Genomic DNA, 47,295 nt, shown 5'->3' with positions numbered 1-47,295 from the left:
TGGGGGGGGGGGGGTTTTTTGGGGGGGGGGGGGGGGCGTTCGCCAGGGGGGGGGGGGGGGGGCGATCGCCGCCCGTTGTGCCCGACCGGCCAAGGCCCGGAGGCCTCTGTTCACATGTGCCGGATCATCGCTGCCCGTCGCAGCAGTGACGACCATCGTCGGGCAGATGGGGCACTGGCCGATCGTCACGGAGAGGCTTCAGGTGCGCCCCTACGAGCCGGTCGACCTGGCCGCCATGTGGGCGTTCGAGAGCGATCCCCGGGTGCAGCAGCGGCTGGGCTGGTCGCCGAGCTCGCCGTTCGAGCTGGCGTCCGCCCTCGACCCTGCCACCGGTTCGAACCTTCACCTGGTGGTGCTGCACGGTGGCGCCGTGGTCGGGCACGTGATGGTCATGCCCCGCGACGGATGGGCCCGGGCCGGCGCGCCGGAACACACCAGAGTCACCACCGATGGAGTCGAGGCCGAGCTGGGCTGGATGTTCGCGCCCTGGGACCTGACCTTCACGGCCCGGGCGGCGGACGAGCAGCCGCCAGCATGGGCTCCGGCGACCGACGGCTGGGAGCAGGCGTCCGAGGCGTCGGACCGGGTCTACGACCGCTGGTACCGGGCGGCGGTCTGGTCTCGGATCAGGTGGCTGCAGCTGGTCGCCGACGGGGGCCTCGACGTGATCGTGCCCGACCCCGATCCCGCCTGGACGAATAACCGACGGCGCGTGCTGGTCGACCTGCTCGGCGTAGGCCCCACCCCACGCACCTTGGTGACGGCGCTGTTCGGAGCCGCTCTGGATTGGCCAGATCTCACGAACAACTTGCCGTGTTGCTGTACCGCAAAACATGGCCACAACTCTGTTCAGCCTATCCGTCTCTCATGGGATCGGGCACCTGCCTCGTTGGTCAGAGCTTGCTGCGGACGAACGACGCCAAGGCGGCGGCGACCTCGTCCGTCGTGAGGTGTGTCGAGTCAATGACCGGCAGACCAAGCTGGCGATAGCTGGCCGCGTCGACGAGCACCTCCTCGATGTCGTAAGGTTCGCGGCGCGCCACCAGGCGTTCGCGTCGTACCTCGTCGTCGCAGTCGAGCAGCACCCAGCGTCCGTGGGGCCAGTCCGCGAGTTCTTCCGGGGTGCAGACGCCCAACAACACGACCTCGGCGGGTGCCACCAGGTCGACCACGGCGCGGACGAGCCGTCCGTACGCATCCCAAGTCGACGGCGTCTGTGGGATGGGCGCGCCAGCAAGTGCACCCGCGGGAGCCATCAGGGCGTCCCAATCGAGGACCACCCGACCGGACAGCAGCTCGCGCAGCCTCGGCACCACCGTGCTCTTGCCAGCTCCTGGTGCGCCCAAAACATAGGTGATCACCCCGGCGAGGCTAGTCCACGTCTCCCCTGTCAGCTGGCAGTGGAACACCAGCCCGCCCGGGGCAACCCACTCCGTCGTGTCACTGCCGCGTTCGATCAGCCGCGCACCCAAGGAGGTCAGTCGGTCCAGATCGGCGGCCGGCGCGTCCGACAACAACCGGAAGCGTTGGCGACTCCGCGTCGCCGGCTCGTCCGCCGGTGACTCGTCCCAGGCGTCCCACGACAGCGTCGTGCCGCCCGCGGGCAACTGGATCGCGGTCTGCCCCTCGGCGTCCAGCACCAGCGGCCAGCCCAGCACGGCGCTCCAGAATCGCCCGACCTCCGGTCCCCCGTTGCACGTGACCTCGCCGAGGAAGCCCGTTCCGGCAAGCCAGCGGTTGCCGGCCTCGATCACGCAGAGCTCATTGCCTGCCGGATCAGCCATGACCACGAAGGGTTCGTCCGGCGACTGTCCGACGTCGCGATGACGACCACCGAGTGCGAGCACTCGAGACACGGTGTTTTGCTGCTGATCGGCATCGGCGCTGGTCAGATGCAGGTGGAGTTGAGGTCGTCCGATCTGAGCGCCGGGCTCTGTGACGAACCGCAGTCCCACCTGGGTGCCGTCGCCAGGCAACAGCTCTCCCCCGGCGTCGTGCACCACCTCACGCCCCAGCAGGTCTGCCCAGAAGGCCGACATCGGAGCGACGTCGTCCACGTCTAAGGTGACCGCCTCGAGCCGAAGCGTCATCCCTCGTCCTCAGCGACCGTGAACCCCGAGATCGTCGTGCCAGGGGCCATCTGGGACACCTGACGCAGCAGCTGCCCGGTGATCGACGAGGCGACCACGTAGTCCATGACCTCGACCTTCTCCGGTGTCAACGCTCCCCCGATCTGCGGGTGCACGGCGAAGGTGAGCACCTGTACCGGGCCGGGCACCAGCCCGCCCCGCTGGGCCGCCATGGCGAGCCCTCCGAGCAGGAACTGGTCCTGCCCCTCGGCGGTGTTCAGCACCTCCTGCAAGGTCGCCATATTGGGCCACTGCCGCGTGAGGGTGGCCTCGAGCGTGTCCAGGAACCACACGCCGTCGGCCCCCTGCAGGAAGACGTCGCCGAAGATCGACGCGGCCACGGGCGTCAGGTCCTGGTCCCCGAGCACCCAGGCCCAGTCGTCCAAACCGCGCGCGAATGTTTCGGGCGAGAACTGCCTGATCAACTCCGCGCTGCCTAGCATCACCCCCATGGAGTCCACCTCACACGTCATCCGGCCGCTGACGCCCGACACGTGGCCAGCGTTCGAGGCCATGGTCGAGCGTCACAACGGCATCTTCGGGGGCTGCTGGTGCACCTATTTCCACCCGTCCTGCGAGGATCGCGCACCGGGTTACGAGGGCAGTCGGGCCTACAAGAAGTCGCTCGTCGAGGCCGGACGAGCCCACGCCGCCCTCGTGATGATCGCAGACGAGGCCGTCGCCTGGGCCGAGTTCGGCCCACCCGCGGAGCTGCCGAACCTGCACCACAGCAAGCAGTACCTCGCCGAGGCGGACCTGCTGCCCGACTACCGCGTGACCTGCATCTTCGTCGACAAGGCGCACCGCCGACAGGGCTTCGCGCGGATCGCGCTCGACGGCGCCCTCGACCTGATCGCCCAGCAGGGTGGCGGCATCGTCGAGGGATACCCCCACGAGGTCGGCGAGAAGCGCATGAACAACTCCTTCGTCTACAACGGCACCCGTGCCATGTACGAGCAGGCGGGGTTCGAGTTCATCCGCGCCAAGGGGTTGAAGAACACGGTCATGCGGCGCAGCGTTGCCGCATCGGTGGCTGAGGCATGAGCGCATGACCGGGGCCCGCATCGCCATCGTGGCCTTCGTCCTCGCCACGCTGACCAACCTCATCTCACTCGCCGCCGGCGCCCACCTCGTCTCGGAGTGGAGCCAGAACCTGATGATCCCCTGCCTCGTCGTGGCCCTCCTACTCTCCCCCACCACCCCGGACGCCCCCCTGCCCCGCCTGCGCCGCGGCACCCTCGCGGGGCTGCTGTTGTCGTGGCTCGGTGACCTGCTGCCGGGGTTCGTCCCAGACGACCTCGCTTTCCTGGTGATGGTGGGCGCGTTCCTGTGCGGACACCTCGCGTTCTGCTGGGCGTTCTGGCCGCTGCGACGAGCCAGCCTGCTCGGACGCCCCGGCGCACTCCCCTCGCTGGCGGCCTACGTCGTGGCCTACGTGGTGTTGATGGCCGCCGTCTGGTCCGGGGCCGGGGCACTGCGGGTGCCGATCCTCGTCTACGGACTCGTGCTCACGCTGATGGCCGTCCTCGCCACGGGCGTGCACCGGCTGGCCACCCTGGGCGGAATCCTGTTCATGGTCTCCGACTCCCTGATCGCGCTGCAGGCCTTCCGCGGCTGGCACGGTGCGGCGGTGCCGGTGGCCATCATGGGCACCTACGGGGCGGCGTGCCTGCTCATCCTGCTGGCCGTGCTGCGGCGTCTCCGTCGGCCATGATGGACGACATGACCGACACCGCCGGGACAGACACAGTCGCACCACCCACGGTCAGGGCCGTGCACCGCAGCCCGTCCCACTCCTTCAGCAAGCAGACCCTCGAGCAGGTCACCCTGGTCGAGGGCATCGGGGTCGAGGGCGACGCGCACGCCGGTGTCTCGGTCAAGCACCGGTCCCGGGTCGCGAAGAACCCGTCCACGCCCAACCTTCGCCAGGTGCACCTGATGCACCAAGAACTCTTCGACCAGCTCGCGCTGGTCGGGCACGAGGTTCGTCCCGGTGACCTCGGGGAGAACATCACGACTCAGGGTCTCGACCTGCTCGGCCTGCCGGTGGGGACGAGGCTCACGATCGGCGAGGCCGTGATCACCGTGACCGGCCTGCGGAACCCCTGCAACCAGATCAACGACTTCCAGCCCGGGCTGCTGAAGCAGGTGCTCACCACCACGGACGACGGCGAGGTCGTCCGGCTGGCGGGCGTGATGGGCATCGTCTCCCGCGGGGGCATCGTGGCGACGGGTGACCCGATCGAGGTGACCCTGCCTCCGGAGCCACTCCTTCCCCTGACTCCCGTGTGACCAGCCCCGTGAGACCGACCTCCCGTCCGGCGACCCCGGATCGGCCATGATGGGCGACATGACCAGCACCCCGACCCCTCGACGCGTCCTGATCACCGGAGCCACCGGCGGCATCGGTCGCCTGCTCGCCGAGCGCCTGCGCGACGACTACGACCTGGTTCTGCAGGGCCGGCACCGCCGCGACGACAGTCCCGACGACCTGCGCCTGGCCGACCTCACCGACTACGACGACACCCTGGCCCTCATGGAGGGCGTCGACACCGTGGTGCACATGGCCGGGTCGGCCGCGCCGGATTCCAGTTGGGACGACGTGCTGCAGGCCAACATCATCGGCCTGCGCAACGCGCTGGAGGCGAGTCGCGAGGCGGGCGTGCGCCGGTTCGTGTTCGCGTCGTCCAACCACGCAATGGGCATGTACGACCGACTCGGTGAGTGGCCCGTGCACGAGACGACGCTCCCCCGGGGCGACTCGCTGTACGGGGTCTCGAAGATCTTCGGTGAGGCGCTCGGCCGGTTCTACCACGACGAGCACGGCCTCGACTTCATCGCCCTGCGCATCGGCTGGAGCAGCCCCCGCACCAACCCCGGCGACCCCGACCTGCTGCGCGCCATGTGGCTGAGCGAGGACGACACCGAGCAGGTGGTGCGGTGCGCGATCGAGGCCGACGTCACCTTCGGCCTCTACTACGCCATCAGCGACAACCCGAACCGCCGCTGGGGCCTCACCAACACCATGCTCGAGCTGGGCTACCGCCCCAAGGACCGCTGGACCGACCACTCGGACGAGCCGGAGGACCCCCGACAGCCCAGCCCTACGCGCTGGCCGAACGGCTGATCAACCAGTCGCGCAGCACGGGCACCTCACTGCGATCGAGGTTGCGCGCCGCCGTGAGCAGCGTGAGTCTCGGCTGCCCAGCGAGGGCGGTCAGCGCCTCGTCCGCGGCCGGGTTGGCGTCCAGCTCGGCCAGGTAGCGACGGGTGAACTCGGGCCATCGTCCCTCGAGGTCGGCGTGGAACCACCGACGCAGGTCGTCGGACGGTGCGAGGTCCTTGTGCCAGGTGTCGAGGGCGGCGCGCTCCTTGCTCATGCCCCTCGGCCACAGCCGGTCGACCAGCCAGCGCAGGCCGTCGTCCGGGGTCGGCTCGTCGTAGACGCGCGACATCACGATCTCGGTCACGGCAATCCCTCCCCTGCCCTGCCACCACCAGTCCGACCCAGGCTGATCGTGCCCGAGGGCGTGACCAGGTAGCGGTACTTCTTCGGTGAGGTCCACAGGAAACAGCCGGGCACCGGTTGCGACACCTGCCAGTCGGCGAAGGTCTTGGCGCGATGGGCCTTCCGATCCAGCGGCCCCAGATTGTCCGTTCGAGTCTGGTGCAGATTCTGTTGCCTGCGATCGAGCCAGTCCTCGGTCTCGAGCACCTGATCGTCTGGTGGCCGATAGGGAACGGTGTGGTCGAGGTCGCACCTACTGGCCCGACGGGTCGAGAAGGGGAACACACTCACCGGGTTGCGCATCGTGATCGCCTCGCGCATGCGCTCGGGCACCTCGTAGGCGTCCGACGGCATCAGCGCGTCGACCTGCAGTACCGGACGAAGCGTCACCCGCTGATGCCCGAGCAGATCGCGCGCCCAGCCCACCAATTGCGGGCCGAGATCGCGGGCCCGCATCAGGTTCTGTTCGACCGACTCCCCCAGTTCCAGCGTGTGGTCGCTCAGGTGAACGACCAGTTCGGCCCGCGGCAACAGCAGTTCGGGATCGACGGTGATGGTGCCGCACGTGTGCCCACGCTGCCCACGAGCGGGGCACTCCACGTCGAGCGCCCCATCGTCGACGAGCGCCGGCGCCTCCGCCGCGGCGCTCGCCTGCAGCAGTTGCAGAGCTCTCGCGGGCGATGCCAGCAGGCCCAGTGCCTTGGATCGGCGCACGTCGAGGTCGTCGCCGTCACCACAGGTCTTCAGGATGGCTGCCAGCTGGCTGAGGCGCGCGTCGAGGTGCTTCGCGTCGACCGCATCGAGGGTCGCCAGGACGAAGGCCGTGGCCCCGTTGGTGGTGGCGTCGACCCGCACCCGCCGCCCTCGGCGCGCTGCATCCCGGTCACGAGTCGCCTCGTCCGGTACCGCCTTCGCCACCAGAGCGCGAGCATGCCGCAACAGTCTGCGGTGACTCATGCCCGTAGCGGTGGGAGCCAGCCGCGCGTCGACCCACTCGGCCTGATCGGCCGTCAACCCCTCGGTGACGTCGGCGATGTCACGGGCCTGCCACACCTCGAGCCGAAGACTCTTGACCAGGAACCAGACCCCGGGAAGGCGATGCTTCACGGCCAGGGCATGGCGCATCAGATGGAAGGCCGACTCCTTCGACATGCGCATGGCGGCGCCCACCTCGAGGGCGGCGAACTCCGCGACCAGCGGGCTCCCCTCCCCCGCGATTCGCACCAGCCGCTCACCGTGCATGGCTCCATGTCGAGGTCGTCCATCGTCGTCGACCATCAGCTCACGCCCGGACAGTTCCGCATACTCGGCCGCCGCCTGGAATTCGGCCAGCGCCGCCTGCCGCTTCAGTGTGCGAATGTGGGTCAGGGTGTCGAGTGCCTCATCGGTGGAATGGTGCACGACGCACACCAATGACAGCTCTCCCGCGAGCTCGTCCACCAAAGTCGTCGTCATGCATCCATTGTACGATTCGAAGCCGACAATTCCCAGAGGTCAGACGAGAAATCGAGCCCTGTTCAGGCACTATTTTCGAACACATTTCGGCCGATGTGCCAGGGCCCCCTGACAGACTGGTGCCATGACCGACCAGCCTCGCCCGCCCGCCGGCATCACCCTCGACGACGCTCCCCCACTGGCGGGGTCCCGCTCGGGGTCGGCGGTGCTACCGGGCCACCTCGGCGATCGACCCGTGGTGGTCAAGACCACCCTGCACGACTCGGACGAGGCCACCGCCCGCGCCGACCGTGAGCTGGCGGCGTTGCTCGAGCCGGGGCTCACGGTTCCTCGTCCGCCGGTGTTGTTCCACGAGGTCACGCAGGGGTGGACGACCATCGTGCTCCCCCGCCTCGAACGCGCCACCCTGAGCGACGCTCATTGGCGTCACCTGCTCGACGATCTGGCCTCGCTGCACGCCTCGACACCGCCCGACCGCCCGCGCTGGCACTCAGAACCCTGGCCGGGTCTCGACCCCGTGGCCGACCTGGCGCTGTTGCGTGAGCTGTGGGACGACGACGAGTCCGGGGCGGCGCTCGCGTGGGTGACGGACCATCGCCACGTGCTCGCCGACGACGCTTCCGCGGGCCCGGTGGAGTTCACTCACGGTGACTGCCACCTCGACAACGTGGTGCTCGACACCACCGACGCTCTCGCGGGACGACCGCTGCTGATCGACTGGCAGTCCGCCGGCTGGGCCAGGGGCACCGACGACCTCGCCTTCCTGCTGACCCGAGCCACCGCCGATCCCGGGCTGGCCGCCCTTCCGGGTCGCGACCTGATCGTGCGCTGGTACGCATCGGCCCGCGAACGCCACGGCCGAGGCCCGCTGGCCGCGGACGACCTCGACCGAGCCATCACGGCCCGGCAACTGCTGGTGCTGGCCTTCCAGTACCCCGCCTTCGCCGCCTACCTGTCCCCCGCGGCCACCGGGCGCCTGCGCGACGAGTTCGTCCGTCTCACCACCGGCGCCACTGCCGACTTCAGGCGTCGCCGACCGTGACGGCCTCGGCCTCGATCTGCGAATCGACCGGCTCGGCGCCGTGGCCGGGGGTGGCATCGAGACGCCGCAGGTCACCGCGAATGGTCGAGAGCACGATCACGGCGAGCAGCACGGCACCGGCGCCGACGTAGAACGGCACGTGCATCGAGCGCTCCCCGAGCTTGCCGGCCAGCCACGGGGCGATGGCGCCACCGATGAACCGGACGAAGCTGTAGGCCGACGAGGCGACGCCGCGAGGGGCGGGCGAGATCTTCATGACGGTCTCGGTGATCAGCGTGTTGTTCACCCCGAGCGCGCCGCCCGCGAGCACCACGCACACCACCAGCACCGTCTTCGCCTCCGTGTAGATGCCCATGATGGCCAGCAGCACCATGAACGTGACCAGCGCGCCGACGAGGCCGGCGGTCGTGCCGAACGTCCGCTGCACCCAGGGCGCCACCAACACCGATGACAGGGCGAGCAACAGGCCCCACCCGAAGAAGACGAGGCCGACACCGTGGGCATCCATGTCGAGGGGGAAGGGGGTGAACGCCAGCAGGGTGAAGAAGCCGAAGTTGTAGAGGAACGCGGTGATGCCCACCGTGAGCAGACCTCGGTGACCCAGCGCCTTGATGGGCGCCTTGATCGACGTGCGCTCGCCGGTCGGCTCGGTCGCCGGCAGCACCAGTGCGGTGGCGATCAACCCCACGGTCATCAGCACGCTCACCCCGAAGAACGGGAACCGCCACGACAGGGCGCCCAGAGCACCACCGAGCAGCGGCCCGGCAGCGATGCCCAGCCCCAGAGCGGCCTCGTAGAGCACGATCGCCTGCCCGACCGAGCCCTTGGCCGCGGTCACGATGGTGGTGAGGGCGGTCGCGATGAACAAGGCGTTGCCCAGGCCCCAGACGGCGCGGAAGGCGACGATGCCGGGGATGGCGTTCTGCAGGCCGGCGGCCCCGGCGCCGATGATGATGATGCACAGCCCTATCAGGAGCGTCTTCTTGGCGCCGATCCGGCTGGACACCCAGCCGGCGACGAGCATCGCGACGGCCATGACGGCGTTGTACGAGGTGAACAGCAGCGAGACCTGCGACGGGGTCGCGTTCAGTTCGTCCGCGATGGGCTTGAGAATCGGGTCGACCAGGCCGATGCCCATGAAGGCGATGACGCAGGCGAAGGCAACGGCCCAGACGGTCTTGGGTTGGCGGAACAAGAGATCAGTCCTTGTCAGGGTGTGGTCTGGTCAGGGTGAGGGTCGAGCCGGTCGACCAGCCCGCTGAGCACGGCCACTCCGGCACGGAGCCGATCGAGGTCGGCCGCGTCGAGCTGGTCGAGCAGCGGGGCCAGTCCGGCGGCGCGCACGCCCCGGGCCTTGGTCAGCGCCGCGCGGCCGTGCTCGGTGAGTTCCACGAGGCTGGCGCGGGCGTCGGACTCGTCCGGGATGCGGCGCACCAGTCCGGCCGACTCCAGGCGGTTGACCTGGGCGGTCACTCCCGGCTGCGAGCTGTGGTCGGCGAGGGCCAAGGTGGTGATCCGCACCGGCTGCAGGTCATCGATGTGACCGAGCAGTCGGGCCTGCGCGGTGGGCACGCCGACATCGGTGCGCGCGCTCACCCACCGGTTCAACCGGGCGGTCAGCCGCAGCACCTCGTCCGCGACCTCATGACTCATACATCACATTCTTATATAACTTACTTATCTTGTCCAGCCTGGCGGTCGAGTTCCGCCACCAGCCGCGTGCCCGCCGTCCGTCGGTACGACAGTTCCACCAGTTCGGCCACCTCGCGCCAGTCGACCTGGTCGGCGGGTCGCTGTGCAAGGTTGAGCCCGATCCATCCCGATGGCCCGTGGTAGGCGGGCACGAAGACCCGCCCGTCGCCCGCCTGCTCGCTCTGGGCCAGCAGTGCCGCGCGCTCGTCCGCATCGGGCAGCACGACCACCGCCTGGGCCCAGCGGTCGTCCCAGTGGTCGCCCTTGACCGTGGCCCCGAAGATGGCGAACACCTTCGTGGTGCAGAACACCGGACGACCGTGCGACTCCTTCTCGCTCGCTCCGGGCAGGCTCAGGCAGATCTCGCGGAGCCGAACCAGGTAGGGATCGTCCGCGGTGTATCGGGCCGGGTGCGCCATCGTGACCTCCTCGCTGTGGCGCTCACCAGTGTGCTGCAGCGCCGCTGGCGAGCGGCCGTAACGTGGCGATCATCATGATCGAACCTCGGAACCCCTGACCCATGCGTGTGTGGTCCCTGCACCCCCGTCACCTCGATCGGGCCGGTCTGGTCGCCTGCTGGCGCGAGGCGCTGCTGGCCCAGGCCGTGCTGGCCGGGCGCACCCGGGGCTACACCCACCGAGGGTCAGGTGGCGCTCGAACGCGACCACCTGCAGGCCAAACTGCTCGTCCGCTCCCCCGACGTGGGGCCACTGCCCCGCCGGGTCGACGTCCACCCGCTCTTCCGGGTCGTGCCCGGCGACGTCGAGCCGTGGGAACGCGCCCAACCCGTCACCGACGTCACCCTTCCTGACTAGGGTGCGACCTGTGACGGACACCACAGCCGAACACCACCGCCTCGCCTCTTCGGTGGACGACGACTCTGCCTGGCGCCGCTGGGGCCCCTACATGGCGGCCCGGCAGTGGGGCACGGTGCGCGAGGACTACTCGGCCGATGGCAACGCTTGGGAACACTTCGACTTCGACCAGGCCCACCTGCGGGCCTACCGGTGGGGCGAGGACGCCATCGCCGGGGTCTGCGACCGGTTCGGCTTCGCCAATCTGGCCGTCGCGCTCTGGAATGGTCGCGACGACCGACTGAAGGAGCGCCCCTTCGGGCTCACCAACCCGCAGGGCAACCACGGCGAAGACGTCAAGGAGTACTACTGGCCGCTCGATGCGCTGCCCACCCACGCGTTCGGCGAGTTCCTCTACCGCTACCCGCAAGCGGCCTACCCCTACACCGACCTCGTCGAGGCCAACGCGCAACGTGGGGCCACCGATCGCGAGTACGAACTGCGCGACACCGGCATCCTCGCCCAGGACCGCTTCTTTGACGTCACCGTCACGCACGCCAAGGCTCACCCCACCGACCTGTGCATGGTGGTGCGCGCCACCAACCACGGCCCCGAACCCGCCCCGCTGCACCTGATTCCGCAGTACTGGTTCCGCAACACATGGGCCTGGGGACGCGACGATCGGGTGCCGTCGATCACCGTCGGCGACGACCATGCCGACCACACCGAGGTGGTCAGCCGCCACGCCTGGCTCGGCGAGTACCGCCTCGCCGTTGACCACCCCGAACGGCTGGGGGCGCCGACGGTGCTGTGGTGCGACAACGAGTCCAACGCGCAGGCGTTGTGGGGGCAGCCCAACCCGAGCCCACACCCCAAGGACTCGGTCAACCGGGCCATCGTCCACGGCCAGACCGACGCGTGTCGGGCTCCGTCCGCCGACGGCAGCAGCGGCACCAAGGTTGCCTTTTGGTTCCACACCGACGCCGTCGCTCCCGGCGAGACCATCGAGGTGCGGGTGCGTCTCACCCATCACAGCCACGAACTCACCGACCCCTTCGGCGCCACGTTCGACCAGACCCTCGCCGACCGCCGTCGTGAGGCCGACGAGTTCTACGCGGCCGTGATCCCCGCCGAGGTCAGTGACCGCGAGCGCGCCCTCACCCGCCGCGCCTTCGCCGGCCTGTGCTGGAACAAACAGGTCTACCGCTACTCGGTGCGCGAATGGCTGCAGGGCGACCCGGCCCAGCCCGCTCCCCCGCCGTCGCGTCGCGCCCAGGAACCCTGGGGCCGCAACACGGACTGGACGAACCTCGATCTGGCCGACGTGATCTCGATGCCAGACGACTGGGAGTACCCGTGGTTCGCGGCCTGGGACCTTGCCTTCCACTGCGTCGCCTTCGCCCACATCGACCCCGCCTTCGCCAAGAACCAGCTGTTGCTGATGTGCCGTGAATGGGCCCAGCACCCCAACGGACAACTGCCCGCCTACGAGTGGCGCTTCTCCGACGTCAACCCGCCGGTGCATGCCTGGGCCGCCCTGCAGGTCTACCTCGCCGAGGGCGCCTGGGACACCGAGTTCCTGGTGCGCGTGATCACCAAACTGCTGCTCAACTCCGGCTGGTGGGTCAACCGCAAGGACGAAGCGGGCAACAACCTGTTCGAGGGTGGCTTCCTCGGCATGGACAACATCTCACTGTTCGACCGCTCGACCCAGGTGCCCGACGGGTGGCGCCTGGAGCAGTCCGACGCCACCAGCTGGATCGCCTTCCACACCCTGGTGATGATGCGCATCAGCCAGGAACTCGCCCGCAAGAGCCCCGCGTGGGACGAGATCGCCACCACCTTCTTCGAACGCTTCCTGTCGATCAGTCAGGCGATGGAGCGGTTCGGCACCGGCCAGGTGTCGCTGTGGGACGACGAGGACGGCTTCTTCTACGACGCCCTCGTCAGCGAGGACGGCCAGACCGAGCGGGTGCCGGTGCGCTCGCTGGTGGGGCTCGTGCCCCTGCTGGCGGTCGCCAACACCCAGTCGTGGGTGGCCGATGAACTGCCGGAGTTCAGCCGACGCCGGCGCTGGCTGGCCGAGAATCGTCCCGACCTCGCCCGCTGGATTCTCACCGAGAAGGCGGACGAGGGGCACCTGCAGACGATGTCGCTGGTTGACCCACCCCGCCTCGGCCGGGTGCTGCGACGCCTGTTCGACCCCGAGGAGTTCCTCTCCGAGCACGGCATCAGGTCGCTGTCGGCCGCCTATCGTGACGGCTTGCACGTGCGGCTGGTCGACCAGGACATGTTCCTGAAGTACCTGCCGGGTGAGTCCGACTCCGGCATGTTCGGCGGCAACTCGAACTGGCGTGGGCCCATCTGGTTCCCCCTCAACTGCCTGCTGATCGACTCGCTCCGCCACCGCGGCGACGGGGTCGGCGGGCACCTGACCCACGAGTTCCCCACCGGGTCGGGGCACCAGCTGACCTTGGCCGAGATTGCCGACCAACTCTCTGACCGACTGGTCGCCCTCTGGGCGCCCGACGACGACGGACGCGTCGTCAGCACCCCCCGCGACCACGGCAGCGGGCCGCTGTGGGACACCCACCCGACCTTCTCGGAGTACTTCGACGCCGACACCGGGGAGGGACTCGGCGCCAGTCACCAGACCGGCTGGACCGCGATGGTGGCACACCTGGTGATCGAGCGCGCCACCCACCAGGTGCAACACAACGAGAGTCGGGCCGCCAGCCCGCGCCCCGGTCACCAGGACACGACGCCTCCCACCTCGTCCACGCCCACCCCGACCACACCCACCCCCGACCCAGGAGCATGAGATGGCACCGAGCCGCACCCCCAACATCTATCCCAGCCTGAAGGACCGCACCGTGGTGGTGACCGGTGGCAACACCGGAATCGGTGCGGCCATCTGCCGCGCCGCCGGCGCGCAGGGCTGCAACGTCGTGATCGACTACCTGGGCGACGATTCCCCCAACGCCGGCCTCGTCCGCGACATCGAGAAGGCCGGCGGCAAGGCGGTGGCCGTGGAGGCCGACGTCACCAAGCTGGACGACCTCGCCAGATTGGTGGACGCCGCCGTCGAGAACTTCGGACGGCTGCACGTCTGGGTGAACAACGCGGGGGTCGAGACCCGCAGCTCACTGCTGGAGGCGACCGAGGAGCACTACGACCTGGAACTGGCCGTGAACCTGAAGGGCGCCTTCTTCGGCGCCCAGGCGGCGGCCAAGCAGTTCCTCAAGCAACGCTCTCGCGGCGTCATCATCAACAACTCCTCGGTTCACGAGGACTGGCCAATGCCAGGCAACGCCATCTACTGCTGCGCCAAGGGCGGGCTGCGGATGCTGGCCCGCAATGGGGCGGTCGAACTGGCCCCGCACGGCATCCGAATGGTCAACGTGGCGCCCGGCGCCGTCCGGACGCCCATGAACGCCGAGACCCTCGACAGCCCGGAGCTGGCCGAGGCCCTGGAGGAGGCCATCCCCCTGGAAAGGGTCGCCAGCCCCGCCGAGATCGCCGATGTCGTGCTCTTCCTCGCCAGCGACGGTGCCAGCTACATGACGGCGGAGACGGTGACGGTCGACGGTGGCATGATGCACGACTCCCCCGGACTCTGACGCCTGCTTCCCGGGCGCGGAAACGCGGGGCGGACGACCCACTCAGCCGACCTGCGGCTCGGTGGCCGCGATCGTCCGATAGGTCTGCGACACCTTGCGGTACACCGGGGACAAGAAGGCGAGGCCGGCGAACACGACCATCAGCAGCCCAGCCACCAGGAAGACCAGGGCGATCCCGCGCGCATCGCCTCGCCCCAGCAGCGGTGCCAGCGCGTCCGCACCGGCCGAAGTCCTCGACCAGGGAAGAATCCAGAATTGGGCCACGGGGGCGATCAGGAAAGCGGTGATGGGGGCGGCACTGGCCTCGAACGCCCCGGCGAACCCGAACACGCGTCCCTGTCGCTCCAGAGGTACGACCCGCTGGATGACGGTCTGCTCGGCCGCCTCGACCGCGGGTACCAGCGTCAAATAGAGCCAGATGCCCGCGATGTAGAGCCAGGCCCACTCGCGCACGGTGAACATCGCACCGAGCAGGCCCATGGCCATCACGGCCAGCAGCAGGGTCCGCATCGGATTGCGGCCGAGACCGAACCTGGCGACCAGCCCACCGCCGATGATGAAGCCGGTCGCGGTGACGGCGAACACCAACCCCCACGCCTGGACGGAGAACATCTCCAAACCGTAGGGATCCATCAGCGCCATGTAGACCCCACCGATCAGGTTGTTCATGGTGGAGAACAGGATCAGGGCGAACAGACCCGGCACCAACCGGACCGCCGCCATCGACCCGCGCAGGTCGAAGGCCCGCTCCATGCCGGAGGCGGTGCCCCCGGGGGTGGACGAGGTCGCCGACGGACGTGCCTCTTCGGGTATCGACAGCGTGAACAGGTGGGCGAGCGCAGCAGCCACCAGCAGCACGGCGATCACCAACGTCCATCGCATGCCGAGATAGCCGATCGACAGCCCGGACAAGACGCTCGTGACCATGAAGGCCACTCCCTGCACCGTTCCGACGGCCCCGTTGGCGTTGGCCCGCCGATCGGGTTCGACCAGGATCGACACCGTGGTCGACAGGGCGATGTTGCGGAGGTTCTCGATCACCGCCCCGACCAGGATGATCACGGCGAACAACCAGAACCACGGCTGGCCCAGGGCCGTGATGCTGTCTTCGGGGACGAGCAGGAAGACCACCAGGCCGGCCCCGAAACACGCCAGGGTGACCAGGGCCGAGAACCGCATCACCCGCACCTTGAGGTGCCGGTCGACGACCGTACCGAAGCTGATGCTGGTGGACGCCATCAACAACATGTAGGCGCCACCGACCACGCCCGTGGCGATCACGTTGCGGGTCTCGAGGTAGATCCAGAAGGTCAGAGAGAACCACAGGTAGCTGGTGGTGACACCGGCAACGGCGGTGTTCACCAGGATCTGGGTGAAGGTACGCATCCGGGCCGCGGCGGGTCGGCCCTTGTCCCCCACGACGGCGCCAGGGACCTCCGTCGCGGCGTCCCGGTGGCTGCCCTCGATTGTGTCGTCCGCACTCATGAAGTCAGGCTACGGCGGGCCACCGACATTTCCGAGGCCCCTGCTCGCCCACCCGGAGGGGTGGTTTTCGCCGCCGCTGTCGTCGCTTGGCAGCCGCCGAAGGCGGGGGTGGGCCACAGTGATGTCATGGAACCCCAGAGGAACCCGATCGGATCGGGCCGCCCGTGCCTCGCCTGAGACGGGTGTCGGTGAGGATGCAGGGCTGGACCCGGCAGCGTTCGGGGCGGGGCTTCCGCTATGTGGACGACGACGGCAATGCCCTCCCAGCAGACCAGGTCGAGCGCCTCAAGGCGCTCGCCATCCCACCCGCGTGGACCGACCTGTGGATCTGCCCCGTGGAGAACGGCCACCTGCAGGCGGTGGGCACAGACGACGCCGGCCGCCGGCAGTACCTGTACCACCCGCAGTGGCGGGAGCGCCGCGACCGCAGCAAGTTCGACCGGGTGACCTCCGCGGCGGCGCTGCTGCCACGGGTGCGGCGCCAGGTGTCCCGCGACCTCGAGCTAGCGGGCATGCCTCTCGAGCGGGCCTGCGCGACCGCGGTCCGGTTGCTCGACGTCGGTTACTTCCGGATCGGCAACGACGCCTACACCGATGCCCACGGATCGTTCGGGTTGACCACCCTGGAACACCGGCACGTGCGCCGTCGGGCAGGCGCCCTGGTCTTCACCTTCACGGGCAAGTCGGGCATCGCCCACCGCGTCGAGGTGGACGATCCGCCCGCGATCGAGTCGCTCGACCGGATGCGCTCCCGACGAGGAAGCACGAGATTGCTGGCTCACCGCGGGCCGGTCGCCGAACAGCGGCGTGGAGCCTGGCGTGACCTCACGAGCTCCGACGTGAATGCCTACCTGCACGACCTGTTCGACGGCGACTTCACCGCCAAGGACTTCCGCACCTGGCACGCCGGGGTGATCGCCGCCGAGGTGCTGGCGACCACCGACGAGCCGGTCGACACCGCGGCCGCGCGGGCCAGAGCCGTCCGACAGGCGGTGCTCGAGGTGGCCGCCTACCTCGGCAACACCCCGGCCGTGGCCCGCAAGTCCTACATCGACCCCCGGATCATCGACCTCCACGCCGCTGGCACCACCATCGGCGAGGTCGCCTCCCGACGGTTCCGATCCGCCACCGCCCGCCAGACCGCCCTGGAGTCGGCCCTGCTCGACCTGCTGGGCTGACGACACCCTCCGCCCGGCCTGATCGCGCCGAGGGACCGCCGGTCGGGGCGGATTTCGTCCGACTGCTGCACCGGGACCCCGGCGTGGGACACAGTGACCACATGGGCACTGCTGACCTGAGCACCACCGTCACCGAACTCGCCACCCTCGACGACGCCGACCTCGCCACCGTCGACGCCTGGTGGCGCGCCAACAACTACCTCACCGTCGGCCAGATCTACCTGCAGGCCAACCCGCTGCTGCGAGACGACCTCGAGCCGGCCCACATCAAGCCCCGGTTGTTGGGGCACTGGGGCACCTCACCCGGTCTGGCGTTCATCTACTCGCACTGCAACCGACTGATCCGCCACACCGGCCAGAACATGATCTACCTCGCGGGGCCCGGCCACGGTGGCCCTGCCCTGACAGGCGCGAGCTGGCTCGAGGGCACCTACACCCACAACTTCCCCCATGTCACCCAGGACGCCGCGGGGTTAGCCACGTTCTTCCGGCAGTTCTCCGCCCCCGGCGGCATTCCCTCGCACGCGTCGGTGACCACCCCGGGATCGATCCACGAGGGCGGCGAACTCGGGTACGCCCTGATCCACGCCTTCGGCGCCGTCTTCGACAACCCCGACCTGATCGCGCTGGCGGTGGTCGGCGACGGTGAGGCCGAGACCGGCCCGCTCGAGGGCTCGTGGAAGGGCATCAGCTTCCTCAACCCGGCCCGCGACGGGGCCGTGCTTCCCGTGCTGCACCTCAACGGCGGCAAGATCGCCGCCCCGACCGTGCTCTCGCGCAAGCCCCGCCACGAGGTGCGCAGCCTGTTCGAGGGCCACGGGTACGAGGTCATCGAGGTCGACGGTGACGACCTGCCCGGCATGCACCAGCGCTTCGCCGAGGCCCTCGCCCACGCCTGGGGCCGCATCCGCACCATCCAGACCGACGCCCGCGCCGGGAATGCGTTCGAGGGTCGTCCGCGCTGGCCGATGATCGTGCTGCGGTCACCGAAGGGCTGGACCGGGCCCCACGAGGTCGACGGTGTGCTCATCGAGGGCACCTGGCGGGCCCATCAGGTGCCGCTGGCCGGGGTCAAGGAGGACGACGCCCACCGTCGGCTGCTGCAGGAGTGGCTGCGGTCGTATCGTCCCGACGAGCTGTTCGACGCCGACGGTCGTCCGGTCGAGCTGGTGACCCGCAACAACCCCGAGGGCGAGCTGGCCATGACGGCCCAACCCCATGCCAACGGGGGCCTGCTCACCCGCGACCTCGACCTGCCCGACATTGACGACTACGAGATCGCCGTCGAGGCGCCGGCCACCACCCGCAGCGAGTCGACCCGGGTGCTCGGCGCGCTGATGCGCGACCTCTACAGCCGCAACCCCGACAGCTTCCGCCTGTTCTGCCCCGACGAGACCAACTCGAACCGCCTGGGCGCAGTCTTCGAGGTCTCGGACCGTACCTGGCTGGAATCGGTCACGGACGACGACGTGCAACTCTCGCGCGACGGTCGGGTGATGGAGGTGCTCTCGGAGCACAACTGCCACGGCTGGCTGGAGGCCTACACGCTGACCGGGCGGCACGGACTGTTCGCGACCTATGAGGCATTCGCCATGGTCAGCGCCAGTCAGACGATTCAGCACGCCAAGTGGCTCGAGGAAGCCAATCACCTGCCCTGGCGGGCGAAGGTGCCCAGCCTCAACATCCTGTTGTCGTCGACGGCCTGGCGCAACGACCACAACGGCTTCTCCCACCAAGGCCCTGGCCTGATCAACAACGTGATGCAGCACCGCGGCGACGTGGCCCGCATCTACCTGCCGCCGGACGCCAACTGCCTGCTCTCGGTGGCCCGCCACGCGTTCACCAGTCGCAGCCACGTCAACCTGATCGTGCAGGACAAGCAGCCACAACTGCAGTACCTGACACTGGCCGAGGCCCATGAACACTGTCGGCGTGGTGCCAGTGTGTGGGACTGGGCGGGCAACGAAGACCTCTCCACCGAGGACGATCCCGACATCGTGCTGGGCTGCGCCGGCGACGTCGTCACCATGGAGACGGTGGCCGCCGCCGAGATCCTCAAGCAGCACCTGCCAGGCCTGCGGGTGAGGGTGGTCAATGTCGTCAACCTGATGACCCTGGCGCGCCCCAAGGATCACCCCAACGGCATGACCCCGGAGCTGTTCCGCGAGTTGTTCACCGACACCGTCGACGTGGTGTTCAGCTTCCACGGATACCCGGGAACCATTCACCAACTGGTGCACGGACGCCCCGACGTCGACCGCTTCCACTGCCGGGGGTTCATCGAGCAGGGCACCACCACGACCCCGTTCGACATGGTGGTGCGCAACCAGGCGAGCCGTTACCACCTGGTGATCGACGCCATCCACAACTCGCGCCGCAAGGTGCGGGGAATGGCCGAGCTGAAGGCGTGGTGCCAGCGGCAGTTGGAGCGGCACGAGACCTACATCCGCGAGCACCTCGAAGACATGCCCGAGGTGCGCGACTGGGTGTTGGCCGGCGACCCCGCGGCCGAACCCCGCGAAGACCTCAGCGAGAACGGACAGCCCGCCGTCGCCCGCTGATGCCGCTCTAGGGTGAGGGGCGTGGACGCCGCCCCTCACCCCCTGCACGACACCCGGCGCAGTTGGGGCATCTACCTGGTGGCGGTGCTGGTCTACGTCTCGGCGATCTGGCAACGCTCGTCCTTCGGCGTGGCCGGGCTCGCGGCCACCGAGCGGTTCGGCGTGCTGGCAAGCGTGCTCAGTCTGTTCGTCGTGGTGCAGTTGCTGACCTACGCGGCGATGCAGGTGCCTGCCGGGTTGCTGGCCGATCGGTTCGGATCCCGGGTGGTGATCGGAGCGGGGGCAGCCATCATGGCGCTGGGGCAACTGAGTCTGGCCGGCTCCGAGGCGCTCGTGCCCGCCGTGGCGGCCCGCGTGCTGGTGGGCATGGGCGACGCCCTCACCTTCACCAGCGTCATCCGCCTGCTGCCCTCGTGGTTCAGCCCACGCCGGGTGCCCATGCTGGTGCAGTTGACCAGCATGTTCGGCCAGATCGGGCAGTTGCTGTCGACGATCCCGTTCGCCGCGTTCCTGCGCTCCCGCGGCTGGTCGCCGGCGTTCACCCTGTTGGCGGTGGTGTCGGCCCTGGCCGCCGTCACCGCGTGGACGCTGCTGCGCAACCGGCCGGACGGCCAGCGGGTGCACGGCGGCGCCGACCAGGACTTCAGTTTCATCGACACCGCCCGGCAGGTGTGGAGCAATCCGGCCACCCGCCTCGGCTTCTTCCTGCACGCCGTCGCCGGCTTCCCCGGACTGGTGTTCGCCATGATGTGGGGCTTTCCCTATCTCGAACGCGGGGTCGGACTGCCACCCGCTCAGGTCTCCGGACTGTTCGCGTTGCTCGTCGTCTCGGGATTGGTCGCCGGCCCGGTCATCGGCTGGCTGGCACCCCGCCACCCCCTGCGCCTGTCGAACTTCTCCCTCACGGTCGCCGGCGCCAACATCGCCACGCTGACCCTGGTGGTCGCCTTCGACCGGCCGCCCCTGTGGGCGCTGGTGGTGTGGATGATCGCCCTCTCGGCCAATGCCGCCGGCTCGAACATCGGCATCGAGGTGGCCCGCACTCGCAACCTCGCCAGCCGGATCGGCACCGCCACGGGGGTGGTGATCATGGGCGCCTTCAGCTTCGGCGTCGCCGGCATGCTGCTGTTCGGGATCGTCCTGGATCTGGCTGGCGGTTACACCCGCTCGGCCTTCCGCATCGCGTGGACGACGCAACTGGTCATGTTCGCCATCGGCCTGGTCGGCGTCTACTGGCTGCGACCGCAGGTGCGTCGGCTGAACGCGGCCGAGGGGCTGGCCGTGCCGCCGTGGCCCGATGCCCTGGCCAGGGAGTGGCGTCGCTGGCGGGCGCGCTGGTCGCGCCGCGATTCCTGACGCAACCCCTCCCCGGGGGCCCTGCGGCGGCTAGCGTCACCCTCATCGGCCGCACCTGCCGAGCGTCCCCGACAAGGAGTTCCGATGTCTGACCTCAACGACCTGCTCACCAGCCTGCCGATCGACCAGATCGCCAATCAACTCGGCGAGGATCCCGCAGACGTGCGTGCGGCAGCCGCCCAGGCCCTGCCCCAGCTGGTCGGTGGGTTGCAGGCCAACGCCCAGGAGCCCGAGGGCGCCCAGTCGCTCGCCTCGGCCCTCGGCGACCACGATTCCAGCCTCATCGACGGCGGCATCGACCTCGACGACGTCGACACCGGCGACGGTGCCAAGATCGCCCGCCACATTCTGGGCGATGTGGGGGGCGAGAGCCTCGTCAAGAAGCTGATTCCGATCCTCGCCCCGATCGTGATGGCCTGGCTGGTGAAGCAGGTGCAGAATCGCGGCGGTGCCCCGACCGCCGGGGCCGACGCCCAGGATGCGGAGGCATCGTCCGGCGGCGTCGGTGGCGTGCTGGGCGACATTCTCGGACGAGTGCTGGGTGGCGGCGCAGGCCAGAGCTCGTCCGGTGGCATGCAGCAGGTGCTCCTCGACATCCTGGGTCAGGCGCTGCGGGGCCGGTGACCGGGCTGGCCGGTAGGGTCGTCCTGACCCGCACCGCGATGGTGCGATCGGCGCAAGGAGGACAGCGTGTCGCAGGACGGTCAGAACCACGGTTGGGCCGCCCCCGGGGCCTCTCAGCAGCCCGCGCCCCCGTCGTATGGGCAGCAGCCTCCCTACGGTCAGCCCAGCTACGGTCAGCAACCTCCCTACGGTCAGCCCGGGTACGGCCAGCAGCCCTACGGTCAGCCCACCTACGTCCAGCAGCCCTACGGGCAACCCGCCTACGTCCAGCAGCCCTACACCCAGCAGGGGTACGGCCCTCCCCAGGGGTCCCTGCCTCCCGGGCGCACCCTGTGGAATGTGATCAAGCCGGGCATCCTGGCCATCAAGCCCCTTGACTTCGGGGACTTCTTCAGCGGGCCGGTCAATGTCATCCGGTTCAACCCCAAGGGCACCATTCTGGTGAGCCTGATGGTGCAGGTCGTCGCCCTGGCGGTGTCGATCCCGTTGGCGCTGCTCAGCGCCCAAGCCTTCTCGCAGTTCTCCTCGCTCGAGCCCGCACTGGGTGAGGCCATCGGCACGCTGGTCGGAATGATGTTCAGCGTGCTGCCGCTGACGCTCGCCACCCTGCTCGTGGGACCGATCGTGATGCACGCCACCCATGAGGCCGTGTTGGGGCGCAAACCCGGGTTCTCGGAATCGTGGGCCGTCGTCAAGGGACGACTGCTGCCCTATCTGGGCACGAGCCTGCTCGTGGGCCTGTTGGTGCTCGCCCCGATCCTGGTGGTGGGCGGCGTCATGGCCGGCATCATCGTGGCGGTGACCACCCAGGGGAACGCCGATTCCCAGACGATCGTGGTGCTCGTGCTCGTCACGGTCGTGGCCGTGCTGGCCGCCTGGGTCGTGGCAATGATCCTGCAGATGAAGTCGGTCGCGGCCGGCCCCGAGACGATCTGGTCGCGGCTGTCGCCCGTCGTCGCCATCCGCCAATCGTGGTCGCTCACCCGGGGGTCGTTCTGGCGCGTCGTGGGCGCCGTCCTGCTGGTGAGCATCGTGATGTCCATCGTCACCAGCATGGTGTCGACCCCCGTGCAGATCCTCTTGGTGACGCTCACGAGCGGCGCCGGCTCGTCCGACGGGGACGTCTCCTCCGCGGGCTACGCCATCACCCAGGTCGCGGCCAGCGTGCTGCCCAGCATCGTGACTGCACCCATCACTGCCGCCCTGATGTCGCTGATCACCCTGGATCTGAAGATCCGCAGGGAAGGCTACGACGTCGCCCTGCTCAACCAGCTGAACCACTGACTCGTCCATGCTTCCCCTGCTCGAGATTCCCCTGCGCCCGTCACCGGACGAGGCCAGACGCTGGCTCGCCGACGAACTGGGCCGCAGCGGCTACCAACGCCCGGTGTCGTGGCTGGAACGCTGGCTGCGTGACCTGTGGCGTCGCATCCTCGACGCCTCCGTGCCCGACCGACTCCCCTCCCCCAACAACGTGTTCGTCACCGTGATCGTGGTGGCCGTCCTGGCTGGGGTGGTCTGGTTCGTCTGGCGCTCCCGCCCCGAGGCACGTCGCTCCCGCCGTGAGGCGGGCGGCAGCGCGTTGGTCGACGCCACCCTCAGCGCCGCCGATTACCGATCGCGGACGACGGCCCTGCTCGGCAGCGGCGAGTACGACCAGGCCCTGATCAGCGCCTACCGGGCCATCGTTGCCGACATGGTGCGGCGCACCGTGCTGGGGCGTCGTCCGGGTGACACCGCCCAGGAGGTGGCGCTGCGGGTCTCGGAGGTCTTCGGCGATCACGCCCAGGCCATGCACCGCGCCGCCGACCTGTTCGACCGGGCCGCCTATCGGGAACGAGTCGCCGAGGGACTCGCCCAGGCGTCCGTCCCGCCCACGACGGCGGCCGACGTGGCGTTCGTGCAGCAACTCGACGACCAGTTGCAGGCCGCGCGGCCCCAGCACCGCACCGCGACGGCGGAGGTGGGCCGATGAGCAGCCCGTCGCCGAGTCGACCCGCACCCTCGGGCGTGGCCACGGCCCACCGCCCGTTCCTGGCGCGTCAGGGACGATCCCTGACGTTCTGGTTGGTGGCCGTGATCGCGCTCGCGGTCGTGGCAACCCTGGTGCTGTGGCCCGCGAAGCAGTTCGGCGACAACGACCCCGAGAACCAGAAGCGCGAAGGCATGCAGGCCCTCAGCCAGGTGCTGCAGAAGCAAGGCGTGTCGGTCACCGTCGTGCGCACGTCGGCGGAGCTGACCAGCCACACGCCCCCCGCGGGGGCGACGCTGGTCGTGACCAACCGCGACAACTACCTGATCGGCCCGGGTCTGGAGGCGGTGAAGGCGCAGGCCAGCGGGTATCGACGGGTGGTGCTGCTCGGTCAGGGAAGCGCCGTGCTGCGGGGCCTCGGCCTGACCGGCGTCAGCCAGAGCGGCGGCACCGGCGCGGTCGAGTCGCGCGCGGAGTGCTCGCTCGACGCGATCGGGCAGACCACTCGCGTCGCGCTCGAGGGCGAGTCGGACACCCTGCGGGGCTACCGGCAGTCGTTCGGTGCGCCGTTGGAAGGGTGTTTCCCCCTCGAGAGCGACTCGTCCTCGAACGCGCACGCACTGGTGCGCAAGCCCGGCAACCCCGAGGTGATCGCCCTCGCCGACGAGACGCTGCTCACCAATGGCCACATTCTCGACGGCGACAACGCCGCCCTCGGGCTGACCCTGCTCGGCAGCAGCCACGATCTCGTCTGGTATTCGTCGGAGAACGAGCAGATCGCGACCGACGAGCCCTCCGACCAGCCCGGCCTCGCGGGCATCCTGCCGCCGTGGTGGGACGCGGTGCAGCGGCTGCTGACGTGGACGATCGTGGTCGCGGCCCTGTGGCAGGCACGCCGCTTCGGGCCCCTCGTGACCGAGCGGATGCCCGTGGTGGTCAAGGCGATCGAGACCACCATCAGCCGGGGGCAGCTCTACCACCGGGCCGGGGCCCGGGACCGCGCGGTCGGCTCCCTGCAACGAGCCACCCGCGCCCGGCTTCGCCAGGTGCTGGCACTGCCCCACGACTCCCCGGACGAGGAACTCGTCCGCGCCGTGGCCGCTGCCACGGGGCGCGACCCCCGCGAGGTCGCGCAGGTGCTGACCGACACCGGAACCGTGATCGATGACGACACCATGGTGCTGCGCGCGCAGACCCTGGCCCAACTGGAGGAAGAGGTGCGACGTCGATGACGGAGCAACAACATGATGCCCAGAGCGACCACCAGGCGCGCGACGCCCTCTGGCGGGTCCGCGCCGAGGTGGGCAAGGTGGTGGTCGGCCAGGACGAGGCCGTCACCGGACTGCTGATGGCGCTGCTCACCCGTGGGCACGTGCTGCTCGAGGGCGCGCCGGGCACGGCCAAGACGCTGCTGGTCCGCTCCCTGGCGCGTGCCCTCTCCGTCGAGCACAAGCGCGTGCAGTTCACCCCCGACCTCATGCCCGGTGACGTCACCGGCTCGCTCGTTTACGACGCCTCGACGTCGGACTTCACCTTTCGTCCGGGCCCCGTCTTCACCAACCTGCTGTTGGCCGACGAGATCAACCGCACACCTCCCAAGACCCAGGCATCGCTGCTCGAGGCCATGGCCGAGCGCACCGTCACCATCGACGGCCAGCCGCGCGACCTGCCCGACCCGTTCCTCGTGGCCGCCACGCAGAACCCCATCGAGTACGAGGGCACCTACCCGCTGCCCGAGGCCCAGCTCGACCGATTCCTGCTGAAGGTCGACCTGCCGGCTCCGCCCCGTGACTCCGAGATCGAGATCGTGATGCGTCACGCCCGCGGCTTCGACCCGGGCGACCTCGAGGCCGCCGGTCTCACCGCCGTCGCCAGCGCCGACGACCTGCGGGCGGGCATCCGGGCCGTCCGCCGCGTGCAGGTGCACCCCCAGGTGATCGGCTACATCGTCGACATCGCCCGCGCCACCCGACAGTCGCCCAGCCTCGCGGTCGGGATGTCGCCTCGAGCGGCCACGGCCCTGCTGGCCACCTCCCGTGCCTGGGCGTGGCTCAACGGGCGCGACTTCGTCACCCCCGACGACGTCAAGGTGATGACCACCAGCACCGTCGCCCACCGGCTCACCCTTCGTCCCGAGGCCGACCTGGAGGGGGTGCGGGTCAGCTCGGTGCTGGCGAGTGCCGTCGACTCCGTGGTCGTGCCGCGCTGAACCGATGGTGATCACCGGACGAGCGGTGCTGGCCATGTTGGTTGGCATCGTCCCTTGTGTGCTGTGGCCCACGTGGGTGACGGCGCTGGCCTGGACCGCCCTCGTGCTGGTGCTGGTCGCCCTCGACGCCATCGTCGCGCCCAGCCCCCGTCGACTCGTGATCGAGCGGGAGCCGACGGCGCCGGGACGGGTCGACGAGCCCACGTCCACCAGCCTGCTGGTGACCAACACCGGCGGACGACGCCGCCGCGGAATGCTGCGTGACGCCTGGCAACCCTCGGCCGGGGCCCACCCCAACCGTCACCGGTTCTCGCTGCCCGCCGGGGAGCGCGAACGCTTCACCACACCGCTACTTCCGCGCCGCCGTGGCGACCTGGTCTGCCGATCGGTGACCATCAGGGTGGTCGGTCCGCTCGGCCTGGCGGCCCGGCAGGTGGGGTTCGACACGCCCGGTCTGCTGCGGGCGCTGCCGGCCTTCCCGAGCCGCAAACACCTGCCCAGCCGGATGGCCAAGTTGCAGCAACTCGAGGGTCGGGCCCTCACCCGCACCCGCGGCCAGGGCACCGAGTTCGACTCACTGCGCGACTACGTCGAGGGCGACGACGTCCGCTCCATCGACTGGCGCGCCACGGCCCGCAAGCAGAACGTGGTGGTGCGCACCTGGCGCCCCGAACGCGATCGGCGATTGATGATCGTGCTCGACACCTCGCGTGTATCGGCCGGTCGGGTGGGCGACGTGCCCCGCCTCGACACGGCCATGGACGCCGTGCAGCTGCTGTCGGCCCTGGCCGTGCGCGCCGGTGACCGCGTCGACCTGCTGGCCGGCGACCGCGAGGTGCTGGCCACCGTGAAGGCGGTGCAGCGCCCCGACGCCCTCCCCCGCATCACGCAGGCGATGAGCCAGCTCGAACCCGCACTGGTCGAGGCGGACTGGACGCGTCTGGGGTCGGCGATCGCCGAGGCCGGCACCAAGTTCTCCCTGCTGGTGCTGATCACCCCCCTCGAACCGGCGGCGGTCGAGGAATCGCTGGCGCCGGCGCTGCAGGTGCTCGCCCGCCGCCATCGGGTGGTGGTCGCCTCGGTCTCCGACGACGCACTGGTCGCCATGAGCGCCCAGCGCGAGTCAGCCCGCGAGGTCTACCAGGCGGCCGCCGCCGAGGACGCCACCGCCCGCAGGCAGCGCACCTCACGAGGGCTGCAGAAGTTGGGAGTCACCGTGTTGGACGAGCCACCCGCGACCCTGCCGGTGGCCCTCGCCGACCACTATCTCGGCTTGAAGTCGCGCGGTCTGCTCTGAGGGGTCAGTCGGCCGCCACCACCTCGTCACCGCGATCCTCGACCTCGAGGTCGCCGGTGGCTCCGGACTCGGCCGCCGCCCGGCCGACGACGAGGGCGTAGTAGAGGAAGGCCAACCAGACGACCACTCCGACCGCCAGCCGCGCCGACGGCGGCAGGGGGCTGGGGGTGATGAAGGCCTCGAGCAACGCGCTGACCCCGAACAGCACGATCAGGCCCAGCACCACGGCGATGCTCTGTCTCCCCGCGGCCGCCATCGCCGCCACCCGCGTGCGCGCACCGGGGTGGATCCATGACCAGAACAGGCGCAACCCCACTCCGCCCGCCACGAAGATGCCGGTCAGCTCCAGCAGCCCGTGCGGAAGGATCAACCCGAAGAAGAGCGTGCCCCGGTCATGGTTGACCATGATGGCGCCGGTGAACGCGACGTTGTAGCAGTTGTTCAACAGCACGGCCAGGGTGGGGAAGCCCAGCACGCCCAGGGCAATGCACTGCGCCGCCACCCAGGCGTTGTTGAGCACCAGTCGCACCGCGAACTCCTGCGCCGGCCCCGATGAGTAGTAGTCCTCGAAGTCGTGCTGGGCCAGCTGCTCGAGGTCGCCGGGGGTACCCAGTTTGGCCATCAACTCCGGGTGCGCCACCAGGTGCGCCCCGAGCACGAAGGCCAGTGCGATCCACACCACCCCGGTGATCACCCACCACCACCTCATGGTGTACAGCGCCCCCGGGAAGGTGCGCGTGAAGAAGCGCAGCAGGTCACCCCACGAGAAGACCCGCCCGGCACCGGCACGTCGCCGGGCCCGGGCCAGCAGGTTCGACAGGGCGGTGACCAGCACCGGGTCGGGGCTGGTCGATCGGATCACCGAGAGGTGGGTGCCGACCCGTTCGTACAACTCGATGAGCCGGTCGGTGTCGTCCGCGGACAGGTGTGACCTCTTCACCAGGGTTTCGAGTTCGCGCCACTGCCACGAGTGCGCGTCGATGTAGGCGTCGAGGTCCACGTCCAGAAGACTACTGAGCCAGTAGGGTCGCCCCATGACCGACATCCCCTTCACCCCCACCGGGCCGGTCACCGGTGACGCCGTCGAGCTGGAGATCCGACCGGCGAGCCTGGGGGCACGCATCGTGGCGATCATCATCGACATGCTCGTCCAGGTGGTGCTGCTGGTCTGCCTCGTGCTGTGGTTGGTCACGACCGCCGGCGACCTCTCGTCCAACCTGGTGCAGGCCGTCGTGACCGCCATCTTCGTGGGCGTCTTCGTGGCCTGCCCGGCCGTCGTCGAGACGCTCACCCGCGGACGATCGCTGGGCAAGGTTGCCATCGGGCTGCGGGTGGTGAGGGACGACCACGGCACCATCCGTGCCCGGCAGGCCATCGGTCGCGCGCTGATCGGCTACGTCGAACTGTGGATGCTCGCCGGTGTGCCCGCCGTGCTGACGTCAGTGTTCAACAAGCGCGGCAAGCGGCTGGGCGATCTGGCCTCGGGCACCATCGTCGTCTCGGAGCGGGTGCCCCTGCGCTGGCCCGCGCCGATGCCGATGCCCCCGAGTCTGGCCGCCTGGGCCACCCACGCCGACATCGCCCCGCTCGACCCGCGGGTCACCCTGGGCGCCCGGCAGTACCTGTTGCGTCGGGGTCAGCTCTCCCCCGTTGCCCGCCAGCGTCTGGCGGTGCAACTGGCCGACGAGTTGCGCACGCGGGTGTCGCCCCAACCGCCGATCTCGACCCCCGACGACCTGATCATGGCCATCATCGCCGAACGTGGTCGGCGGGATCGGGCGCGGTTGGCCCGCGACGAGGAGTTGCGGGGGCGCCTGTTCGGTTCGGGAACGCTGCCCACCGCGGTGCGCGACACTCCGTGGCTGCGCCAGTCGACGGACGATCGGGCCGCGGCGCCGCCGGTCAGCCGCTGACGGTGCGTTCGGCCGCCTCGACCACGTTGCGGAACAGCATGGCGATGGTGGTCGGGCCCACCCCGCCGATGCGCGGCGTGATGGCCGAGGCCACCTCGGCGCACGATTCGTCCACGTCGGGAAGCAGCTTGCGACCCTCGTAGCGCACACCACCGCCGACCACCACGACGCCCTCGGTGAGGTGCTCCGGGCGCAGGATGCCGGGCACCCCGGCAGCGGCGATCACCACGTCGGCGCGCTTGGTGTGCTCCGACCAGTCGGGCACCCCGGTGTGGACGACGGTGACGGCGGCGTTGGCGGTCGGCCTCTTCTGCGTCAGCAGCATCGCGAGCGGACGACCGAGCGTCGTCCCCCGACCGAGCACGACCACATGGCGGCCGGCGATCGGCACCTCGTGGAAGGCCAGCAGTGCCTCGATCCCGGCCGGCGTGCACGGCACGGGACCGGGCAGGCCGAGCGCCAGCCGTCCCATGTTCAACGGATGCAGTCCGTCGACGTCCTTGTCGGGGTCCATCAGGGTCATCGCCCGGTCGAAGTCGATCTGGGGCGGGGGCGGGTTCTGCACGAGAATGCCGTGCACGTCGTCGGCCCGGTTGAACTCGTCGATCACTGCTTCGACATCGGCCTGGGTCGCATCCTGGGGAAGGTGCACGTGCGGTGCCGTGAAGCCCAGCGACTCGGCCTTCTCGATCTTCATGCGGATGTAGCCGGCGCTGGCCGAGTCATCACCCACCAACAGGGTGGCGAGACCGGGGACGACGCCCCGCTCGGCCAGGGTCTTGACGCGGGGTTGCAGGTCGGCGAACACGGCCTCGGCCACGGGCCCGCCCGGAAGGAGTCTGGCAATCACGGCCCCCATTCAACCAGTGTTCACAGATCGGGAGTCTTCGCTGACCGCATAGACTCGACGTTTCACGGAACATCACCGCTGACGACCGTGTTGACTCGTGCAAGGAGCACACCGCCACGACGAGGAGGACTGCCGATGTTGGACCCCGCGACCCTGTACCAGCTCGAACCCCGGGTCGACCCGCGCACCATGCGCGCCCGCACCCTCGTCGTGACGCTGACCAGTTTCATGGATGCGGGGCGCGCCCAGGCGCAGTTCGACCAACACGTGCTCGCCAGCCTGCCCCACGAGCGGGTGGCGGAGTTCGACCTCGACCAGCTGATCGACTACCGCGGCCAGCGCCCGCCGATCACCTTCGATCATGACCACTTCACCGACTACCAGCCGGGGCGCATGGTGCTGCACCACCTGCTCGACGAGTCGGGTGCGCCCTGGCTGCTGTTGTCGGGGCCGGAGCCCGACCTGCAGTGGGAGCGGTTGGCGCGCTCGGTGGCCCAGTTGGTCGACCAGTTCGACGTGCAACAGGTGGTGCTGCTGTCGGCGATCCCGATGGCGGCCCCGCACACCCGGCCGGTGTCGGTGACCCGGCACGCGTCCGACCCCTCGTTGATTCCCGGGAACACTCCGCTGTTCCCGCGGGTGCAGATGAGCGCCTCGTTCCCGAGCATGCTGGAACTGCGCCTGTCGGAGCAGGGGTACAAGGTGATCGGGCTCACCGCCCACGTGCCGCACTACCTGGCCCAGGCCGACTACCCCGACGCCACCATCGCGCTGATTCGGGCACTGTCCGAGACGACGGGCCACATCATTCCGACCACGGCGCTCGCGCTGACCGCCGAGCAGACCCGCTCGCAGGTGGCCGAAGAGGTGCGTGGCTCCGAAGAGGCGCAGCAGTTGGTCGAGTCCCTCGAGGAGCAGTACGACCAGGTGCACGAGCATCGCCCCCGACGCGGCCTGGCGGCCGCGCCGGAGGACCTGCCCGACGGTGATGCCCTCGCCCGCGAGGCCGAGGCATTCCTGCGTGCCCACAACAGCCCGGACGACAACCCGGAGGTCAACCCTTGAGCCCGCTCGAGGCCACCCCCTCGATGACGTAGCGCTGCAGGAACACGTAGACGATCAGCACCGGCACCGCCGCCACCGTCGCTCCGGCCATCACCACCGGGTAGTCGGTGACATAGGCGCCCTTCAGCGTCGCCAGGCCCGGGGCGAGGGTCAACTTCTCGGGGCTGAACAGCACGAACAGCGGCCAGATGAAGTCGTTCCAGTGCCCCAGGAAACTCAGCGTCGCCAGGGTCACCAGCGCCGGCTTGCTGAGCGGCAGGATGACGCGGGTGAAGATCGTCCACTGGTTCGCGCCGTCGATCAGGGCGCTCTCCTCGAGCTCCCGCGGGATCGACAGGAAGAACTGGCGCAGGAAGAACACGCCGAACGCTCCCGCGGCACCGGGCACCACCAGGGCCCAGTAACTGTCGAGCCACTGCAGCTTGTCCATGGTCAGGTAATTGGGCATCAGGAAGATGAAGCCCGGAATGAACATGGTGCCGATCAACATGCCGAACAGCAGGTTGCGGCCGCGGAACCTCATGCGCGCCAGGGGGTAGGCCGCCAGGGCCGCCACGAACAGGTTCCAGATGGTGCCAAGGGTGGCCACCACCACCGAGTTGAAGAACCAGCGCGGCACCGGATTGGCCCCGGCGCCATCGCTGGCCGGGTCGAGCACCATCCGGTACCCCCGCAGCGAGAAGTGCCGCGGGATCAGCTGGATGGGAATGGCCCGGGTCTCCTCCGAGACGCGGAAGGAGGTCAGCACCATCCACAACACGGGCACGATGAACAGCAGGGCGATCAGCACCAGCACCAGGTAGAAGAGCGGTGAGTTGTGATCGCGGTTGTAGGCCCGCTTGTGGGTGATGCGCCGCTCCCGGCTCGGCTCCTCGGGTGGGGCCGGGTCGGTTCGGGGCGCTGTCGTCGCCGTCATTTTCTCTCCCTCATCACCATGAAGTTCGCCACCGAGACCACGGCGAGGAACAGGGCCAGCAGGTAGCTCATGGCCGACGCCGACCCCATGCGGAACTGCCGCAGGCCTTCCTCGGTCATGACCATGATCGCGGTGCGGGTGGAGTCACCCGGCCCACCTCCGGTGATCAGGTACGACTGGCCGAACATGTTGGCGCTGGCCAGGATCGTCGTGGTCAGGATGAAGATGAACACGTTGCGCAGACCGGGCAGGGTGACGTGTCGGAACTTCTGCCACCCGCCGGCACCGTCGAGCTCGGCGGCCTCGTACTGCTCGTTGTTGATGCCCTGCATGCCGGCCAGGAAGATGATCGCGTTGAAGCCGATCGTCCACCAGATGGTGACCAGCACCAGACCGATCCAGGCCGCCGGCTGGGTCGTCAGCCACCCGATCTCGGGCACCCCCACCCAACTCAACACCTCGTTGACCAGGCCGTACCGGGCGTCGAACAGGTAGGTGAACAGCAGCCCGATCACCGAGATGCCCAGCACGAACGGTGCGAAGATCAACGCGCGGAACACCGTTCGTCCCGGGAACTTGCGATTGAGCATCACGGCCAGACCCAACGGGATCACCACCAGGAAGGGAACGCTGATCACGGTGAAGATCAGGGTGTTCTTCATGCCAGTCCAGAACGGGCTGTAGGTGGTCGAGGCCGGGTCGAACAGGTTCCGGTAGTTCTGCAACCCGACGAACGGCTTCGACTCCAGCAGGAAGTCCCAGTCGTGCAGGCTGATCCAGAACCCGAAGACGGCTGGCCACAGCACGAAGCCGACGAGCAGCACCACGTACGGTGCGATGAACAGGTACGGGGTGACCGGGTGGTGATGCCGCAGCTTCGTCGAGAGTCTCGCTTCTGCGGCAGCCATCAGTAGCCGTACTTCTTCTTGTTGGCGGCCAGGATCTTGTCACCCTTCACTGCTGCGGCCTTCAGGGCGACGTCGACGGGCTGCTTGCCCAGCATCGCGTTCGACACCGCGGGACCCCACTCGGCCTCGGCATCGGCGACACCCGGCTTCAGCGGGCCGAACTGCACCCAGTCGATCATCTTCTCGAACTGGGTGACCTCGGTGTACTTCTTGAAGTCCTCGCTCTCGCGCACCGACGTGCGGGCCGGCACCATGCCCGCCTCGGCCCACCCGACCGAGTGGTTGCCCATCCAGTTCAGGAAGACGCGCGCGGCCTTCTGCTTGTTCGCGTCGTTGCTCTTCTGCACGGGCAGGGTGAAGCAGTGCGACCCGCCCCAGGTCTTCTCCCCGGCGCCCAGCACCGGCACCGGCGCACAGCCCCACTTCAGCTTCGAGATCTCCTTGCAGGGGGTCACCATCCAAGGGCCGTTGATCATGAAGGCGGCCTTGTCGTTCGAGAAGCTCACCCAGTCGGCGTCGCCGGCGGCGTTCTTCGGCGAGTACCCCTGGTCGATGAGCCCCTTGAAGAAGGTGATCGCATCGATCGCCGGCTGGTCACCGAACCCGGTCTTGGTGCCGGTCTCGTCCTCCATGTAGCCGCCGTTCTGGAAGATCACCGACTGGGCGATCAGTCCGCCGACGCTGAGCGCCGACACCCAGTAGCCCTGCACGCCCTTCGACTTGCACGCGTCCATGGCGGCCATGAACTCGTCCTTGGTGGTGGGCGGCTTGGTCGGGTCCAGGCCCACCTTCTCCATCACGGTGGTGTTGTAGTACAGGCCAGCCGGGTGCATGTCGAGCGGCATGGCGTACTGGGCGTTGTCGTAGAACGAGGCATCCCACACGTTCGAGGGGAAGTCGTCCTTGGTCAGGTTGAGGCCCTTGATGACGTCGTCGATGGGCTGGATGACCTTGCGGGCGCCCATCGTCGGAATGTCCGACACGTGCATGAGCGCCACCTCGGGGCCCTTGCCGTTGGACACGGCCGCCGGCAGCTTCTGGAAGAAGTCGGCCCACGCGATCGCCGTGGTGACGACCTTGATCTTGGGGTTGGCCTTCATGAACTCGGCGACGAGCTTCTTCATGATGGGACCGTCACCGCCGGTCAGGCCGTTCCAGTACTGCAGGGTGACCTCGGGGCCGTCGTAGCCCTCGGCGCCACCGGAGCCGGAGGCGGCCGTCGGGCCGGCCTTCTGGGGGGAGGAACTGCCGCCACAGGCGGACAGTCCGACCGCTGCGGAGGTACCGACGGCGGTGCCGATCAGGCCCCGTCGGGACAGGCCGAACACGGCCTCGTTCTGGGAGTGCGACATGAGTTGTCCCTTCGAAAGTGGTGGGCGTCAGCTCGGGTTCGAGGTGAGCCTGAGGCAGTGCCACGACATGGCCGCCAACTGTGCGGTGAGCACCCCGTCCGCCATGGACGAGACCCCCGCCACCGGAACCACCCGCTCGGGGTCGTCCGCGGTGTTGTACCGGTCGGGGTCATCAGCGGCCTCGACCGTCACGTGCTCGACCAGCGCGGCTCCAGCGAAGCCCGACAGGTCGAGGGTCCACTCGATCGACTGATCGACCGAGCGGTTGCAGCAGAAGACAGCGATGTCCCCCGACTGCGGATCATGGGTGGCGGTCGCCCAGACCTGGTCGACGGCGCCGAAACGCGGCGTGTCGATGGTGGGCGACGTGCCTGCCAGCTGCAGCACGGTGCCGCGGGCGTGGCGGGCGGTGAGCGCGAACGGCTCGAAGATGGCCTGCTTCCAGGCGCGGCCTCCCGCCTCGGTGAGGATGGGGGCGATCACGTTGACCAACTGCGCCTGGCAGGCGATCCCGACCCGGTCGGTGTGGCGCATCAGGGTGATCAGCAGGGAGCCGACGACGACGGCATCCATGGCGGAGTAGACGTCCTCGATCAATGAAGGACGGGCCGCGATCTCGACGGAGTTCTCACCGTTCCAGCGCTCCTGGAACCACACGTTCCACTCGTCGAAGCTCACCATGATGCGCTTGGACGACCCCTTCGCCGCCGCGACGGCGTCGGCGGTGGCCACCACGTCACTGATGTGCCGGTCCATGTCGGCGCTGCTCGCCAGGAAGCTCACCCGGTCGCCGTCGACCGGCTCGTAGTAGGCGTGGGCGCTGATGTGGTCGACGTGTTCGAAGCAGTGTTCGAGCACCACCCGCTCCCAGGTGCCGAACGTGGGCATCGCGTGGGTGGACGATCCGCAGGCCACGAGTTCGAGGTCCTCGTCGTAGCGACGGTAGGCGTTGGCCACCTCCTGGGCCAGCCGGCCGTACTCCTCGGGAGTCTTGTGACCGATCTGCCACGGGCCGTCCATCTCGTTGCCCAGGCACCACAGCCGCACGTTCCACGGGTCGGCGTACCCGTGCTCGACGCGCTGGTCGGCCAGCGTGGTGCCGGCCGGCGAGTTCACGTACTGCAGGTACTCCATGGCTTCCGTCAGGCCACGGGTGCCGAGGTTCACGGCCAGCAGCGGCTCGAGGTCGACGCGCCGGCACCAGGCCAGAAACTCGTTGGTGCCCACCTCGTTGGTCTCGATCGAGCGCCAGGCGAAGTCCAACCGGCGGGGACGCTCCTCAACCGGACCGACTCCGTCCTCCCAGTGGTAGGCGCTCACGAAGTTGCCACCCGGGTAGCGCACCAGGGTGGCACCGAGTTCCTTGACGAGCGCCTCGACGTCGCCCCGGAAGCCGTACTCGTCGGCGGTGGGGTGGTCGGGCTCGTGAATGCCCGTGTAGACGCATCGACCCAGATGCTCGACGAAGGTGCCGAAGATGCGTCGGTTCAGGGGCCCCACCACGAACGCCGGGTCGACCCGATGGCCTGAGCTCATGCTCGTCCTCTCATTTACAGCGTTGTAAATTACGAGCATTGTCACCGGGCGCGGGCCGAGATGTCCAGTGCATCCCCCGCGTGTCTCGCGAGCCGGTCAGACTTCAGCGGGCTCCCGGGAGGCCAGTCCGACCAGATTTCCCTCGCTGTCACGCAGGAAGGCCATCCACTCGTCGACCCCGGCATCGCCGAAGGTCCCCTCGGCGTCCGTGAAGATCACGTGCGGTTCGGTCTCGATGGCGACGCCGTCGGCGCGCAGGCGTTCGACCTCGTCACGCACCGAATCGACGCGCAGGTACACCAGAGCGGCCGGGGCGCCCGGCTCGAGCAGCAGCCGGGTCTCCCCCAGCCACAGGAACGAGAGGTCGCCGAACGCGGCGATCGGACGAGCGCCCAGTCGGGTCGTCCAGAAGTCGGTGGCGCGGGCAGGGTCGACGGCGCGCAGGGCCACCTGGTGCAGGAGTGCGGTCATGGGCGCCATTGTGCCCACGTGCTGGAAGGAGATTTGGACGACCACCGGAACAATGGCCCCGAGATATGCGTTACTTCAACTGTGAACAACATTGCAGCCACCGACCGCCAGCCCGTGCTGTACCTCTCCCACGGCGCTCCCCCGCTCGCCGACGACGCCATCTGGACCGGCCAACTGGCCGACTGGTCGGGCGCCCTGAATACCCAAGCCTCCAAGCCCAGCGCCATCCTGATGATCTCCGCCCACTGGGAGCAGGCTCCGCTCACCGTCTCGAGCACGGTGCCGGGCACTCCCCTGGTCTACGACTTCTGGGGCTTCCCCGAGCGGTACTACCAGGTGACCTACGACGCGCCGGTCGCCACCGACCTGGCCACCGACATCTCGAAGCTGCTGGGCGGCGAGACCCCGCTGTACACCGACCCCGAGCGCGGGCTCGACCACGGCGCCTACGTTCCCCTCGTGGAGATGTTCCCCGAGGCCGACGTGCCGGTGTTGCAGTTGTCGATGCCCACGCTCGCCCCCGAGAAGCTCTACGACCTCGGACGACGCCTGGCCCCGCTGCGTGACCAGGGCGTGCTGATCGTCGGCTCGGGTTTCACCACCCACAACCTGCGCGGCTTCAACCCCGCCGCCCCCGCCGATGCACCGGCGCCCACGTGGAGCACGGAGTTCGACGCCTGGGCCGCCGAGCGGATGGACGCCCACGACGTCGACGCGCTGCTCAACTACGAGACGGCAGCCCCGGCGGCGAAGATCGCCCACCCTCGCTCGGAGCACTGGGCGCCGCTCTACATCTCGCTCGGGGCGGCCATGGCCTCCAACCCGGCCCCGAAGGTCACCTCGACCGTCGACGGTTTCTGGTTCGGGCTGAGCAAGCGCAGCTGGCAGCTCGACTGACTCACTGAAGCCTGACGCCTTAGGATGACCGGGTGAAGTCGTCCACCTCAACAGGTTGGTTCGCGATCACCGCCGACCAGCGGCGGTCGCGCACCTCACCCGACCGCGTGCCCGCGGCCCTGTCGGCGCTGGCTGGCCTGCCCGGTCTGGCCCTCGCCTTCGAGCGCACGGCCGGTGACGAGCTCCAGGGCCTGACCGCCGACCCCGCGACCGTGGTCGCGGCCGTGGCCGCCCTCACTCGGGTCGGGGGGTTCCGCATCGGCATCGGCTTCGGCGAGGTGGACGAGCCCCTGCCCGCCTCGACCCGTGCCGCCCGCGGCCCCGCCTATCTCGCCGCCCGCGAGGGCGTCGACCAGCACAGCCAAGCGGTGCGGGTGGTGACCCACACGACCGGCACGGGCGCGATCACCGAGGCCGCCACCGATGCAGAGACCGTGTTGCTCGCCCTGAGCGGACTGCTCGAGCGGCGCACCGCCCAGGGATGGGAGGTCGTCGATCTGGTGGAGTCCGGCCTGACTGGCGCCCAGGCGGCCGCCCGCCTCGGCATCACCGCCTCGGCCGTGAGCCAACGCCTCAAGGTGGCCGACCACGGACTGGTCAAGCGACTCACCGCCCTGGCCGAACGACTGCTGGCGGGGGTGGCGTCATGATCTGGGCCCAGGTGGGCGTGGTCGTGGCCCTGGGACTGCTGGTCACCCTGCTCGGCGGCCGCGTCGTCACCGGGGTGTTCCGTCTGGCCGACCGCGTCACGGGTGCCCCCGCCGACGAGGCCCACGACGGCCCCCTGCACGCACAGTCGGCCGGCAGCACCCTGAGGGGCGGGGCCTGGATCGGCATGCTCGAGCGACTGGCCGTCTACGCCGCCCTGCTGGCGCACTACCCCGAGGGCATCGCCATCGCGCTCGCCGTGAAGGGCCTGGCCCGCTACCCCGAACTGAAGGCACCCGAGACCGGTGTCGCCGAGCGGTTCATCATCGGCACCTTCGTGAGCGTGCTGCTGGCCTGTGGAGCCGCCGGACTGGCCGGTTGGCTGAGGTCGCTGGTGTGACCGCGCCCACCGAGCCCACCGGCCCGGCGACCCAGCGCCGTCGCACACCCACCCCGGTGACTTGGTCATTGGTGATCGCCTGCCTGCTGGTGTGGCTGGCCCAGCTGACGTTCCCGCCCACCACCGAAGCCCTGCTGCTCTCGGCCGACACCGCCTGGTCGCAACCGTGGCGGCTTGTCACCTCGATGTTCACCCACGACCCGAGCCTGCCGTTCGGGCTGATGCACATCGGCTTCAACCTGTTTGCGTTGTACACCCTCGGACGAAGCCTCGAGCCCTTCCTCGGCTCGATCCGGTTCCTGTTGCTGCACCTGTGGTCGGGGCTGGCCGGTGGCGTGGCCTTCGTGCTGCTGATGCCCAACCCCGGCCAGTCGTTGCCCTGGGGTGGCGACTGGACGATGGGCACGGTCGGCGCATCGGGAGCGGTGTTCGGCCTGTTCGGCGCGATCTTCATGGCCCAGCGGGCGCTCGGTGGATCGACCTCACGGATCATCGCCGTGCTGGCGCTCAACCTGCTGATCACCTTCGGGGTCGCCGGGATCGCCTGGCAGGCCCACCTGGGCGGGCTGCTGATGGGTGCCGCCCTGACCTGGCACCTGCTGCGCCGGCCGCGGGCCACCTGGGGGTGGCCCGCGAGCCTGGTCGTGTTGGGCGCGCTGGTCGTCGTCCGTTACACCGTGATGGTCTGAACCGCCGTCACCCCGTTCACGGTCACGGTCAGTCGTGCCTGTCCGTGATCGACGGCCTTCACCGTGCCCGTGGCCGGGTCGACGACGATGACCGCGGACGACGTGTCGCCGCCAGCCACGGCCACGCCGTCGCCGCCCCAGACGGCGCTCACCGGCCATGCGACGGGCACCCGACGGGTGCCGTCCTGCAGCACGGTCGCCGACACCGGCGCGGTCTCGCCCAGCGCCAGCGTGCTCGGGGCGGTCAGGCTCAGTGCATCGACCCGGGCGTGGGTCTCGGCCTTCAGCCAGCCCGTGCGCGAGGTGCCGGCCGGGTCGATGCCCAGCATCGTCCAGCCGGTGAACCCGCCGCGGTCGGGCGAACCCGAGGGCGACTTGCCCGAGTTGCCGTTGACCAGCCGCGAGACGCCCTCGAGGGCGTCGGCGTGGAAACTGCCGATGTGCCCGTTGACCTGCGCCACCTGCTTGCCGGTGGTGCGCTGCCACTGACCGAGGGCCTCGGCGAGCGCGGCCGCCTCGTGGCGATCGGTGAGCTGCGAGGCCTGGTCGGGCTGGAAGTCGTCGACGGGGTGGTGGCTCACCACCAGCACCCCCGTCACCGCGGGATCGGTCGCGGCGGCGGCCAACTGCTCCTGGAGCATGCGCAGCTGGGCCGTCGAACCGCCCGGGTGCAGGGTGCCCGACGACGAGTCGAGGGTGACCACCAGCGTGCTGCCCAGCCTGCGGTGGGTCGCCGTGGCGCCGAAGACGGCCTCGAAGTTGCTGATCGGCCCGCCCATCACCTCGTGGTTGCCGGGCACGTACACGCAGGGCGTCGCGCCGGCGGAGCCCGGCACCCCCAGTTCCTCGTCCAGCACCTTCTTCGCCAGGGCAAGGTCGGCGGGACTGGCCTCGTCCACGAAGTCACCGACGAGCAGCACGAAGTCGGGGCGGGCGGCCACGATCTCGCGCAGGGTGCGCCGCGCCGCCTGCACCACCGGATGGTTCTCGCCGTTGCGGGCGACGAACTGGGAATCGGAGATCACGGCGATGCGCTGGGGCCGGTCGGCGACGGTCCCCTGGGTCAGGATCACCGGGTCGGCGACACTCACCGGGTCGGGCAGGTCGACCGCGACGGGCACCTCGGCGACCAGGTCGGCGATCTCGAGGTGGTCGGTGTAGGTGACGGTGGAGCGCGTCTCCATGAACCTGATGGCGGTGACGGTCAGTGGGTAGGCCGTGCCCACGGGCACGGGGAAACTGACCTTCCGCCAGCCGACCCAGTCGACCAGGGGGGCATCCAGATTGGTGGAGGTGCCGTCGCCCCGGGTGACCTGCAGTCGTGGCCACTCCGACTTCCCGTTCCCCTTGATCCACAGCGTGAAGGCCTGCGGCTGGCCGGCGACGGGCAGCGGTGTCACCGGCACCGCGTACATGCCACGGGTGGCCGTCGACGCGGTGAAGTCGAAGTCCAGCCCCAGGGCCGGGCCCCCGTCCGGGCCGGTCGTGGCCGACAGTGACCCGGTTGCGCGGGCCACCCCCACCTTCCACTGGGAGGCGTCGGCGAAGTCGGCGACGGGCACTTCGTCCACGCCGATGGTCACCGGCACGGTGACCGTGTGGCCGAGCACGCTCAGCTCGACGGACGAGGCCTTCGCCCCACCCGTCGCCGTCACGGTCAGGGTGTCCAGCCCCGTGGCCTGCACGCGAATGCCGTCGCCAGCCGTGACGCGGACGTCGCGGGTCTCGACGCCGACCCGGTGACCGTCGCCGTCAACGGCGGTGACGGTCAGCGTCTGGCTGTCGGCCGCATCGGTGAGGGCGACGACTGATCGGGAGGGTTCGATCCGTTGCACCCGACCGTCGACCGACAGGGCGAACGACGAGCGGCTGGGAGCACCTTGACTCGTGAGCTTGGCGAAGTACTCCACCGAGGTGGTTCCGGGCGCCACGGCGCGCACCACGCCGGTGTCACCCGACGGCTTGGTGTTCTCGACCCGTGCCACGGCACCATCCTTGGTGACGAGCTTGCCCCCGGCAACCGGGGCGGCCGCCAGGTTGGCATCCAGCCCGGTGACCAGCACCGTTCGGCTCAGCCCGGGAAGCAGCCGGGTGGCGTCTGGGCGGGTGAGCCCGGCGGCGGGCTGCAGGGCCGCGCGGGCGTCCACGCCGCGCACCGGGCCGGTGGCCGTGCTGGTGAACACCAGGGCGTTGGAGTCGAGTCGCTGGCTGCCGTCGGAGGGACGATTCACCAGCTGCAGCGCCTCGGTGCCGGCCGGGCGGGCCAGCAGCGTGGTGGAGCCGCCACCGTCGAGGTTGAGGGCGTTCCAGACGCCAAGGTCGCGCATGAAGGCGGAGAGTTCGCGAATGGTCATGCCGTGCGAGTCACCCGCGCGACCGTCGATGGTGACCACCTTCAGCCGGGTGCCGTCCTTCGACACCCCGATGGCGGTGCGGCCGGCGGTGGCCTCGTCGACCGTGGACACCACTCCGTCACGGATCATCCACTGGGAGCCGCCCACGGCCACGTCGACGGGCACGTCGGTTCCCACGGTGACGTCGACGGCGTCACCGACGCTGGCTGTGGCGAGTCGCTGCGCGGCCGTGCCTCGGGCCACCACCACCGACTCTCCCGGCTTGATCGCCGACGGCAAGGTGAGGGCGGATCGGTCGGTGGAGACCTGGGTGACCACGCCGTCGCGCACCCGGATCACCCGCAGGGCACCCTCATCGGCGGGCACCAGGGCGGCCAGACTGTACGAACCCCAGGCCTGGGTGAACAGGGTGGCCTGGTGGGCGGCGACATTCGGCGAGTTCACCGCCGTCAGCTTCTCGGTGCCGGTCGTGGTGGCCAGCGTCGCGGTCGACATCAGCGCCCGCACCGCGGCCTTGCCGTCGGCGACCGTGAACGACGGCCGGCCCGCGTTCGAGATCGTCCGCACCCCCGCCGACGAGACATTCGTGCCCACTGGGGCGTCGGTGGCGTTCATGTCGAAGTAGTCGCCGTTGACCGCGGCGACGGCGCGCGCGTCGGTGGCGAAGGTCTCGACGGTCGCGTTGGAGCCCGAGACCGTGCCGCCGTCGGCGACGTCGAGGCCGAGGCTCGGCACGGACAGGTCGGCGTCCATCACGTGCCCGGTCACCCAGCCACCCGGCTGCAGACGACGGAAGCTGGTGAGGTCGAGTCCCGGAGCCACGGCGGTGGTGCGGTCGACGACCAGGGTCGACTCGCCGGCCCGGATCGCGCGGGAGGTGACGGCCACCGCATCGGGATCCCCCGGCGGTGGAGTCGCGGCGGCGAGCCCGCCGCCCGTGATCGTGGGGGCGAGCAGCGCCAGAGCCGCCACGGCCGCCAGTGCTCGTCGGTGGTGGAACGTCATGATCTCTCCTCGTTGGGGGGACGGGGGACGGGTGGACGCGACGACGACATTCACCCCACGGCAGCGGCACGCCAGTCGGTCTGGCCGGCGACGTCGTGGCGCCAGCGCTCATGGTGGGTGATCAGGTCGGCCAGCACCTCGGGCCGCTCACCGGCCAGGTTGCGGGTCTCGCCGACATCGGACGACAGGTCCGACAACCAGTAACCGTCACCGAAGGGTGCGTGCTCGGTGGCCGCGATCGCGCGGGTGGCCTCGTCGGCGGCATCGCACCAGTAGAGCTTCCATGGGCCGCGGCGGATGGACCACTGGAATCCCGTCACCCAGTTGAGTTCGTCGTGCCCCGAGCCGTCACCACTCAACAGCGGCAGCAGGTCGCGTCCGTCGGTCTGGTCGGGCTCGCCCCCGGCGGCTCCCACCAGGGTGGGCACCAGGTCGAGGCTCGAGGCGAGTCCGTCGCGCACCTGACCGGCCGGCACACCACCGCCGGGCCAGCGGACGATGTAGGGCACCCGCACCCCGCCCTCCCACAGCGTGTACTTGGTGCCGCGCAGCGGTCCGTTGTCGCCGTAGTTGCAGGTCGAGCCACCGTTGTCCGTCAGGTAGACCACCAGGGTGTCGTCGGCGACTCCCTCGGCGTCGAGGCGGTCGAGCAGGCGTCCGATGGCCGCGTCCATGAGTTCCAGCTGTGCGAGGTAGTACTCGCGTCCGTGCTCGAGGTTGGGGTGGATGACGTCGTCGTACCACTCGGTGTAGGGCTGCACACTGGGGTCCCAGTCGGCGGCGGTGGGCAGCCCCCGCTTGCGCAGTTCCTCGGCCGGCAGCTGCCAGCAGAAGTTGTGCACCGCGTTGAACGCCACCATGCAGAAGAAGGGGTCGTCGTCGCCGGCGTGGTCGGCGATGAAGGTCTCGGCCCGGTCGGCCCAGATGTCGGTGAGGAAGCCCTCGGGGGCGACCTGTTGGTCACCGTCCCACAGCGTGCCGACGCCCATCACCCCCGCCGCCTCGCCATAGCGAGCGACCGCCTCGGTGCCGCGGTGCAGGTAGTTGGCACGGCCCAGGTGGAACTTCGAGAGGATGTAGAGGGTCTCGTCGAAGCCGTGTTCGGGCGGGCAGGGCCGCGCGCCCGGGTCGTCCCCCGAGCCGTAATGCACCTTGCCGAAGTAGCCGGTGGTGTAACCCGAGCGCCCCAACTGTTCCGGCAGGGAGGCCCCGTCGGGTGGGAAGGCCGCGCTGTCGAACCACTGCGCGCCCCAGCGGGCCTGGTGTCGTCCGCTGATCAACCCGGCCCGCGAGGGGCTGCAGATGGGGGCGGTGACATAGCCCTCGTCCAGCGTGGTTCCCTCGGCGGCCAAACGGTCGAGGTTCGGGGTCGAAATCGGCAGTCCGTGCGCCTCGGTGCGCTTGGACGAGCGGTCGCCCCAGCCGTGGTCGTCGGAGAGGATCAGCAGGATGTTGGGTCGACTCATGCCGCCCAGCTTGGCAGGTGAGGTCAGGCTGTGGCGTAACGCTTCGCGGATCGCTCGCGCGCCTTGGCCGCCTCGACCTCACGGTCCTTGCTGGGCGCCGTGGTGACCAGGTCTTCCATCAGGTGGCGGGTGATGTGGGCGATCTCGGCGACGGCGTGGTCGAAGGCCTCCTGATTGGCCTGACTCGGCTTGGTGAATCCCGAGACCTTGCGGACGAACTGCAGCGCGGCGGCCGAGATCTCGTCGTCGGTGACCGGCGGGTCGAAGTTGTAGAGCGGACGAATGTTGCGGCACATGGCCCCAGCCTGCCACGCGGCGACGGCCTGGGGCTGGTGAGACGCTCAGGCGAGGAAGCCCACCAGCATCGAGACGCCCAGCAGATTGCAGGCCAGCAGCGCGCAGGCCAGCTCGACCAGCATGCCCACGCCCACGGCCCGGACGGTGGCGGCGCTGGTGCGCACCGCCAACCGGAACTCCTTCACCCGGATCCATTCGCACACCAGCAGGGTGAGGACGAAGCCCACGAGCATGCCCACGACGGGCACATAGAAGCCAGCCACGACGCCCACCAGCAGGGCCACCAGGATCGTCCAGTTGGGGATGCCGCGTTTCTTCAGCTCTCCCCCGGTGAGCACGGTCGAGGCGATCGCACCGATCACGACCAACACCAGCCCGCCGGCGAACCATGCCCACGGCCAGGGCGCGTTCCCGAAGACGGCCCACACCAGCAGGCCCGCACCGACGAACACCGAGCCGGGCAGCACCTGACTGACGATGCCCGCGATCCCGACCAGACACAGGAGCGCGGCGGCCAGGGCGGCGAGTTCGGCAGGCATGCACCCAGCGTATTCCCCGAGGACTCCCTGACTCGCTCCCGCAGCACCCCATGGAGGCAGGGATTCGCGCGTGAGGGGCGCCGCAGAATGGACGACATGAGCACCTACCGCGACACCTCGTACCCCGCCACCACCGAAGCCCGCGGCGCCGCCGCCCTCGCCCACCTGTCCGCGATCATCGCCATGGTGGTCTCCGCCGGCTGGCTGACCTTCGTGGGCCCGCTGGTGATGTGGCTGCTGTACAAGGACCGCAACCGGTTCGTCCGCACGGCCGCCGCCGGGTCGTTCAACTTCAACATCTGGAACTGGGTGATCGGCATCGTCGGTTGGATCATGGTGATCACCGTCGTGCTGGCCCCGGTGGGCTTCGTGCTCTGGGGTGTGTCGGCGATCCTGACCCTGTGGTGCCACATCCGCGGCGCCCTCAAGGCCCTGCAGGGCGAGCAGTACCGCTACCCGGTCACGCTGAAGCTGCTCAGCTGACTCCGCTCATCCGACCTCGAAGGGTTCAGGGTCGCCCGCACCCAGGCGCCTGATCTCCGGTTCGTCACCCGACAGGTCGACCACCGTCGTCGGCTCGTGCCCGCACTCGCCGCAGTCCAACACTGCGTCGAGGTGCGGGCCGAGTTCGTCCTGCACCGTCCAGCCGTCGGTCATGGGTTCGGCCTCGCCGGGCAGGATCAGCGTGCTGGTCAGCAGCGGGGTGCCGAGCACCTCCAACAGCGCCAGCGGCACCGTGTGTTCGGGCACCCGCACCCCCACGGTCTTCTTCTTGGCATGCTGCATCAACCGCGGCACCTCCCGGCTGGCCTTCACGATGAACGTGTAGCGCCCAGGGGTGTTGCTCTTCAGGGCACGGAAGACCCAGGTGTCCATGTCGACGTAGGCGCCCAGTTGGGCGAAACTCGAGACCATCAGCGTGAAGTGGTGCTTGTCGTCCAGGTCGCGCAGGCGCTTGATGCGCTCCAGCGGCTCCTTGGCACCCATGGCACCGCACAGGGCGTACCCCGAGTCGGTCGGGATGGCCACCAGCCCGCCGTCGCGGACGAGGTCGGCCGTCTGGGCCATCAGCCGGGGCTGCGGATTGACCGGGTGAACGTCGAGATATCTCCCCATGGCGCGATGCTACGCCGGTTCAGCCGCGCGGAGCCGGGCCGCGGCCTGACCGCCGGCGGGCAAGCGGTCGATGCCGATCAGGCTCAGAAAGGTCGTGGGGCTGTCGTGGAGCACCCTCACCTCGATCACTCCGCCAGGCCGCAGTGTGACGGTGCCGCTCCGCCCCTGCGAGCGCAGACTGGCGCGCGCCGCCGCCACGGCGGCCGGGCCGCCGGTGCGTCCCTGCACGACGGCGGTCGATGACGCGTCGACGCCCACGCGGGCCGCCTGGGCCGCCACGGCTTCGGACTCGCGCTGGGCCGCGGCCCGCTGACCACCGTCGACGACCAGGCCGGCGACCAGCAGCAGCGCCACCACGACCACCGCGGTGAACGCGGACAGGCTCACCCCGCGCTCACGGTCGATGCTCGGCTCTCGTCCCATGACGACACCCCATCACGCCGACAGTCCACCCCGCTCGCACCTGTGGACAACCATGCATAGTGAACGGGTGGTCACATTGCTATACCCTCAGCCCATGTCACCGAACAGTTCCCCGGACGACACCACGGCGGTGCGTCGGGGCGGACGCCCCAGCAGGCGCACAGAGATCGTGGTTGCAGCGATGGAGGCGTTCGCGTCGACCGGCTACCACAACACGTCCCTGAACGACATCGCCGACCAGCTCGACATGACCGCCGCGGGCATCCTGCACCACTTCAAGACCAAGGAGAACCTGCTGGTCGAGGTGCTCGACCAGCGCGACGACTCCTCACCCAGCCCGGTCGACTCCTCGGGCCGCGCCATGTTCCAGTCGTTGATCGAGGTCACCGAGCGCAACGAGCGCTCCCCCGGCCTGACCCAGCTGTACGCGGTGCTGTCGGCCGAGTCGCTCACCCACGACCATCCGGCCCAGGACTGGTTCCGCGACCGGTACGACCGGGTGCGCACCAGCGTGCGCGCGGCCCTGGTCGACATCCTCGGCCCCGACGCCGAGAAGATCCCCGACCGGGTGGACGAGGGCACCCGGACGATCATCGCTGCCATGGACGGCCTGCAGATCCAGTTCCTGCTGGAACCGGAGTGCCAGCCCATGGTCGGGTCGATGCGACTGGTCATGGAGGCCGTCATCCACGAGCTGCAGCGGGCCATCGCCGAGGCCTGAGAGGGCGCCTGCCCACCCCCGGCGGGTGCCCTAGGCTGAGGCCGACACCCTCTGCGAAAGGTTCCTCATGGTCAACAAGGTTGCTCTGCTCACCGCGGGCGGTTTCGCCCCGTGCCTGTCGTCGGCGATCGGCGGTCTCATCCAGCGCTACACCGAGGTGGCCCCCGACGTCGAGATCATCGCCTACAAGCACGGCTACCAGGGCCTCCTGTCGGGCGACTACCTGACCGTGACCGATCAGGTGCGCGCCCATGCCGACCTGCTGCACCTGTTCGGCGGCTCGCCGATCGGCAACTCGCGGGTGAAGCTGACCAACGCGGCCGACCTGGTCAAGCGCGGCCTCGTCAACGAGGGTGACGACCCGCTGAAGGTGGCCGCCGATCGGCTGGTGGCAGACGGCGTCGACGTGTTGCACACCATCGGCGGCGACGACACCAACACCACCGCCGCCGACCTGGCCGCCTACCTCGCCGAGCACGACTACGGCCTGACCGTCGTCGGGCTGCCCAAGACCATCGACAACGACGTCATCCCGATCAAGCAGTCGCTGGGCGCGTGGACGGCCGCCGAGCAGGGTGCCCTGTTCGCGCAGAACATCGTCGCCGAGCACAACTCCGGCTCGCGCATGCTGATCATCCACGAGGTGATGGGCCGTCACTGCGGGTGGCTGACCGCCGCCACCGCCCAGAAGTACCGCGAGTGGCTCGACATCCAGACCTGGCTGCCCGAGATCGGCCTGTCCCGCGAGGCCTGGGACGTGCACGCCGTCTACGTGCCCGAGGCCGTCATCGACATCGCCGCCGAGGC

The 47,295-nt window shown here is 69.5% G+C and carries 48 protein-coding genes and 1 pseudogene (1 of these 49 only partly in view); 28 read left to right on the top strand and 21 right to left on the bottom strand.

Features of this window, described 5'->3' with window-relative positions; translation table 11 throughout:
* Positions 1–145: 145 nt before the first annotated feature.
* On the top strand, positions 146–949 hold the full coding sequence (locus ACSDQ9_RS01305; protein WP_435142753.1) for a GNAT family N-acetyltransferase: 804 nt from the start codon (positions 146–148) through the stop codon (positions 947–949).
* Here ACSDQ9_RS01305 and ACSDQ9_RS01300 read toward each other — a convergent pair.
* Positions 894–2,090: a VOC family protein gene (locus ACSDQ9_RS01300; RefSeq protein WP_435142752.1), complete on the bottom strand. Its 1,197-nt coding sequence runs from the start codon at positions 2,088–2,090 to the stop codon at positions 894–896. The two genes, ACSDQ9_RS01305 and ACSDQ9_RS01300, sit on opposite strands and share 56 nt — an antisense overlap.
* Positions 2,087–2,581, bottom strand: coding sequence for a hypothetical protein (locus ACSDQ9_RS01295; RefSeq protein ID WP_435142751.1), 495 nt, complete (start codon positions 2,579–2,581; stop codon positions 2,087–2,089). The genes ACSDQ9_RS01300 and ACSDQ9_RS01295 overlap by 4 nt, the downstream gene beginning before the upstream one ends.
* Between ACSDQ9_RS01295 and ACSDQ9_RS01290 the strand changes: the two genes are divergently transcribed.
* The 4 genes from ACSDQ9_RS01290 to ACSDQ9_RS01275 are packed head-to-tail and all read left to right on the top strand — an operon-like array spanning position 2,580 to position 5,256.
* Positions 2,580–3,173 carry a GNAT family N-acetyltransferase gene (locus ACSDQ9_RS01290; protein WP_435142749.1) on the top strand — a complete coding sequence of 198 codons (594 nt, stop codon included), beginning with the start codon at positions 2,580–2,582 and terminating at the stop codon, positions 3,171–3,173. The two genes, ACSDQ9_RS01295 and ACSDQ9_RS01290, sit on opposite strands and share 2 nt — an antisense overlap.
* A gap of 4 nt (positions 3,174–3,177) precedes the next feature.
* Positions 3,178–3,843, top strand: a complete 666-nt coding sequence (locus ACSDQ9_RS01285; protein WP_435142747.1) for a lysoplasmalogenase family protein — start codon at positions 3,178–3,180, stop codon at positions 3,841–3,843.
* Between the two features lie 8 nt (positions 3,844–3,851).
* Positions 3,852–4,421 carry an MOSC domain-containing protein gene (locus tag ACSDQ9_RS01280; protein WP_435142745.1) on the top strand — a complete coding sequence of 190 codons (570 nt, stop codon included), beginning with the start codon at positions 3,852–3,854 and terminating at the stop codon, positions 4,419–4,421.
* Positions 4,422–4,479: 58 nt separating this feature from the next.
* A complete protein-coding gene (locus ACSDQ9_RS01275) occupies positions 4,480–5,256 on the top strand; it encodes an NAD-dependent epimerase/dehydratase family protein (protein ID WP_435142743.1) in 777 nt (258 codons plus the stop codon).
* Here ACSDQ9_RS01275 and ACSDQ9_RS01270 read toward each other — a convergent pair.
* Positions 5,234–5,599, bottom strand: a complete 366-nt coding sequence (locus tag ACSDQ9_RS01270) for a DUF488 domain-containing protein (RefSeq protein ID WP_435142741.1) — start codon at positions 5,597–5,599, stop codon at positions 5,234–5,236. The two genes, ACSDQ9_RS01275 and ACSDQ9_RS01270, sit on opposite strands and share 23 nt — an antisense overlap.
* Entirely contained in the window at positions 5,596–7,092 is a 1,497-nt protein-coding gene (locus ACSDQ9_RS01265) for a DUF222 domain-containing protein (protein WP_435142739.1), read from the bottom strand. Before ACSDQ9_RS01265 ends, ACSDQ9_RS01270 begins: the two co-directional genes overlap by 4 nt.
* A 124-nt stretch (positions 7,093–7,216) precedes the next feature.
* Between ACSDQ9_RS01265 and ACSDQ9_RS01260 the strand changes: the two genes are divergently transcribed.
* Complete coding sequence (locus ACSDQ9_RS01260) at positions 7,217–8,134, top strand: aminoglycoside phosphotransferase family protein (protein WP_435142738.1); 918 nt, start codon at positions 7,217–7,219, stop codon at positions 8,132–8,134.
* Here ACSDQ9_RS01260 and ACSDQ9_RS01255 read toward each other — a convergent pair.
* Genes ACSDQ9_RS01255 through ACSDQ9_RS01245 form a run of 3 tightly spaced genes read right to left on the bottom strand, consistent with a single transcriptional unit; the run spans position 8,115 to position 10,245 of the window.
* Positions 8,115–9,329, bottom strand: coding sequence for an MFS transporter (locus ACSDQ9_RS01255; protein WP_435142737.1), 1,215 nt, complete (start codon positions 9,327–9,329; stop codon positions 8,115–8,117). The two genes, ACSDQ9_RS01260 and ACSDQ9_RS01255, sit on opposite strands and share 20 nt — an antisense overlap.
* 14 nt (positions 9,330–9,343) lie before the next feature.
* Positions 9,344–9,787 (bottom strand): MarR family winged helix-turn-helix transcriptional regulator, encoded by a 444-nt coding sequence (locus ACSDQ9_RS01250; protein ID WP_435142736.1) that lies wholly within the window; start codon positions 9,785–9,787, stop codon positions 9,344–9,346.
* 20 nt (positions 9,788–9,807) lie between these two features.
* The gene (locus tag ACSDQ9_RS01245; protein WP_435142734.1) at positions 9,808–10,245 is read right to left on the bottom strand and encodes an MmcQ/YjbR family DNA-binding protein; all 438 of its coding nucleotides are present in this window, start codon (positions 10,243–10,245) and stop codon (positions 9,808–9,810) included.
* A 101-nt stretch (positions 10,246–10,346) separates the two neighbouring features.
* Here ACSDQ9_RS01245 and ACSDQ9_RS01240 point away from each other — a divergent pair.
* The 4 genes and pseudogenes from ACSDQ9_RS01240 to ACSDQ9_RS01225 all read left to right on the top strand — a co-directional run.
* A pseudogene (locus ACSDQ9_RS01240) lies at positions 10,347–10,409 on the top strand (pyrimidine dimer DNA glycosylase/endonuclease V); the annotation flags it as partial.
* Positions 10,410–10,473: 64 nt separating this feature from the next.
* Complete coding sequence (locus ACSDQ9_RS01235; protein ID WP_435142772.1) at positions 10,474–10,641, top strand: pyrimidine dimer DNA glycosylase; 168 nt, start codon at positions 10,474–10,476, stop codon at positions 10,639–10,641.
* Positions 10,642–10,651: 10 nt separating this feature from the next.
* Positions 10,652–13,441 carry an MGH1-like glycoside hydrolase domain-containing protein gene (locus ACSDQ9_RS01230; protein ID WP_435142732.1) on the top strand — a complete coding sequence of 930 codons (2,790 nt, stop codon included), beginning with the start codon at positions 10,652–10,654 and terminating at the stop codon, positions 13,439–13,441.
* 1 nt (position 13,442) lies between these two features.
* Positions 13,443–14,240 (top strand): SDR family NAD(P)-dependent oxidoreductase, encoded by a 798-nt coding sequence (locus ACSDQ9_RS01225; protein ID WP_435142731.1) that lies wholly within the window; start codon positions 13,443–13,445, stop codon positions 14,238–14,240.
* 42 nt (positions 14,241–14,282) lie between these two features.
* Here ACSDQ9_RS01225 and ACSDQ9_RS01220 read toward each other — a convergent pair whose 3' ends face one another.
* Positions 14,283–15,725 carry an MFS transporter gene (locus ACSDQ9_RS01220; protein ID WP_435142730.1) on the bottom strand — a complete coding sequence of 481 codons (1,443 nt, stop codon included), beginning with the start codon at positions 15,723–15,725 and terminating at the stop codon, positions 14,283–14,285.
* 194 nt (positions 15,726–15,919) lie between these two features.
* On the opposite strand from ACSDQ9_RS01220, the gene ACSDQ9_RS01215 reads away from it, so the two are divergent.
* The 9 genes from ACSDQ9_RS01215 (at position 15,920) to ACSDQ9_RS01175 (ending at position 26,922) form a co-directional block, all read left to right on the top strand.
* Positions 15,920–16,903 (top strand): DNA topoisomerase IB, encoded by a 984-nt coding sequence (locus ACSDQ9_RS01215; RefSeq protein ID WP_435142770.1) that lies wholly within the window; start codon positions 15,920–15,922, stop codon positions 16,901–16,903.
* A 101-nt stretch (positions 16,904–17,004) separates the two neighbouring features.
* Positions 17,005–19,464, top strand: a complete 2,460-nt coding sequence (locus ACSDQ9_RS01210; protein WP_435142729.1) for a phosphoketolase family protein — start codon at positions 17,005–17,007, stop codon at positions 19,462–19,464.
* Positions 19,465–19,485: 21 nt separating this feature from the next.
* On the top strand, positions 19,486–20,820 hold the full coding sequence (locus tag ACSDQ9_RS01205) for an MFS transporter (protein WP_435142728.1): 1,335 nt from the start codon (positions 19,486–19,488) through the stop codon (positions 20,818–20,820).
* An 84-nt stretch (positions 20,821–20,904) separates the two neighbouring features.
* Entirely contained in the window at positions 20,905–21,444 is a 540-nt protein-coding gene (locus ACSDQ9_RS01200; protein ID WP_435142727.1) for a DUF937 domain-containing protein, read from the top strand.
* Positions 21,445–21,510: 66 nt separating this feature from the next.
* Positions 21,511–22,728: a hypothetical protein gene (locus ACSDQ9_RS01195; protein ID WP_435142726.1), complete on the top strand. Its 1,218-nt coding sequence runs from the start codon at positions 21,511–21,513 to the stop codon at positions 22,726–22,728.
* 7 nt (positions 22,729–22,735) lie between these two features.
* A complete protein-coding gene (locus ACSDQ9_RS01190) occupies positions 22,736–23,419 on the top strand; it encodes a DUF4129 domain-containing protein (RefSeq protein WP_435142724.1) in 684 nt (227 codons plus the stop codon).
* A complete protein-coding gene (locus ACSDQ9_RS01185) occupies positions 23,416–24,648 on the top strand; it encodes a DUF4350 domain-containing protein (RefSeq protein ID WP_435142722.1) in 1,233 nt (410 codons plus the stop codon). The genes ACSDQ9_RS01190 and ACSDQ9_RS01185 overlap by 4 nt, the downstream gene beginning before the upstream one ends.
* Positions 24,645–25,625 (top strand): AAA family ATPase, encoded by a 981-nt coding sequence (locus ACSDQ9_RS01180; protein ID WP_435142720.1) that lies wholly within the window; start codon positions 24,645–24,647, stop codon positions 25,623–25,625. The genes ACSDQ9_RS01185 and ACSDQ9_RS01180 overlap by 4 nt, the downstream gene beginning before the upstream one ends.
* 4 nt (positions 25,626–25,629) lie before the next feature.
* Positions 25,630–26,922, top strand: coding sequence for a DUF58 domain-containing protein (locus ACSDQ9_RS01175; protein WP_435142719.1), 1,293 nt, complete (start codon positions 25,630–25,632; stop codon positions 26,920–26,922).
* A gap of 4 nt (positions 26,923–26,926) precedes the next feature.
* On the opposite strand, the gene ACSDQ9_RS01170 is transcribed toward ACSDQ9_RS01175, so the two are convergent.
* On the bottom strand, positions 26,927–27,922 hold the full coding sequence (locus ACSDQ9_RS01170; protein WP_435142718.1) for a stage II sporulation protein M: 996 nt from the start codon (positions 27,920–27,922) through the stop codon (positions 26,927–26,929).
* Positions 27,923–27,956: 34 nt separating this feature from the next.
* Between ACSDQ9_RS01170 and ACSDQ9_RS01165 the strand changes: the two genes are divergently transcribed.
* Positions 27,957–28,835, top strand: a complete 879-nt coding sequence (locus tag ACSDQ9_RS01165) for an RDD family protein (RefSeq protein WP_435142716.1) — start codon at positions 27,957–27,959, stop codon at positions 28,833–28,835.
* Here the strand turns inward: ACSDQ9_RS01165 and ACSDQ9_RS01160 are convergent.
* Positions 28,825–29,694 carry a bifunctional 5,10-methylenetetrahydrofolate dehydrogenase/5,10-methenyltetrahydrofolate cyclohydrolase gene (locus ACSDQ9_RS01160; RefSeq protein WP_435142715.1) on the bottom strand — a complete coding sequence of 290 codons (870 nt, stop codon included), beginning with the start codon at positions 29,692–29,694 and terminating at the stop codon, positions 28,825–28,827. The two genes, ACSDQ9_RS01165 and ACSDQ9_RS01160, sit on opposite strands and share 11 nt — an antisense overlap.
* 126 nt (positions 29,695–29,820) lie before the next feature.
* Between ACSDQ9_RS01160 and ACSDQ9_RS01155 the strand changes: the two genes are divergently transcribed.
* Positions 29,821–30,750 (top strand): PAC2 family protein, encoded by a 930-nt coding sequence (locus tag ACSDQ9_RS01155; RefSeq protein WP_435142713.1) that lies wholly within the window; start codon positions 29,821–29,823, stop codon positions 30,748–30,750.
* Here ACSDQ9_RS01155 and ACSDQ9_RS01150 read toward each other — a convergent pair.
* From ACSDQ9_RS01150 to ACSDQ9_RS01130, 5 genes are all read right to left on the bottom strand, one after another.
* Positions 30,740–31,666, bottom strand: coding sequence for a carbohydrate ABC transporter permease (locus ACSDQ9_RS01150; protein ID WP_435142711.1), 927 nt, complete (start codon positions 31,664–31,666; stop codon positions 30,740–30,742). The two genes, ACSDQ9_RS01155 and ACSDQ9_RS01150, sit on opposite strands and share 11 nt — an antisense overlap.
* On the bottom strand, positions 31,663–32,574 hold the full coding sequence (locus tag ACSDQ9_RS01145) for a carbohydrate ABC transporter permease (protein ID WP_435142709.1): 912 nt from the start codon (positions 32,572–32,574) through the stop codon (positions 31,663–31,665). Before ACSDQ9_RS01145 ends, ACSDQ9_RS01150 begins: the two co-directional genes overlap by 4 nt.
* The gene (locus ACSDQ9_RS01140) at positions 32,574–33,926 is read right to left on the bottom strand and encodes an ABC transporter substrate-binding protein (RefSeq protein ID WP_435142708.1); all 1,353 of its coding nucleotides are present in this window, start codon (positions 33,924–33,926) and stop codon (positions 32,574–32,576) included. The genes ACSDQ9_RS01145 and ACSDQ9_RS01140 overlap by 1 nt, the downstream gene beginning before the upstream one ends.
* A 27-nt stretch (positions 33,927–33,953) precedes the next feature.
* A complete protein-coding gene (gene arfA / locus ACSDQ9_RS01135; protein ID WP_435142707.1) occupies positions 33,954–35,462 on the bottom strand; it encodes an arabinosylfuranosidase ArfA in 1,509 nt (502 codons plus the stop codon).
* Positions 35,463–35,558: 96 nt separating this feature from the next.
* The gene (locus ACSDQ9_RS01130) at positions 35,559–35,933 is read right to left on the bottom strand and encodes a VOC family protein (RefSeq protein WP_435142705.1); all 375 of its coding nucleotides are present in this window, start codon (positions 35,931–35,933) and stop codon (positions 35,559–35,561) included.
* Between the two features lie 81 nt (positions 35,934–36,014).
* Here ACSDQ9_RS01130 and ACSDQ9_RS01125 point away from each other — a divergent pair, with 81 nt between their 5' ends.
* From ACSDQ9_RS01125 to ACSDQ9_RS01110, 4 genes are read left to right on the top strand one after another with little or no spacing between them, the layout of a single operon-like run.
* On the top strand, positions 36,015–36,830 hold the full coding sequence (locus tag ACSDQ9_RS01125) for a dioxygenase family protein (protein WP_435142704.1): 816 nt from the start codon (positions 36,015–36,017) through the stop codon (positions 36,828–36,830).
* Between the two features lie 32 nt (positions 36,831–36,862).
* Positions 36,863–37,480, top strand: coding sequence for a transposase (locus tag ACSDQ9_RS01120; protein ID WP_435142703.1), 618 nt, complete (start codon positions 36,863–36,865; stop codon positions 37,478–37,480).
* The gene (locus tag ACSDQ9_RS01115; protein ID WP_435142702.1) at positions 37,477–37,878 is read left to right on the top strand and encodes a hypothetical protein; all 402 of its coding nucleotides are present in this window, start codon (positions 37,477–37,479) and stop codon (positions 37,876–37,878) included. The genes ACSDQ9_RS01120 and ACSDQ9_RS01115 overlap by 4 nt, the downstream gene beginning before the upstream one ends.
* The gene (locus tag ACSDQ9_RS01110; protein ID WP_435142701.1) at positions 37,875–38,567 is read left to right on the top strand and encodes a rhomboid family intramembrane serine protease; all 693 of its coding nucleotides are present in this window, start codon (positions 37,875–37,877) and stop codon (positions 38,565–38,567) included. Before ACSDQ9_RS01115 ends, ACSDQ9_RS01110 begins: the two co-directional genes overlap by 4 nt.
* On the opposite strand, the gene ACSDQ9_RS01105 is transcribed toward ACSDQ9_RS01110, so the two are convergent.
* From ACSDQ9_RS01105 to ACSDQ9_RS01090, 4 genes are read right to left on the bottom strand one after another with little or no spacing between them, the layout of a single operon-like run.
* Positions 38,549–41,926: a phosphodiester glycosidase family protein gene (locus ACSDQ9_RS01105; protein WP_435142700.1), complete on the bottom strand. Its 3,378-nt coding sequence runs from the start codon at positions 41,924–41,926 to the stop codon at positions 38,549–38,551. The genes ACSDQ9_RS01110 and ACSDQ9_RS01105 overlap by 19 nt on opposite strands.
* A gap of 50 nt (positions 41,927–41,976) precedes the next feature.
* Positions 41,977–43,392, bottom strand: a complete 1,416-nt coding sequence (locus ACSDQ9_RS01100; protein ID WP_435142699.1) for a sulfatase family protein — start codon at positions 43,390–43,392, stop codon at positions 41,977–41,979.
* A gap of 23 nt (positions 43,393–43,415) precedes the next feature.
* The gene (locus ACSDQ9_RS01095) at positions 43,416–43,688 is read right to left on the bottom strand and encodes a DUF2277 domain-containing protein (protein WP_435142698.1); all 273 of its coding nucleotides are present in this window, start codon (positions 43,686–43,688) and stop codon (positions 43,416–43,418) included.
* Between the two features lie 45 nt (positions 43,689–43,733).
* The gene (locus tag ACSDQ9_RS01090; protein WP_435142696.1) at positions 43,734–44,228 is read right to left on the bottom strand and encodes a DUF456 domain-containing protein; all 495 of its coding nucleotides are present in this window, start codon (positions 44,226–44,228) and stop codon (positions 43,734–43,736) included.
* A gap of 96 nt (positions 44,229–44,324) precedes the next feature.
* Between ACSDQ9_RS01090 and ACSDQ9_RS01085 the strand changes: the two genes are divergently transcribed.
* Complete coding sequence (locus ACSDQ9_RS01085; protein WP_435142694.1) at positions 44,325–44,711, top strand: DUF4870 domain-containing protein; 387 nt, start codon at positions 44,325–44,327, stop codon at positions 44,709–44,711.
* A gap of 6 nt (positions 44,712–44,717) precedes the next feature.
* Here ACSDQ9_RS01085 and ACSDQ9_RS01080 read toward each other — a convergent pair whose 3' ends face one another.
* Positions 44,718–45,344, bottom strand: coding sequence for an L-threonylcarbamoyladenylate synthase (locus ACSDQ9_RS01080; RefSeq protein WP_435142692.1), 627 nt, complete (start codon positions 45,342–45,344; stop codon positions 44,718–44,720).
* 9 nt (positions 45,345–45,353) lie between these two features.
* On the bottom strand, positions 45,354–45,767 hold the full coding sequence (locus ACSDQ9_RS01075; RefSeq protein WP_435142690.1) for a hypothetical protein: 414 nt from the start codon (positions 45,765–45,767) through the stop codon (positions 45,354–45,356).
* 94 nt (positions 45,768–45,861) lie between these two features.
* On the opposite strand from ACSDQ9_RS01075, the gene ACSDQ9_RS01070 reads away from it, so the two are divergent.
* Together ACSDQ9_RS01070 and ACSDQ9_RS01065 are read left to right on the top strand one after the other, a co-directional pair.
* On the top strand, positions 45,862–46,488 hold the full coding sequence (locus ACSDQ9_RS01070; protein WP_435142688.1) for a TetR/AcrR family transcriptional regulator: 627 nt from the start codon (positions 45,862–45,864) through the stop codon (positions 46,486–46,488).
* A gap of 67 nt (positions 46,489–46,555) precedes the next feature.
* A protein-coding gene (locus ACSDQ9_RS01065; RefSeq protein WP_435142686.1) for a pyrophosphate--fructose-6-phosphate 1-phosphotransferase crosses the window boundary here: on the top strand, positions 46,556–47,295 show its 5' portion. The gene runs 481 nt beyond the window's last position; the window shows 740 of its 1,221 coding nt (coding positions 1–740); it begins with the start codon at positions 46,556–46,558; its stop codon lies beyond the right edge, outside the window.

The organism is Aestuariimicrobium soli, assembly GCF_051192575.1.
Lineage (GTDB): Bacteria > Actinomycetota > Actinomycetes > Propionibacteriales > Propionibacteriaceae > Aestuariimicrobium > Aestuariimicrobium soli.
This window is presented reverse-complemented; position numbering and strand designations above follow the sequence as displayed.

Coding starts and splice junctions, on each gene's coding strand:
- ACSDQ9_RS01085 (WP_435142694.1), top strand. CDS start 44,325: ATGAGCACCTACCGCGACACCTCGTACCCCGCCACCACCGAAGCCCGC.
- ACSDQ9_RS01180 (WP_435142720.1), top strand. CDS start 24,645: ATGACGGAGCAACAACATGATGCCCAGAGCGACCACCAGGCGCGCGAC.
- ACSDQ9_RS01130 (WP_435142705.1), bottom strand. CDS start 35,933: ATGACCGCACTCCTGCACCAGGTGGCCCTGCGCGCCGTCGACCCTGCC.
- ACSDQ9_RS01115 (WP_435142702.1), top strand. CDS start 37,477: ATGATCTGGGCCCAGGTGGGCGTGGTCGTGGCCCTGGGACTGCTGGTC.
- ACSDQ9_RS01220 (WP_435142730.1), bottom strand. CDS start 15,725: ATGAGTGCGGACGACACAATCGAGGGCAGCCACCGGGACGCCGCGACG.
- ACSDQ9_RS01245 (WP_435142734.1), bottom strand. CDS start 10,245: ATGGCGCACCCGGCCCGATACACCGCGGACGATCCCTACCTGGTTCGG.
- ACSDQ9_RS01140 (WP_435142708.1), bottom strand. CDS start 33,926: ATGTCGCACTCCCAGAACGAGGCCGTGTTCGGCCTGTCCCGACGGGGC.
- ACSDQ9_RS01265 (WP_435142739.1), bottom strand. CDS start 7,092: ATGACGACGACTTTGGTGGACGAGCTCGCGGGAGAGCTGTCATTGGTG.
- ACSDQ9_RS01185 (WP_435142722.1), top strand. CDS start 23,416: ATGAGCAGCCCGTCGCCGAGTCGACCCGCACCCTCGGGCGTGGCCACG.
- ACSDQ9_RS01150 (WP_435142711.1), bottom strand. CDS start 31,666: ATGACGGCGACGACAGCGCCCCGAACCGACCCGGCCCCACCCGAGGAG.
- ACSDQ9_RS01300 (WP_435142752.1), bottom strand. CDS start 2,090: ATGACGCTTCGGCTCGAGGCGGTCACCTTAGACGTGGACGACGTCGCT.
- ACSDQ9_RS01225 (WP_435142731.1), top strand. CDS start 13,443: ATGGCACCGAGCCGCACCCCCAACATCTATCCCAGCCTGAAGGACCGC.
- ACSDQ9_RS01250 (WP_435142736.1), bottom strand. CDS start 9,787: ATGAGTCATGAGGTCGCGGACGAGGTGCTGCGGCTGACCGCCCGGTTG.
- ACSDQ9_RS01290 (WP_435142749.1), top strand. CDS start 2,580: ATGGAGTCCACCTCACACGTCATCCGGCCGCTGACGCCCGACACGTGG.
- ACSDQ9_RS01275 (WP_435142743.1), top strand. CDS start 4,480: ATGACCAGCACCCCGACCCCTCGACGCGTCCTGATCACCGGAGCCACC.
- ACSDQ9_RS01070 (WP_435142688.1), top strand. CDS start 45,862: ATGTCACCGAACAGTTCCCCGGACGACACCACGGCGGTGCGTCGGGGC.
- ACSDQ9_RS01155 (WP_435142713.1), top strand. CDS start 29,821: ATGTTGGACCCCGCGACCCTGTACCAGCTCGAACCCCGGGTCGACCCG.
- ACSDQ9_RS01165 (WP_435142716.1), top strand. CDS start 27,957: ATGACCGACATCCCCTTCACCCCCACCGGGCCGGTCACCGGTGACGCC.
- ACSDQ9_RS01295 (WP_435142751.1), bottom strand. CDS start 2,581: ATGGGGGTGATGCTAGGCAGCGCGGAGTTGATCAGGCAGTTCTCGCCC.
- ACSDQ9_RS01215 (WP_435142770.1), top strand. CDS start 15,920: ATGCAGGGCTGGACCCGGCAGCGTTCGGGGCGGGGCTTCCGCTATGTG.
- ACSDQ9_RS01080 (WP_435142692.1), bottom strand. CDS start 45,344: ATGGGGAGATATCTCGACGTTCACCCGGTCAATCCGCAGCCCCGGCTG.
- ACSDQ9_RS01105 (WP_435142700.1), bottom strand. CDS start 41,926: ATGACGTTCCACCACCGACGAGCACTGGCGGCCGTGGCGGCTCTGGCG.
- ACSDQ9_RS01075 (WP_435142690.1), bottom strand. CDS start 45,767: ATGGGACGAGAGCCGAGCATCGACCGTGAGCGCGGGGTGAGCCTGTCC.
- ACSDQ9_RS01285 (WP_435142747.1), top strand. CDS start 3,178: ATGACCGGGGCCCGCATCGCCATCGTGGCCTTCGTCCTCGCCACGCTG.
- ACSDQ9_RS01095 (WP_435142698.1), bottom strand. CDS start 43,688: ATGTGCCGCAACATTCGTCCGCTCTACAACTTCGACCCGCCGGTCACC.
- ACSDQ9_RS01210 (WP_435142729.1), top strand. CDS start 17,005: ATGGGCACTGCTGACCTGAGCACCACCGTCACCGAACTCGCCACCCTC.
- ACSDQ9_RS01145 (WP_435142709.1), bottom strand. CDS start 32,574: ATGGCTGCCGCAGAAGCGAGACTCTCGACGAAGCTGCGGCATCACCAC.
- ACSDQ9_RS01190 (WP_435142724.1), top strand. CDS start 22,736: ATGCTTCCCCTGCTCGAGATTCCCCTGCGCCCGTCACCGGACGAGGCC.
- ACSDQ9_RS01260 (WP_435142738.1), top strand. CDS start 7,217: ATGACCGACCAGCCTCGCCCGCCCGCCGGCATCACCCTCGACGACGCT.
- ACSDQ9_RS01200 (WP_435142727.1), top strand. CDS start 20,905: ATGTCTGACCTCAACGACCTGCTCACCAGCCTGCCGATCGACCAGATC.
- ACSDQ9_RS01090 (WP_435142696.1), bottom strand. CDS start 44,228: ATGCCTGCCGAACTCGCCGCCCTGGCCGCCGCGCTCCTGTGTCTGGTC.
- arfA (WP_435142707.1), bottom strand. CDS start 35,462: ATGAGCTCAGGCCATCGGGTCGACCCGGCGTTCGTGGTGGGGCCCCTG.
- ACSDQ9_RS01100 (WP_435142699.1), bottom strand. CDS start 43,392: ATGAGTCGACCCAACATCCTGCTGATCCTCTCCGACGACCACGGCTGG.
- ACSDQ9_RS01175 (WP_435142719.1), top strand. CDS start 25,630: ATGGTGATCACCGGACGAGCGGTGCTGGCCATGTTGGTTGGCATCGTC.
- ACSDQ9_RS01280 (WP_435142745.1), top strand. CDS start 3,852: ATGACCGACACCGCCGGGACAGACACAGTCGCACCACCCACGGTCAGG.
- ACSDQ9_RS01160 (WP_435142715.1), bottom strand. CDS start 29,694: ATGGGGGCCGTGATTGCCAGACTCCTTCCGGGCGGGCCCGTGGCCGAG.